This is a genomic window from Thioalkalivibrio sp. HK1, from assembly GCA_000583135.1.
Classification (GTDB): domain Bacteria; phylum Pseudomonadota; class Gammaproteobacteria; order HK1; family HK1; genus HK1.
Map to the genome: position 1 here is coordinate 1 of JFBG01000075.1, position 45,736 is coordinate 45,736.

A 45,736-nucleotide genomic window follows, 5' to 3' on the forward strand; every position below is an offset into this window, starting at 1 on the left:
CGCCAGATGGAAGCAGGAGTAGGCATCGGTGTCGCAAATCGAGTCGTCGCCGAGTTTGATGTCATATTCCGGCTCCGGCTCCGGCTTCAAGGACGCTGCGCCGTGACTGCCGACGCTCGATGTGCCTTGAATCATCGAAGTCATATCCATATCGACCGAAGACTGGATTCCGACTTGCCCGGTCGCTTCTTGCGGGGCGGCGTGCACCGCACCGACGAAGCCGAAGAGCATCGCAATCATCGCTATTTTTTTCATGGCTACTTCCTCCGTGGTTATCACTTGTGTACCCGTTCCTAATATATTTACTTTATTTTGATCGAAATGTCAAGATATATTTCTCGGCACTATCCGATATAATTTCCTTTCGAAAGGGATGAGAAAAAGATGACATCGCAAAACGCCGAAAAAACCCCCACACCTGCGCCCGCCCCCCTCGATGCGCGTCTCGACCCTTTGCAAGTGGCCGAACGATGGTTGCAAGAAGGGCGTATCGTCGCCTTGGCGACGGTCATCGCTACGTGGGGATCATCGCCTCGTCCGGTCGGAAGCAGGCTGGTGATCGATCAAGATGGATGTTTCGAGGGTTCGGTTTCCGGGGGGTGCATCGAAGGGGCGGTGGTGGCCGAGAGTATCGAGACCATCCGCGACGGCCGCCCGCGCACCCTCGATTACGGGGTCAGCAACGAGCGGGCGTGGGAGGTCGGGCTGACCTGCGGCGGTCGGGTGCAGATCCATATCGAGCGGATCGAGGGATGAAGCCGCCTTTTATGTCATAGGCCCTTGGCCGCACCGTCGAAGGGAGTGCTGGATGAAGCGCTCTTGTTTGCGTGAACTCATCGAAGCCCGCGCCGGAAGACGTTCGCTGACCCTGATCACCGCTTTGGCGGGCGATCGACAGTGGATCGAATACGAAGAGGCACTCCCCGGCTTCGAGCCCTCGGATCCGAAAGCGTCGACTTCGGACCTTGCCGAAGACCCCTCGGATGTCTTGGGCTCTTTATCGGCCCCGATGCCCCTTCGCCGAGCGGCGCGCGAAGCCCTGCTTAGGGGCAAAAGCGAACGCTTCGAATACGAGGGTGAGGCTTTTTTCTTGGAGGTGATGCATCCGCCTTTGCGTTTGTTCGTGATCGGAGCGGTGCATATCGCGCAGAGTCTGGTACCGATGGCCGCTCTTTTGGGCTACGAAGTGGTGTTGATCGATCCGCGTCGAGCGTTCGCCACCGCAGAACGTTTTTCCGGGGTCGATTTGCGCATCGATTGGCCGGACGAGGCTCTATCGGTGGCCGAGATCGATTCACGCAGCGCGGTGATCACCTTGAGCCACGATCCGAAGATCGACGATCCCGCCTTGCGGATCGCCTTGGCCTCGCGCGCTTTCTATATCGGCAGCTTGGGAAGCGCTCGCACCCACGCCAAGCGGATCGAGCGCCTATCCGCGCAAGGCTTCACCCCCGACGACCTTGCGAGGATTCACGCCCCGATCGGTCTTGCCATCGGCGCCCGAGGGGCGGGGGAAATCGCCGCCGCCATCGTTTCCGAGTTGGTCGCCACCCATCGATCCGCCAAAGATCCGATATCGCGCAAGCATCGATCGTAAGTTCGCATCCTTGGATACCGAGAGCGCTCGAACGAGCCTCGGTGCGCTCATCGCCCGGGATGGATAAAAGCCCGCCTTGCCTGCAGGCGACGGTCCCGGGCCCCAAGCCTTAGGCCGGATGTCGCTTGACGAGCTGCTTGGCGATGATCATTCGTTGCATTTCGTTGGTACCCTCGGCGATGGCGAGCAAGGGTGCATCTCGATAGTAGCGCTCGATATTGAACTCCTTCGAATAGCCGTAAGCTCCATGGATGCGCATCGCTTCGGTGGCGTTGAAAAGCGCGGTTTCCGTGGCGAAGAGTTTGGCCATTCCCGCTTCCATATCGCAGCGTTCTTTCGCATCGTAGGCCAAAGCTGCGGATTCGGTCAGCAGCCGAGAGGCTTCCAAGCGCGTCGACATTTCCGCCAACTTGATTTGGATCGACTGGTGCTCGCAGATCGGTCTCCCGAAGGTTTTGCGAGTGCGGGCGTAGGCCAAGCTTTCCTCGAGGCAGGCGCGGGCGATGCCGCAGCCCCGGGCGGCAACGTTGATCCTTCCCAATTCCAAACCGCTCAATATCTGCTGCATTCCCCGACCCTCGATTCCCCCGATCAGGTTTTCCCGAGGAACCTCGCAATCGTCGAAGACGATCTCGCCGGTATCGATTCCCTTGTAGCCGAGTTTTTCCAATTTGCGAGCGACCTCCAAGCCCGGCGCATTCTTTTCGATGATCAAAAGGCTCATCCCGCGATGCGGTGGATCCATATCCGGATCGGTTTTGACAAGAGCCACGAGGATATTGCCGTGGACCCCGTTGCTGACCCATAGTTTGGATCCGTTGACGATATAGCGATCTCGATAGATATGAGTGCGAGTGCGGATGCCTTGTAAATCGGTGCCGCAATCGGGTTCGGTGAGGGCGATGGCCCCGCGCAGTTCACCGCTCGCACAGCGTGGAAGAAAGGTCAGTTTTTGCTCTTTGGTGCCGAAGCGTTCGATGGCGGCGGCCATGATCAGATGGGCGTTGAAAATGCCGGCGATCGACATCCACACCGCCGAAACCCGCTCGACGATGCGAGCGTAAGTGGAGGCCGAAAGACCCAATCCGCCGTAGTCGGGGGAGATGGTGGCCCCGAACAGACCGAGCCCCTTCATTCGATCGACGATATCTTTGGGCCAAGTATCGCTGTCCTCCAAAGCGCGAATGTATGGACGCACATCCCGCTCCAAGAAGCGATCGATGGAGTCGATGATCAAGGATTCATGGGATGCATCGGGCAACGATATTTGTCGGGCATCGCTCATCGAGGGCGTTCCTTGAAGACGGTTCGGGGACAAGAATGCTCGGTAATCAACGGTCGATCGAGCCCTCGGCGAGGGCAAAATGAGCGTAAAGGGCAAAGGTGATGCGATTTTTGAAATAAGGCCGGTGCCGATACTTTACGATATAGGCTCCGAGATCGTCAAAGAAAGGCGCTTCTTGCCGTCGCCTTGCAAGGCCGAAAAGGCCGAGTCGGCATCGTTGCCCCCTCGATTATCGGTTCCGAAGAGGGTCGATCGACGAGCGGGATTCGCCCCCGAAGATCTGCATCTCGAAGGTGCCTTTTTTCGCCCTTTCCAAAGCGGGCAGGTCGCGGTTTTTTGTCGATGCGGAGAATATCGATGGGGCGATCCAAGCGCATATTTCCCGATGATTGCAACCCCCTCGAAGGTCGAGAGCGCATCGCCATCGAGCCTTGCGCTTGTTCGAAGATCGCAGGGCTGTTGCCGGCGGCGGGGCGTTCGACCCGGATGGGGGCGAGCAACAAGCTCGTCGATTCCTTGACGAGCGGGGTTGCCTTTTCCGACGGGGCGATGGTGCGAAAAGTGGCCAAGGAAATGGTTTCTGCCAGATTGCACCCTATCAAAGTGGTCACCGGCTACGAGGCGCAGCGGGTCGAAAGGGCGCTAAAAGGGTTGGATCTGCACTTGGTGCATAACGAGGACTACCATGAAGGGATGGGGGCGTCGCTGCGTTGCGGCTTTGCCGCCTTGCCTGCCGATATCGATGCGGCGATCGTCTGCCTCGGGGATATGCCCTTGATAAGGGCGCGGCATATCGAGCGCTTGGCAAAGGCGTTCGATCCGAGTGCGGGATGCGAGATATGCGTTCCGGTATTCGATGGTCGGCGTGGCAATCCCGTCCTTTTCTCCAAGCGCTTTTTCCCCGAGATGGCGACCTTGCGCGGGGATGTCGGCGGGCGAGGGATGGTTGAGCGATACGAGCGCTTCGTCTTCGAACTACCGATGGACGATGCCGCGGTGCTGGTGGATATCGATTCCCCCGAGGATATCGCTCATGCCGCCGAAATCGTGGCCACCGAGGAGCGGGATCGATGGAACAATGGCCGATAGGGGATGAGGGACCTTGATATCGGGCGATCTCTATCAAGCGGCGATGATCGAGACCGCGCGTCGGGCCGGCGGCCACGGTCGGCTTTCAAGGGCCCAAGCGAGCGCGAGCGTCGACAACCCCCTGTGCGGAGATCGGGTGATCGTGGATATTCGTACCGAGACGGTCTCCTCTTGCGACCCTTCGAGCCCCGTCCGGCTTCGGCGCATCGTGGAGGTCGGTCATGATGTGCGCGGATGCCTGTTATGCGAGGCGGCGGCGGTGGTGCTCGCCGAGCAGGCGCCGGGATGCGAGATCGAATCCTTGCTCGGACTCCATCGCATCATCGAATCCGCCTTGCGCTCGGGAACGGCCTTTCCGTGGTCCGCCCTCGATCTCTTTTCCCCGGTCGCCGCCGCAAGGAGCCGATATCGCTGCGTCACCTTGCCCTTCGAGGCCCTGCACGAGGCATTGATGACGATGGATCCGGCTTGCCTCCCCCACGATTCAAGTCGACCCATCGATTCGAGTCGATGAAATCGGCATTGCACGAAGATGCGCTTTTCGCTAAAAGTGCATCTTGAAGGCGAGTATCCCGTCGGGATATTCAAGGTTCGAATCGTTGACCGAAGCCCTCGATTCCTTCGATCAGCAGCGAAATCATCGGGCTGCCCCTTTCCCGGTGTTCGATCTTGACCGGCAAGAAGCCGAGATCCGGGGCGCACCAGATGGTGGTTTCGCGTTTTTTCTCACCCTCGTTCTCGCGGATGCGTTTGACCACGACGGTCTCCAAAGGCCCGATCGCGCTCTCGATGCGTTCGGTGCCTTGGATGTCGAAAAGATAGGATCTGACCCGGCCGCCATCGGCGATCGGATAGCGCAGATCTTTTTTACCCTCGGAGAGGTCGTGCATCAATGCCAGCAGATAGCCGAGTTTGTCGTTGACCCCCTCGGGCACCTCCAACTTCCATGGTCCTTTGGGGGATTGGAGCCGGGCGATGCCCTTGTCGCGTTCGAATCGAATATGAATCTCCCGCTCCTTGAATCCCGTACGGTGGTAGTGGTATTCGATCGGATGCCAATCCCCTTCGTATTCGCTCCATTCGCTGCGCTCTGCGATTTCTCCGCCGTAAATCAAGGACATGATGCCCACGGATTCGGTATGCGATTGGAAAATATATCGCCCCCCTTCTTCGCCGGAGGACCAATGCGTCTTGCCGATTCGATTCCCCCCCGATTCCAGCGAGAATGTCGCATCGAAAGGCTCGGGCAACCGGAAATCCCCGAAATCGTAGCCCGCCGCCGATGCCGTGGCGATCAGGCAGATCAAGACCGCCTCGATAAGGCATCGGGCGCTGCGGTGAAAGAAGGAAGAGGGATCGAGGAATCGGATGGTCGGCATCGTTCGGATATCGTTTGCAAAGGAGGGGATACGAGACCTTCGAGTCACCGATGGCCGGATTTTGCGCTTCGGCAACGACGAGCGCATTCGAAGGAAGGTCGATGACAAGGGTCGTCTACAGCATATCGCTTTATCTGACGCTGCCTTTTTTCATGGCGCGCCTGCTGTGGCGCGGCATTCGAAATCGCGGATATTGGCGGCGGATCGGCGAGCGTTTCGGTTTCGCTCCCGCCGCCCCCGCCGACCGAAAAAGGGGCTCGAGCGAAATCGACCCAAAGCCTATCTGGATCCATGCGGTTTCCTTGGGAGAGGTGCAAGCCGCAGTTCCGATCATCGAGGCTTTGCGAGAACGTCATCCGAGGATTTCGATGATCGTCACCACCACCACCCCCACCGGGATGGAGCATATTGTGCGCATTTTCGGCGCGGGCGTCGTGCATCGTTATCTGCCTTTCGATCTCCCGGGGGCGGTGGCGAGATTCCTGCGCGATATTCGCCCGCAGGCGGGGGTGATCATGGAAACCGAGATCTGGCCCAACCTGCTGGCGGCCTGTCGAGCGCAAAGGATACCGGTGATGTTGGCCAACGCTCGGCTATCGGGGCGCTCGGCGAAGGGTTATCGCCGCCTTCCCCGGCTTTTCATCCCCGCGATGCGAGGGTTCTCGTGCATCCTCGCCCAAAGTGAGGACGATGCCCGAAGGCTGATATCGATCGGCGCTTCGGCTTCCGACGTCGAGGTCGGCGGCAATACCAAATTCGATATTCGCCTCCCCGATGACTTGGGCGAAAGGGCATCGAGGCTGCGGGCCAAGTGGGGAGCGGGGCGCGGCGTCCTGGTCGCGGCCAGCACCCACGAGGGCGAGGAGGAGCGGGTGTTGGAGGCCTTCGAAGCGGTGCTCGCCCGCTATCCGAAAACCCTGCTCGTGCTCGTTCCGCGGCATCCGGAGCGTTTCGATAAGGTGGCCGCTGTGGTGAAAGGCCACGGTTTTTCTCTCTCCCGGAGATCGCATCCGCACGAAGAGGGCGGGGAATCGCAGGTCTTCCTCGCAGATAGCATGGGGGAGTTGCCGCTTTTCCTCGCCGCCGGCGATATCGCCTTCATCGGTGGCAGTTTGGTGGAAATCGGCGGGCATAATTCCCTCGAAGCCGCCGCCGTCGGGCGACCGGTGCTTTTCGGTCCCCATCTATTCAACTTCGCCGGGATCAGCCGGGATCTGATCGCCGCCGGTGCCGCGAAGAGGGTATGCGATGCTCCCGCCCTCGGACGGGAGGTCGTCTCATGGCTCGACGATCCGCAAGGGCGACGAGATGCGGGCGAGCGGGGAAGGGCCTTCGTGGCCGCCAATCGCGGGGCGCGCGATCGGATCGTGGCGGCCATCGAGCGTCTTGCGGATTTGGATCGCAAATGACAGCCCCGCATCGGCCGAGAACCGTTTGGCGCCGCTTGCCGTCGACGCCTCTTTCACGCAACGCTACCGGGATGACCACGAACAATGATCGAACTCGTATTGATCCGCCACGGGCAGAGCCGGTGGAATCGGGAAAATCGCTTCACCGGTTGGCATGATGTCGACCTTTCCCCGCAAGGCATCGAGGAAGCCCGCATGGCGGCCAAGCAACTTGCGGCATCGGGTCGCGTATTCGATGTCGCCTTCACCTCGTTGCTCAAACGCGCGATCCGCACCTTATGGCTGGTGCTCGACGAGATGGATCGGATGTGGATTCCGGTGCATCGGAGTTGGCGGTTGAACGAGCGGCATTACGGGGATTTGCAGGGCCTCGACAAAGCCGAAACCGCGGCGAAATTCGGGGAGCGACAGGTGCATGATTGGCGGCGTGGATATGCGATCCGCCCCCCCGCCCTCGACCTGGCCGATGAGCGCCATCCGCGCCATGATCCTCGCTATGCCGATCTGACCGAGGCGGAATTACCCGCCTGCGAATCCTTGGAAGATACCGAGGCGAGATTCCTACCCCTATGGCGAGAGCGAATCGCTCCCGATCTGCGCACGGGGAAGCGGGTGTTGATCGCCGCTCACGGGAATTCCTTGCGGGCATTGGTCAAGCACTTGGATAATCTTGCCAAGGAGGAGATCGTGGAGCTCAATATCCCCACCGGGGTGCCGCTGGTCTACTCGTTGGACGATTCTTTGCGCCCCGTGGAGCGACGGTATTTGGGCGATCCGGAGGCGATTCGTCGGGCAACGCAAGCGGTCTTGGCTCAAGGCCGGGCGGCTTCTCAAGAGAGGGATCGAGGATGAGCGAAGAAAAAACGAACGAGGAAACGAAAGGGGAAGGGCGGCAAAGCCCGAAGCCTACAATCGATTTCGACGATTTCCTCAAGGTGCAGATGGTGGTGGGAACCATCGTCGAGGTGCGCAAGAACGAGAAGGCGAGGGTTCCGGCCTTCGTGATCGAAATCGATTTCGGACCCTACGGCAGGCGTACGAGCTCCGCCCAGCTGACCAAAAACTATACCCCCGACACGCTGCGGGGAAAGCGGATCGTCGCCGTGCTGAATTTTCCGCCGAAGCGAGTTGCGGGGGTGAAATCCGAGGTGCTGGTGCTCGGTGCGGTTTCCGAAGATCGAGGAGTGGTGCTTCTATCGCCGGATTTCGATGTCGAGAACGGCGATCCGATCGCTTGAACGGCACCGCAGGGGAATCGGGCGGGTGCGATGCTCATCGCAGCGCCTCATCAATAGGCATCATCGACAGGCATCACCGATCGATCGTCGGCGGAGCATCGTTTCGAGCCCTCGCTCCCAAGTCCCTTGCGGACCTTGAGGGCGAAGGCGCCACGAAGGCTCGCCACACCAAAGCAATGTTGCTGATTAGCCGCTGACGACTAGCCAAGTCCCAATCTCGAAGGCCATCACGTCTCACTGCAGCCATTCGGAGACGGTGATCAGGTCCGCTTGGCTCAAGATCCCGGCGGCTTGGCGCAGTCGGATCATATCGTTGATGAAGTCGTAGCGCGCATTGGCCAAGTCCCGCCGGGCCTCGAAGAGATCGCGCTGGGCGTTGAGAACGTCCACCGAGGTTCTGGTGCCGACCTGAAAGCCGGTATCGACGGCCTCGCCCGCCACTTCGCTCGAGCGCACCGCCTGCATCAAGGCTTCGATCCGGGAAATGCCGGATCCGAGCCCGAGCCAAGCGGTACGGGTCTCGCGCTGGATGCGGCGACGCTCGCTCTCCAAGTCTTCAAGCGCTTTTCGGTGGAGATGGGTTTTTTCGCGCACGAGGGAGCGGGAAATCCCGCCGTCGTAAAGAGCGAACTCCAGTTGCACGCTCAGCCTCGTATTCGAATCGGAGCTGCTATCCAAATTGGATGATGATCCCCCGCCGTCGTAGCTCTCCCGATGCGTACCACTGGCGCTGATCACCGGTCGGCTGCTGCCGACCTGAACGCGCCTGATCTCGTCATGAGAGGTGCGCACGGCATGATCGGCGGCGATGAGGCGCAGGTTCTGCCTCAAGGCGACCTCGGTCCAGTGATCGATATCCGCAGGCACCGGGAGGGTCAACGAGATATCCCCCAAGCGCATGGGATTTTCCACCGACTCCCCGCTCACCTCGCGCAGGGATTCGATGGCGGTGGCAAGATCGTTGTTGGCGCTCAAAAGGCGGGCATTGGCGAGATCGAAGCCCGCCTTGGCTTCCTCGACATCGGTGATCGCGATGAGGCCGACCTCGAAACGCTGCCGGCTTTGTTCGAGCTGCTGGGCGAAGGAGTCGAGCGTGGCTTGGGCGAAATCCACCCCGTCCTTCGCCCGCAGAACATCGAAGTAAAGACCGGTCACCCGCACGATCAAATCCTGGAAAGCCGCTTGGTAAAGGGCATCGGCGCGGGCGATGCGGCTATCGGCCTGTTCCAAGGCGATTTGCAACGATGGGCTGTAAATCGGCGCGGTGAGGCTGAAGAGCAGCCCGTAGGAGTCGGAGTTCGAGCTACTGGTGGTGGTGCGGTCGGGGTAGACATCCCGCGAGCGTTGCCTGCTGAAGTCGGCATTGGAACTGACCGTGAGTTTGGGCAGCAAGGCGGATTTCGCTTGGGGCCTTAGTTCTTGTGCCGCCCGATTCTCGGCGCCGGCGGCGAGGTAGACGGGATCGTTTTCCAGCGCCAGTTCGAAGGCGCGCATCAGACTATCGGCGGCGACCGGAAGGGTGGTGACCGCCGTCAGCGACAGGGCCTTGATCAAGGTCGCCAAGGCCTTGGCGATGCGCCCGCCTCCGACGAGAGCGCCGAAGGTCGTTGCATCACCTTTCGAAGGCGAGAGCGCAGCCCGAGTCATATCGCGAAAGGCCGGGGTTCGGCGATCCCCGATAGCGGGGGCACGACCGTTTCGAACAGGCTTTCCCTTAACCATTGTTGCTCTCCGCTTCGTTGAACGAGCAAGGCTTCCATGACCGGAGCGTTGCCGACGATGATGAAAAGTCGCCCCCCGATGGCCAGCTGCCGCTCGAATTCGACGACGGCTCCGGCGAAGGGAACCGAACCCCCGACCACGATGGCATCGAATCGCTCGCTCGAAGGCCATCCCCGGCTGCCGTCCCCGATTTCGACGGATGCATTGTCGACCTCGAATTCCGCAAGGGTTCGGCGCGCGTTCTCCGCCAGATTGGGACGAATTTCGATGCTGGTGACGTGGGATACGCTCGCCGCGAGCAGCCAAGTCAGAAATCCGCTACCGGTTCCGATCTCCAGCGCGCGCTCGTTGCCGGCGAGATGAAGCGCCTGCAGCAACTTGCCCTCGATCTTCGGCGGCAGCATGGTCTGATCTTCCCCGATGGGGATGGCGATATCGGCATAAGCCAGACCCCGCCAAGCCGGGGCCACGAAAGCGTCTCGGGGGGCGCGTTCCAGCAGATCGAGCACATTGCGATCCAGCACATCCCATGGGCGGATCTGCTGCTCGATCATATTCAAGCGGGCTTGTTCGAGATTCATCGTATCTTGTGAAGCGCTTGATGGGATTTTTCGAAGATCCATGGTTTGGCATGGCGGATGGCATCGAAAAACCCGAAAGCGACTTTGCACAAGCCGCCCGGCTTTTCGAACGCCACAGGTGCACGCGGAAGAGCGATTCGAACGCGAGCGACAAGCGTGCAGCGAGAATTATACGAGCGATTATCGAGCGCAGACAGGATCGGGCGTCGATCGATCTTCGAAAAAGCGAGCGGGGCGGCCTTTATCGAATGCTCGCCTTCGATGATCGATGACGTCGAAGCCCGGCACCTTCGCCCTCGAGATATCCCATCGGGGCATCGGGGCGTTCGATTCCCGCCCGATATCAGACCCTTTCGACCGCCGAACCCGCAAGGGGCTTGCCCTCCAAGGCTCGCTCTTCGGATATCGCCTCTTCGGACTTGGCAGTCGGTTCGGCCGCCGATATCGTCTCAAGATCCTCAAACCCCGCTTTGCGATCATCGGGCTCGTGTTCGTCGCTTCGGTTTTGGCTCGTCCGGTTCGCAGGGTTTGCCGGTGCCGGACTTGCCGAGGTGCCGGAGGGGTCGGCGAAGCGATCGTTGATCTTCTGCACGAAGCGATCCGCCTGCGCGATGATGTCCGCGATCCGCTCGCGCGCCTTTTTATTCCATCCCGCCGGCGATTGTCCGAAGATCGAGCGCCACGCCCGGGTATTGTGTTCGAAGCCGCGCGCGATCCACCCTTTCAATCGCTCATGACGGTCCTTGTTGCGCGCCAACCTTCGAAGGACGAAACGGGCCGCGAGCCGGCGTATGAAGAAATGCGAATAAATCCCCGCCCCGGCGATCAGGATCGAGAGGATTCCGGCGATCCATCCATTGGCGATCAAGGGATCGAACCAAGGCGCCGAGAACAGCGCATCGCCTCCCCAATAGCCTGCGGGGATCGTCCACAGCAAGAAGGCCAAGACGAGTAGCCCGAGCCCGATGCCTTCCGACCACAGCACCAGCCGTTTCCACAACGCTTTGGCGGCGGCGATGGCCGGAATGGCTTGTCCCTCGATCTCCTTGGCGTTTTTTTCGAGTGCGCCGATGATGCGATAGAGGCGTTCGATCTCCACTTGGTGGATCCGCCGCCGGATATCGAGGGTATCCTCTTTGCATTTCGATTCGAAACGTCTTCGCACCTCCTCGTCTTCGATCGGCTGCGCCACCTCGGGGTTGTAGGTGCAATAGAAGCGTCCGGCGGTGAGCCCGGCTTGGGCGAGGGCGCGCTGCCAAGCGGCGAAGACATCCTCGGCGTTGTCCTCGCGGGCCGCGGTATCGATCTGATTGAGGATATAAAGGAATTTATTGGAATCGGGCCGTTTGATGGTATCGCTGACGAGGTGGTTCAAGGTATCGGTCATCGCCCCGGGTTCGGGATGGCGGGCATCGAAGAACACCAGCACCAGATCGGAAAGATTGATGATGTGATCCGTGATCTGCAAGGTCGCGGTGCGCTGCGCATCGGCATCGAAACCCGGAGAATCGATCAGGATCTTTCCCCTCAAAGCCTCGCTCTTGCAGGTCTTGAGCTGGAGATAGGCGTCGATCCGGCGGCCCTCGCCTTGGGAGACGCTCTCGATATCGTGACTGACCTTATAAAAGGGAAAGCGCGGATCGGAATCCAGTGCAACGCCGGGCAGGGTGCGAGAGGTATCGTCGGCGCCGAAGCAGATCACCGTGAATTTATCGTCCACCGCTTGGTTGCCGGTGGTCTGCAAGGGACTTTGCAGGATATGGTTGATGAACGAGGATTTGCCCGAGGAAAAGGTCCCGAGCACCGTTACCAGCGGCCACCATGGAACTTGCGTTGCGAAGGAGTCGTCGCGGGGCAGGACTCCCAAGTCGTAGGCGACCTTGTCCAGCGTGCGAAAACACCTCACGACATCGAGCAGCAGGGGGTTTTCCCGTTCGAGGTGCGCTTCCAAGGTCGTGATGCGTTGATTGATCGATGACATGGCAGCCTCCGGCAGCGGTCGATTCAAAGTCTACCACCTGCGGGCGATCGGCTTTGAATGTTCACGGGGATCCATCGCCGGATCCTCGTGGAAATTCCGTCATCCGCGCTCTCGGGTGGGCGGGTTGACGAGCGGGCTTTCAACTATCTTCCTTCCTCGGGCTCATATCCGGGACCGACCCAATGCCCCGATCGCCCCCCGCGTTTTTCGACCAGGCGCACCGACTCGATGACCATGCCTCGATCGACCGCCTTGCACATGTCGTAGACCGTCAGCAACGCCGCTTGGACGGCATTGAGGGCCTCCATCTCCACCCCGGTCGCCCCGACGGTTTCCGCCCGCGCCCGACAGCGCACCCGTTTTTGCCCCGCATCCGGTTCGAGATCGACCTCGACCCTCGTCAAGGCGATCGAATGGCAAAGCGGAATCGTTTCCGAGGTGCGTTTCGCGGCCATGATCCCGGCCAATCGGGCGATGCCGATCACATCGCCTTTGCGGTGCTCCCCGGAGACGATCATCCCCAAGGTCGCCGCTTGCATGCGAATATCGCCTTGCGCCACCGCCACTCGGCGGGTGGCGGGTTTTTCCCCGATATCCACCATTCGCGCCCGTCCTTGGGCATCGAAATGGGTCAACTCGCCGGAGTCGTCGCTTGCCGATCGACTGTTCGGTGTATCGGCGATGCAGGTATCGGGTTCGTTCATGATCGATCTCTTTTCGAAGGAACGCCAAGATCTGTCCCCGCAAGCGCCTTGCCCGCTCGGGATTCCATCGCAAAGACGATCAAAGCGATCGAACGGTAAAAACCATGCACGAATTTCCCCCAGGGCATCAGCAGGAAAAGCGTCATGACAAACCCCAAATGGAGGCAAAGAACGATCCCCATCGAAGGCGTATCGCGCACCGCCATCAGGGCCAAGCCGCTGGCGCTCACGAGGATCAGCAAGATCGAAAAGGCGCTCCCCGTGCCGCGGGAGCCCTCTTTCGGCTTCGTATTCGGATCGACCCTCGCTTTGAGGATCAGCAGCCCCGCCGGGCCGATCAGCAATCCGATCCCGCCGAGGGTGCCCAGGATCTTCGGAGCGCTGATGAAACCGTAAGGCGCCGGCAGGTCGAGGCCGTAGTGCATCAAGGTACCGGCGCAGGTGGCGGCAAAGCAGAGCATGAATCCCCAAAAACCGAAGTGGTGGAGGGTTCGGCGGAGCGTCGACGGGCGTTGGCTCGGCCAAGTGCAGCCCTGACCCGCCCCGCCGCCGAGGTATCTAAGGCTCAGCCCATCTCGAATGCCCTGCAGGATATGGGAAAGATCGATCCTCGCCGATGCGGGCAACGAAAGGCCTTTGTGGAAACTGCGAATCGACAAGATGAGGGCTGTCATCAAAAAGACGGCGGCGGCGCCGAAAACGCTGACCATCGTGCCATGCGATATCACGCCATAAAAGGAATCGAGATGGTGTTCGAAGAGCGCACCGCCACCACCTGAGATGGCGGTGGGAACGATGAAGGCGACGATCGAGATCAGCGACAAGACGATTGTCGCCAAGCCGCTCTTTTGGAGCGCAAAACGCATGAATCCGGGCCGGATATGACGCATCCGACCATTGCGACGCAGCTCGGTCATCACCGCCGGGATATTGACATCGAAGGCATGCGGGGCGGCGTATTGGCAGTGGTGGTAGCAGGCGCCGCAGTCATGGCAAAGATTGGATAGATAGTCCAAGGTCTCGGCGTTGAATTCCAAGCGCGAAGTCATGGCCTTGAACAGCGCGCAATGCCCCTCGCAATAGCGACAGGCATTGCAGATGCTCATGACCCTCGCTCCCTCGTCGATCAGTGCTTGCGCTTGCATCGGCGGTTGTCGAAAACCTCCTCGTTCTCGAAATTCGTCTATGGATCGGTTCGATCCCTCGGGTCGAATCGCCTAAGGGGTGTTCGAACCGACGGGAAAGCGAGCGGGGGCGAGATGCTCGCCCCCGCTCCCCTTTTCAGCGGATTCGATATTGGAGGGCGAGACGATGCGCCGCCCGCTGTCGTGATCGAAAAAATGCATCCGGCGATGATCCGCCGCAAAGCCCAAGGTCTGGCCGGGGGCCGCGCTCGGCTTGCTATCGAGTTTGGCGACGAAGTCGTTCCCGCTCTCGCCGATCAGATGGACGAGAACATATTCCCCGAGTTCCTCGACCAGCTCCAAGCGACCCTCGATCAAAGCCCTCTCGCCATCGGCGGGCTGCAAGTGCTCGGGTCGAATTCCCAAAGTCGCCGCCGAGTCCGATACCAAGGGGGGAGGGTTCGTTAGGCTATCGGGGCCGAAGAAATTCATCTTGGGGCTGCCGATGAAGCGAGCGACGAAGGCATTGGCGGGGAAGTCGTAGAGTTCGATCGGCGTTCCGACCTGCTCGATGCGGCCATCTCGCAGAACCACGATGCGATCCGCCAAGGTCATCGCCTCGACCTGATCGTGGGTGACGTAAATCATCGTGGATTCGAGCCGCCGGTGCAATCGCGCGATTTCAAGGCGGGTTTGAACCCTCAACGCCGCATCGAGATTCGACAGCGGTTCGTCGAAGAGGAATATTTCGGGATCCCGAACGATGGCGCGTCCGATCGCCACCCGCTGACGCTGCCCGCCCGAGAGATGCCGGGGGCGGCGATCGAGCAGATCCTGGATCTGCAAGGCGTCGGCCGCCTCCCTCACCCGGCGATCGATCTCCTCTTTCGGCGTTTTCGCCTGTTTGAGGCCGAAAGCCATATTCGAGTAGACCGATAGATGCGGATAGAGTGCGTAGGTTTGAAAGACCATCGAGACCCCGCGCTTCGACGGAGCGATATCGTTGACATTGCGTCCGGCGATCTCCACGCTCCCGGCGCTCACATCCTCGAGCCCGGCGATCATCCGCAGTAAGGTGGATTTTCCGCAGCCCGAGGGACCGACGAAGACCACGAATTCCCCGTCGTCGATATCGAGATCGATGCCATGCACGATCTCGACATCGCCGTAACTCTTGCGCAGATCGCGTAGTTTCAGATCGGCCATCTTTTTTCCGTTTTTTCGATAGCGGATTGCAAGCAGGTCGCAAATTCCGGGTGGCGTTGTCCGATATCGCCCCAAAGCCCGGGTGCGGCGGCGAAATCCCGCGCATCGTCGAGGAGGGGGGCGAGCGAGGCGAGATTCGGTTCGTGATAGGCGATATGCGATTTTCCGGCCAACGATCGACGAGCGAAATGATACCAAGCGGCGATCGAGGCGATGGCATGTTCGGGCAGATGCCCCCGATCGAATGCGTCGACGACGGTGGGCATCACGAAAATCGGGAACTTGGCATAGCCGTCGGCGCAGATCCGTTCGAGGCGATCCCCGATCGCCCGATTGCCGAAGCGCTCCTCGATTCGATCCCGATACGCCTTTCGGTCGAAAGGGAGATCGTCGGGAAGACCGGGCAACACTTCCCGATCGATGAAGTTGCGAAAATGAGCGGCATGAATCGGATCTCGCATGACCTCGTCGAATCGATCATAGCCATCCAACGCCCCGAAATAGCAAAGCGCGGTATGGGCTCCGTTGAGCACCCGAATCTTGGTTTCCTCGAAAGCGGCGACGCTCGGAACGATCTCGACTTCGACCCGATTCAAATCGGGAAAAGGGCCGGCGAAGCGATCCTCCAAGACCCATTGCTTGAACGATTCGGCATGGATCGGATGATATCCTGCCTCATCGAAGGCTTCGGTGCATTCCAAGACGAGTTCGGGGGTCGTTTTGGGGGTGATGCGATCCACCATCGCATTGGGGAATCGGGCATTGGCACGGATCCATTGCGCCGATTCGCGCTCACCCGCCATCTCGAGATAGCGCATCAGATTTTCCCGCAGCATATCCCCGTTACCGCGGATATTGTCGCAGCAAAGGACGGTGATCGGCCCGCCCTTCGCCCTCATTCTCCGCCCCAGCGCCGCTGCCAAAAAAGCGTAGATGGTGCGTTTTTCACCGCCGCTCGTTTCCGAGCGGATCGCCGGATGCTCCTCATCGAGCCCCCCGTCCTTATCGAGGCAATAACCGCTTTCGCTCACCGTGCTCGAAATGATGTGCACGTCTTTCGATGAGACGGATTCCTCGGCATATTCCGGATCGACGCTCCAATCCCGAAAATCCAGATGGGATCGCACCTTGCGAAATCCCGTGCCCCCATCGGGATCCATGGTCTTCAACACATAACCCTTCGAGGCATGGCCCTTCGAACTTCGGCGGAAGACTTCGAAACCCTCGCTATCGGCGGCCCGCAGATTGACCGCGCAGATCCCCCATCTCAGATCCCCCGACGCCTGCATGTACTCGTCGATATATTCGGCCAGATGGGCGCGATGAAAAGCCCCGAACCCCAAATGGACGATCCCGATCCGACAGCGCGATCTTGGGTAGTCAGTCTCTTCGAGCCGAGGTCCCATGATTTGACGATCCTTATCGAAAAAATGGCAAGCAAGGAAGGAAGCGGGACTCGATGATTCGCCGTCGAAGCGCCGAGCACCGAAATAACGATAAACACCGGATTCATCCCGGGATCACTCTTGACCATGCATACCGTGGCGTATTCGAAGTATATCAAGACATCCCATATCGAGATCGGCCCCAAGGAGCGTCGCCCGAGGACCATCGAACGCTCTCTACCACCTCATCTCCAAGGCTATCGGTACGGTTCCGGGTTAAGGTTGCGGTGGTTTTCGGACCGGCGATGGCGGAAAAACCGAAGGGAAGAGGGGGCAAGGGCGCTCCTTGGAGGATCAATCGAGCCGGAGCCCTTCGATGACGTGGATCGTTGCCGGGAAGGCCCAAGGCAGGTTCAATCCCGCTTGCATCAGCCAAGCGCCGCCGGCTTCCAGTGCGGTCGATTTCAGCAGCGGATTCCCTCGCGAGAGGGCGGGGCATCGATCCCGGGTGATCAGGTCGATACGATAGCGGGCGGTGGGATCGAGTCCGGTCAGGACCAGTGGCCTCGGGGCGATTTGGCGCGAGGTGTGCGATTTGGCGGCGAAAACGACGAAACGGTCTTGCGTCTTCGCAAGTTGCATCTCCGCGATGATCGCCTCGTCGGCGCTGTCGAGGCGAAGGATATCGGCGTGAAATAGCCAATCGCGATTGGCTTTCCACCATCGACAGACCCTTTTCAGCACCGCCGCTTCGTCTTCGTCGAGCTCGCGCAGATCCATCTCGAAGCCGAAATGACGTTGCGCGGCGACCCAAGCGCGCAGGTGGATATCGAGCGTTCTTCCCGAGGTATGGCATCGGCGGGGACCGACGTGGCTTCCGGTGACCGCCGCCGGCAAGAACAAGGCGGCTTCGTGTTGGATGCGAAGCCGCTCCAAGGCGTCGTTGCTGTCGCTGAGCCACACCCGCGGGCAGCGTTCCAAGATGCCGTAGTCGATGCGACCGCCCCCGCTGGCACAGGATTCGATTTCGACCTTGGGGTGCGCCGAGCGCAAGCGATCGAGCAGCGCCAGCAGCGCCCGGGTTTGACCGGCGTCGGCCAACGGCAGAACCCGGTTGTGATCCCATTTGATGTACTCGATATCATGGCTCGTCAGCAGGCGATGCAGGCATTCGAAAAGATATTCGAAGACCTCGCCTCGCTTCAAATCGAGGACGCGCTGTCGGCGTCCTTCGATCTGATCCGGCGGCCCTGAAATCCACTGCGGATGCGCCCGCGCCAGATCCGAATCGCAACTGACCATCTCCGGCTCGAGCCAGAGCCCGAAGCCCATGCCCAGCGATCGCACCCTCTCGATCAGCGGCGTCAGCCCTTGCGGATACTTGCGCTCATCGACCTGCCAATCCCCCAATGACGATGTATCGTCATCGCGGCGGCCGAACCAGCCATCGTCGAGGACGAAGCGCTCGGCCCCGAAATCGGCGGCACGCTGCGCGATATCGTTCAAGGTCTCGATATCGTGATCGAAGTAGATCGCCTCCCAGCAGTTGTAATGCACCGGTCGTTTGAGCGAGGCATCGGGCCAGCGCACCACACGGTCGCGTAAGTGCCGTTGCAGCGCCGTGGCCGCTCCGTTGAGCCCGGCATTCGACCAGACAAGGTACAAGGTCGCGGTGGTGAATTCGGTGGCGGCATCGGGTTCGCTGCCGCGGGCATGGCCGAATTGCACTTGGCGCCGGCCGTCGGGCAGTTCTTCGGCGATCATCGAATGCCCCCCGGACCAAGCATAGTGGCAGGCATGGACCTCCCCGGCGGTATCGGTCGCGCCTTTCGCCGGGAGATAAAGGCCGGGGAAGTGTTCATGCCCCGTGCGACCGGTGGGATTGTTGCGCGCTCGAATCCCGGCGGACCAACGATGGGTCGAGGTCTGGAATTCGCCGCACCAGCGTCCCGAGAACTCGATCAATTCCCGCCCTTGTTGGGGGGCGGGAAAAACCGGCGCCGCCAGCCAATCGAGGTGGACCGGCTGCGTGCTTCGAAGACCGGCATGGCAGGTGATGATTCCGGTTTCCGGGTGGATGCGAAATTCCGCATGCCATGTCAGTCCCGCCGAATCGTCGCAGGCTTGGAATCGGATGCGATTCGTCGATTCGCTTATAGACTCGAGGCGAAGTTCAAGGTGCAGTGCGCTCCCGTCGCCTCGGCGCAGGGCAAGACCCGCTTGGCCGGGGAAAGTGTCGATGGCCAGCGGGCATAAAGTCAGCGGCGGATTGGCGTCGAGCATGCCGCCGGTGACATCGATCTCGGAGGCCGCCGCCAAGTCCTCGAGGATCTCGTCGGCGGGCAAGGAGCGCCCCCAGTAGATGATCGCGGGTAGATGATGACCTTCGCTTGCGAATACCAGCGTTTGATGCCCGTCGTCCAAGCGCAGGCATCGCCTCATTTGACGGCTCCGAGCGTAAGCCCCGCAATGAAATGGCGCTGCATCAGGAAGAACATCGATACCGGGGGCAAGGCGGCGACGATGGATCCCGCCGAGACCAAATGCCATGCGGCCAGCCATTGACCGTTCAGCGAATACAAACCGGCGGTGATCGGCTGCGAATCGGCGCCTTGGGTGAGCACCGTGGCCCAGAAGTAGTCGTTCCAGATGAAAGTGAAGATCAACACCGACAGGGCGGCGATGGCCGGTTTCATCAGCGGCACCACGATGTAGCGAAAAATGCGAAATTCGCTGACCCCCTCGACCCGGGCGGCCTCGATCAATTCCCGCGGCAAGGCGCGGATGAAATTTCGCATGAACAGGGTGCAAAACCCGGTCTGGAAAGCGATGTGAAACATCACCAATCCGCTGACGCTGTTGTACATGCCCAGTTGCAAGGTCAAATCGCGTACCGGCACCATCAAGATCTGGAAGGGGATGAAATTGCCCGCCACGAACATGAAAAAGACCAACAGATTGGCCTTGAAGCGGTAGACGGCCAGCGCGAAACCGGTCATGCAAGACAGGGCCACCGAGCCGATGACGGTCGGGATCGTCACCTTGAAGCTATTCAGCAGATATTGCCCGATCGGTGTGTTTTCGAAGATCGCGGTGTAGTTTTCGAGCATGTTGAACTCGCTCGGCCACCCCCAGTAGTTGCCGGAGATGATGTCCCCGGCGGAGCGGACCGAGGTCAATGCCACCGCCAGCAGCGGCAGCAGCCAGACGATCAGTGCGATCGGCAGCAGGATCTTGTAGGCCCACCGGGCCGGCGGGCTTGCTTGTTCGATAGGACGTGGATACATAGTCGGGATTGTTTTTTTATCCGCACCCTTCGAGCCCCAAGCCATCCAAGGCAAAAGAGGCGATGGCGAGGACCGTCATGGTGTGAGTTCGATACTTTGCGATCGATTGCGGCAGGTCTTGACCGCTTTCAAGCGCTTCGAATCCAATCCGACCGCTTGATGTCTCTTGCGCAGATCTCTTGATGGTATTTCCTTCGATGCGTTTTTGCACGAAATAAAGCGGGGTCGAAATTTCCGTCTTGCGCTTGATTTTGCGCTCGGCTCCCACCGCGCTTGATCCGACGCTTGGCTGCGCATCGTCGATTCGGTTCGATTAGATTAGATTCGATTCGATGGAGCGGAAGGCTATTCCCAGAACTTCTCTTGCCAACCCATGTCGGGGATCTCCTCGACGACCTCGAAAGCGATCGCATCATGGAATTCCCGCCCATGGCGATCTCTTACGGTGACACTCAAGCGGTGGATGCCCGCCGACAGATCCGCCGGCAGATCGGCGGTCCAAAGGTGGGACGATGAATCGGTCCACAACCACCGATCCATGGGGCCGACCTTGCCCGCCCATATCGAGCCTCGGAATACCTCGTAGCCATCGTTACCGGTTGCCGATGCCATCGCCCGACGGGTGTCGTTGAGCTGGCGGAAAAGGGCATGAGGATCCGAGACGTCGATCGATCGGATCTTGGCCTCGCCATTGCCTTGCTGGGTACGCTTGGCTTCGATCGCCTCTTGGCCATCGATGGACAAGGTGACCTTGGAGCCGCGGTTGCCGTTCCATACGTTGATCACCGCCCAAGTATCGCCCTCCAAGTCCTTGCGGGTGAGCATATTGACATCGCCCATCTCGTTCAGGCTCACCGGGGGCAGGATATCCGCCCGCTCGTTGCCGTAGGCGTCGACGAAATTCGAAAGCCTCGTCGCCCACTTGCGGTAGCGGGGGGAGTTGAATGAGATATGGAACTGCTCGAGGTGGGAGTGAGTGAAGGATCGATAGGTATCCATATAGTCCTTACCGGAAAAGGTCAGGGAATAAAACCCGCGGGGCGCCCCCAAACGCTGGGGCGCACCGGGAACGCCGTCGTCGTTCAAACTACCGGACCACCATGAGCCCGACAGCGCCCCGGCGACGATCTGGTGGAAAGGCGCCGGACCGACGCCGGTATTTTCTTTCCAGCCCTCGAAGTGTTCGCCGATCAGAATGTTCTCGGTGGTATGGGTATGGCCGGAAAGACCGAGCACCGGGCGTTTTCCCAAGATCTCGACCAAGGCGTCCAAATTGTCGGTTTGGTGTTTGGCGGCGGTGTTGTCGGTGAAGGTCTGGAAGGGAATATGAGCGCTGATGACGATCAATCGATCCGCCGGAACATGGGATAGATCGTTCGAAAGCCACTTCAACTGCCGGTCATGGATAACGCCGTTGTAGGTCGGTTTCGCCGCCGGATCGCAAAATGGATGATCGTCGATGCCGTTGCATGGATAGCGGACATTGTCCAAGGTCACGAAATGAACTTGCCCTATATCGAATGAATAGTATTCAGGCCCCCATTCGCGTCGGAAAGTGTCGAGGGAGTGCGCATCGTTTTTTGCATCGAAGTCGAGATCGTGGTTGCCGCCGACATAATATTGCGGAGTGTCACCGATGGCGATGATCTTTTTGAAGCGTGGATAGAGCGATAGATCGTCGCCCATGATATCACCGGTGAACAACAAGCATTCGGTATCGTCGTTGTCTCGGGCGGCCAGCATCTTGCCCGCGGTTTCGCGCACATAGGATACTTGCATGTTGAAATGGGGCTGGGCATCGCCGAAGACGAGGCATTCGAAATCGTCGCGATCGGAATTATCCTCGATGAGCGGGAAATTCACGGACTTTGGCATCGGGCCGGTCGGCTCGATCCCCCCGAAGCGTAGGTCGGGGGAACCTGCGATCTTATGAATGTAGTTGAACTGCGGGACCATCATCTCATCCACCGGCGTTGCATAGCCTGCGGGTTTGGTGATGAAAAGATTCATGTCATCGTAGATCGGCAAGCGATAGATGCCCTTGGCATCGGTGAGGGTGACTTCGCGGCCGTTGGAGACCGAAACGCCCTCGATTCCGGCTTCGCCCTCGTCCATTTTGCTGTTGCGGTTGGCATCGAGGAATACGGTTCCGGTCGCTCGGCTCGGGGCGGTATCGCCGGCGATCACCTCGATGGTGCCGATATAGCGCGTATCCTTGGCGAAGACCGGAGTGGTCGCAGTGACGGCTATGATAAGGGCGATGGCCGCAATGGCCACCGAATGGAGCATCGAAGTTTCGGGCAGTTTCATGAGTTTTTCCGGTCAATGAATTTCGTTGCGAAAAAAACGAACGAGATTTCGATGTTTCGGTTTCGGCCCCGTATGCTCGCTACAAGCCTTTCGAGCGAAGCCTCCGGCATCGTTTTCAGTCCCCGAGCATCGTGCCTTGCATCGAGACCCAACGCCGGCACTTGGTCGATGTCGATGATCATGGGTGATCATAGTGGAAATTTCCAGAATCGGAAAGGGTCGCAAAGCGTAACACACAATAAAAACAAGCGAATCCTTCCCTCACGATGGCAAGCGATTTACATACGGCAACCTTCGAATAAATATTGCTGCCGCGCTATATCGATCCCCTCGATCGCGGACAATAAAAAATCGGCGGGAAGTCTGGCGAGTTCTTTGGGTTCCAATTGATACAATCCGCCACCATAAACCCGGCTTTCGTCCAAAAAGCTTTCGGTACGGATGGATTGTAGCAAAGAAAATACTTTGCCCATGCACTCGTCGTTATTCTGCAAGGCCTGTTGAAGCGGGCTTTTCGGGTACAGCAGCAAATAAACATTGGCCGTGATGGCCTGTGATTGGTTCCACAAAAAGCGAAAGGGTGGGCTTGATTTTCCCGTTCGTCCCATATAGGTGCATAAAAACGGCGCCGGCAGACGTTGCTCTTGCGAATACCAAGGCGAGCGACGGCTAGGTAGGTAAAGTTCGTGAACCCTTTGCCGCTTTCCCGTCTCCAAGTATTCCCAAAAACGAGGAAAGGCTTGCTGAACCTCTTCCTCGGGCAACGGGCAATCGATCAGCGAAAGCGGGCAATCGATAACGGGATAGCCGTCTTGGTCGGAGGCAACCACGGTTTTCGATAAATATCTGGGGCTAGGCAAAATCGGTTTTTGAAACCGATGGGGAATGCCAAGCAAGCGAGCTTTGGCCCGAGGGAGAATAAAAAAACGATTGGCTCCGGTCACGATACCTCGCTTGATGGAAAACAAGTCCCCTAGTTTCCACTTCTCCTCTCGAGTGCGATCCGCACCGGGGAATTGTGTCCACCGTCGTGTTACCACGAGCTTGTCATAAGGGACCTGCTGTACGGTATCGGGGCGGGTGATCGATCCGCCGAAAGAAAAACGAACCGTCGCCGGACGAGAAGCGTTCTTTTGAAAAACGACGATCGCCGACGATACCAACGCATCGGAGAATTGTACGTCCGAAGGACAAAAACGGTGAATATGCAACAGGTGCACATGCTCCAATAAATAGCGTTTGACCGCTTCGCCGTAATTGACGGTCATGAATTCTGAGGGAATCAGCCAGATCCCTATCCCGTCGTCGGCCAGCCACCGGTCGGCGAGCAGCAAAAAATAGCAATACAGCCCTGCCAATCCACTGATTTTCAATCCCAACTCCCGTTCCACTGCCGCTTTGCATCGTTCTTTTTGCTCGGACTTCAAGTGGTGGTGGCGAACATAGGGAGGGTTCGTGAGAATCAAGTTAAATCGTCGGTGCTTCTCGGGAGATGGCTGATCGATAAAATCCCCCGGTGTGATTTGCAACCCTTCGCGTTGCCACAACCGCTGCCCGGTCTCGGCAAAGACCTTGTCGATTTCGAAGCCGGCGGAGCGGCGGATCAAACTTCTTGGAATATCGTGCTTCAAAGCCGAAAAAAATGCACCGGTGCCGATGGCGGGATCAAGGAAATCGATGACATCCGAACGGCTTTTCCAAAGATCTTTCACATACCCGATCATGTTGCGAGCGAGTTCCGGCGGTGTGGCAAATTGCCCCAAGCGGTTGCGCTCGGTGGCATTTTTTAGCCTATCCAACCGCCGTTGCTCGATCATTCGTCGGTTTTCGATTTCTTCGATGCTGCCCATCGTTCTCATGACTAAATCTCCAGTTCTTCCAAATCATCTATTCGATGTTCCCACACCCAATCGATTCCCTCGGCCGCTTCATAGCCCAAATACCCGCTGTCGAAATACCCACACAACAAAAGCAGAAACTGCGTATCTTCACCGTACTCATCCCGGAGTTGTCGTATTTTTATGGCCTCCTCCTTAAGGCGTTTGTTGACGTTGGTAAAGTCGCCTGCGGATTTGGCCTCGATGAAAACCGGTAGACCATTGCCTCGAGGCTTTTGCGGCTGAATCACTCGATCCGCCGGAATATCGATTCGATGTCGCTCGCCCGCAACGACATCGATATGGAAGCTAAATATGCCCTGAGGCGCAAACTAGGATGCGATGGTGCCACCGGATACCGGGTTTTTTATCCGCGCCGTTCGTCTCGATACATCTTGCGCAAGAAGGCGATGATATAGACCATCATGATCAAGAACAGGACGACCGCGATCGCCGCTCCGTAGCCCATGCGGAAACCGTATTCGGAAAAGGCTTGCTCGTACATATAAAAGGCGAGGACGCGACTCGAACCCCAAGGGCCGCCGTCGGTCATGATCGAGATCAGGTCGAAGGATCGAAGGGCTCCGATGACGGTGACCACGAGGGCGATGAAGGTTGCCGGTCGCAGTTGGGGCAAGATGACATACCACAGCATCTTGAATCCACGCGCGTTATCAAGGCGAGCGGCCTCGATTTGTTCCTTGTCGACGGCATTCAAACCGGTCAGGTAGAGGATCATGCAATAGGCGGTTTGCGGCCAAAGACCGGCGGCGATGATGCCGTAGGTGACATACGTTTCATCGGCGAGCACCGGGATGGCATCGAATCCCATCGCCATCAAGGCGATATTCATCAAGCCGTCGCTGGGATCGTAAAACCAAGCGAACATCAAGCCGACCACGACCTGCGAGATGACGAAGGGGAAGAAAAACAGCGATTTATAGATACGAATCCCCCGCACCGTCTGGTTCAAAAAAAGCGCGACCGCAAGCCCGGCGGGAATCGCCAACAGATAGAGCACCAACCAGATGAGGTTGTTCTTCAAAGAGGTATAGAAGGCTTCGTCGTCGATGAGTTCGATATAGTTGCCCAAGCCTACATAGCGCTTCTCGCCGAGGCCGTCCCAGTCGTAAAGGCTGATACTGATGGACTGGAAGATCGGGGCGATGACATAGACCAAGAACATCAACACTCCGGGCGCAAGAAATAGCCACGGAGCGAGGCGTTGCTGGTTGGCCCTCCAAAATCCCTTCATGGCATCAAAGCCCGAAAGACCGCACCCCCGCCCGAGCGGGGGCGATGGTCAAAGCGGATGCCCGCAAAACCTAAGCATCGAAGATGACATGCCAAACCCTTCGAGACGGGGATCGCCCCCGCCCTCGAAGGGTTTTTTGCAAGGCATGTCGCCAAAGAGCATGGAGAATTTATTGGTAGACCCGGGCGCGCGTTTTTTCCAAACGCTCCAAGATCCTATCCAAGCGCTCGGGCTTGACCATGAATTCCTGGAAGCCCTCCATACCGGCTTTGGCCATCTCGGCCGGGGCGTCGCGATCGAAGAACTGGGCGATGCCCCCGCTGGTGGAGGAGAGCATGGCCAGACCGGCGTGCAAGAACTTGTCATCGTTGACTTCGGAGTTCTTGTTGATCGGCAGCTGGCCCAAGGTCTTGTTGATCTTGGTCTGTACGTCGGCGCGACCCAAATAGGCCAGGAATTTCTTGGCATCTTCCTTGTTCTTGGCATTCGCCGGGATATGGATCGTATCCGTCGGCGCCTCTTCGGCCAAACGAACCGTGCCGTCGATGATCGGGAACTGGAAGAAATCGAGTTGATCGTCGGTCAAACCCGCCTCTCGTAGCGGAGCGACCGCGAAATTACCCATGACATACATCGCCGCTTCGCCTTGGACCATCGGCGCCAGCGCCTCTTGCCAAGAATAGGCGGCATGGTTGTCGATGAAGAATCCCTTGTCCAGCAGTTCTTTCCAGTTGGCCATGGTTTTGCGGACGCGATCGTCGGTCCAAGGTACCTGACCTTGCGTCAATGCCATGTGGAAGTCGTAGCCGTTGGTTCGAAGGTTCAAGTAATCGAACACTCCGCCGGCGGTCCACAGGAATTTGGTTCCGATGGTGATCGGCTTGATATCGTTGGCCAGCAGGGTCTCGCCGGCGGCGATGAAATCGGCCCATGTTTTCGGTACGCCGACTCCCAGCCTTTCGAAGATATCCTTGCGGTAGTAGACCCCCCACTGATAATAGGTATAGGGCACTCCCCACTTCTTGCCGTCGATGGTCATCGATCCGGCGGCCGATGCCAAGGAATCGTTGAGCCCTGCGCTTTCCCAGACATCGTCGACCGGTTCGAACAGGCCGGCTTCGACATAAGGCAGCATCCGGTTGCCGGCGTACCAGTTGGCCAGATCGGGGGCATCGGCGGTGAGGAAGTTGCGGATCGAGGTCTTGTAGCCTTCGTGGTCGAATAGATTCCACTTGACTTTGATATCGGGGTGCTCGGCTTCGAAATCCTTGATCAGATCTTCGAAGGCGGCCTTTGGGGCCGGATCCGAGGTATCGGTGTTGATGACAATCTCACCGGCGAAAGTACCGACGCTGACCAATGCACCGGCGATGAACATGCCAAACTTTTGCTTCAGGTTGAAAGACATCTTATCGGCTCCTCTTTGTTATCGGTTTCGATTGCATTTCGGTGTTGACCATCGATGCGCCCGAGCGATGATTCGAAGAAGATGCAATATCCCTTGGGCCTTCGGCTCCTCGTTTCCGGCCTCCAAGGATATCCCCTTCGCTTTTCGTCGCCCCGATCGTCGATCCGAAGGCTCGTTCGAAGGTAAAGCCCGGATGCGCATCGACATGATCGTTCGAACGGACCTTCGAATGGATCCGAATATCCTCGGGGCGATGACGATCCCGAGCGATAAGACGATGCCGCCGATCGAGAAGGCGACAAAAATATCGAGTCGAAAGTCCGGTCGAAGCGCCGAGATCGCCGAGTCGATGTATTCACCCGATCGACCCGATCGAGCCCTCGGTACGATTTGACGCGATGCTACTTGAGGAAAGGCGTGGGCTCGACGAAGGGATAACGGGCCTTGGCCTTGGTTCCGACGGCGCTGTCGTTGCGGATGAAGCGTTCACCGTCGTCGGGACGAAAACGAAAAGCCCAATCGGGTTTTCCCTGCGTCGTTTTTTGTATGAACAATCGCTCTTGCTGGCTTCGAATGCACTTTGCTTGGATTTCCTCGGGATCCCAATCGGCCAGCAAGCGCGCTCGCAACCGGCTCTCGATCTCGAAATGCTCGGGGCGACCCGCAAGATCGTCGATCTCGAGCGGATCGACGCTCAGATCGTACATCAGTTCTCGATGCCCATGGGTGTAGATGAGTTTGTGATCGTCGATGCGCACCATGCGGCAAGGGGCGATGACCCCCTCGCCGGTATATTCCGATATCACCTCGTCATTCCAATCGCTCGGATTTTTGGCCATCAAGGGCACCAAAGAGTGGCCATCGAGCGCAGATACCGGTTCGAAGTCCTCCTTGCCCGCCACTTCCATCAGCGTCGGCAGCAAATCGATGAGCGAGACCAGCCGATCGCAGCGAGAGCGGGAATCAAGACCCGGAATGCGCACAATCAACGGCACGGTCACCGACCACTCGTAGAAGGATTGTTTGAACCACATGCCGCGCTCGCCGAGCATTTCCCCGTGGTCGGAGGTAAAGACCACCACCGTATCGCCTTCCATCTCCAAGGCTTCGAGGGTATCGAGCAGCCGCCCGACCTTGTCGTCGATATAACGGCACATGCCGTAATAGGCATGGCGGGCGCTGCGCACATGCGCATCGGTGACCTCGTGCAGATCGCCCCCGTGGGCGTAATGTAGCCAGCGGCTCATCGCATCCTTTTCATCCAAAGGAATCTCACTCACCTCGGGCTCGTCGATCTCGTTATGGTCGTAGATATCCCAGTATTTTCGCGTGGTGACATAAGGAGAGTGCGGATGGGTGAACGAGATCCACAGCATCCACGGACGCTCCCGATGGAAGCGGGCGAGGTCATGAAGTTTTTGCACCCCGCAGTGCTCGACCTCCTCGTCGTAGTCGATTTGCAGGCTGCGGGTGCATAACCCGGAATCGACCACGGCGCGCATGTTGATGCCGGTGGGTCGATAACGCTCGCCGACGATCCAATCCGGGGTCCAAGCGAAGTTCGAGGGATAGATATCGGTGACGATCCGCTCGTCGAATCCATGCAATTGATCCGGCCCGATGAAATGCATCTTGCCGCACAGGATCGTGTGATAGCCGGCCGAGCGCAGGTAGTGGGCGAGCGTCGGCGTCGAGGCGGGCATCTCGATCGCGTTATCCCACATCGAGATGGCATTGGCCAACCGTCCCGCCATCATCGAGGCTCTGGAGGGGACGCATAGCGGAAAGTTGCAATAGGCCCGTTCGAAGAGCGTGCCCCGTTCGGCGAGTCGTTCGATATGGGGGGTTCGGACCAAGGCGTGGCCGTAGAGCGACAATGCCTTGGCCGCCATCTGATCGGCTTGGATCACCAGGATATTGGGGGCTTTGGATGTCATCTTGATTGAGCGAAAAGGAAAGGCCGAGGAGTCGGTGAGTCGGCCGAAATCGGGGGGTCGAAAAAAGAGACCGAAAAAGGGGGCCAAAAAGAAGATCGAACAGGGGACGACCGCCAAGCAAGCGGCCATCCCCTGTCTTCGATGGCTTACTTGATGGTCATCCCCAAACGTTCGGTCAGTTCCTTGAAGGCCTCGTACTGGGCCTTGACGAAGTCCTTGGTTTCGGCGGGTTTGCGAATGGCCGGTACGGAGCCGAGCCCCTTGGTCAGTTTGAGCCAAGCGCGATCTTCGCTCAACTGAGCCAGCACCTCGACCCACTTATCGACGACCTCCTGGGGCAAATCGGGCGGTCCCCAAAGCCCGCTCCAGCCGATCACGCTTTCAAGCCCGGGGTAGCCGGCTTCCGCAACGGTGGGCACATCCTTGATCGCCAACACCCGTTCTTTCGTCGAGACCGCCAGCGCCCGCATTTTTCCGGCTTGGATATTGCCGATGACCCCGGAGAGGTTCTGGAACATCATATCCGCATGCCCCCCGACGACCGCCGCGGCCGCCTTGCCGCCCCCTCTATAAGGGACATGTCTCATCGCATCGCCCGCCAGACCCATCTGATCCAGCGTCATCACCATCGCGATATGCAGCAAGGTGCCGACGCCTGCGGATGAATAGATAAGGGTCTCACCGGCATTGACCGCGGCCTTGATATCGTCGAGGGATCGATAAGGCGAATCGGCGTTGACCACGAGCACGAAGGGATTGAGCTCCAATAGCCCGAGAAAAGTGTATTCATCCCAAGCATAGGGGATCTTGCGATTGATCGCAGGCACCGCCGCTTGCGATCCCACGCGGGCCAGCAGCAGCGTATAGCCGTCTTTCTTGCCCTTGACAACCGAGACCGAGCCGGTGACTCCGGCGGCGCCGGTGCGGTTGACGACCAAGATGCCGTTGCCCAAGTAGCCGGTGGCGGTGGCCGAGAGGGTTCTGGCTGCGAGATCCGCCGCCCCGCCGGGGCCGTAGGGCGAAACCAAGGTGACCGGTTTGGTGGGGTAGGCCGCCAAGGCATTGCCGGTGATCAGCGCCGATACCACGGTCGCCAGGATTGCCAAACGGGACAATATGAGAGGTCTTTTCATCGTTTTCCTCCGGGTTCGTTGGCTGCACTTCGAGTCTTGCGGATTGACAGGCGATCCCTTTTTATCATAATTACTTGCAGCAATCAATCAATCTGTGATCAGCCAGTCGATGATCGGTCGATGAAAACAAGGATCGCTTCATGCCGTACCGCACTCAAGCGGATTCAAGATTGTCGAACCGCCGCCGAGTGTTGGCGGAAATTCATCTCGACGGTCCGATCCCCCGCTCCAAGATCGCGACCAATACCGGCTTGACCCCGGCCTCGATATCGCGCATCACCCGCGATCTGATCGGCATCGGGCTGATCGAGGAGGGCGATGCCATCGCCGACGAGCCCCGCGTCGGGCGCAAATTCGTCGATTTGCGCATTCGCCCGGATAGCTGTCATGTATCGGCCATCGCCATCAACGCCTTTCGCCAAGATGTGGTCGTGGCCGATTTCACCAACCGCATCATCGCCCATCGCCGCATGCATTTCTCCGACCTCGGCGATGCCGAAGCGGTCATCGACACTTGCGCTTCGACCTTGGCGCAGATGATCGACGAGTTATCCGTCCGGAGGTGCGTGCCCGCTCTTTGCGGGATCGCCCTGACCGGGGCCGTCGATACCGGCGCCAATCGCCTGCGTTCGGCCCCGGCGCTCGGCTGGAGCGATGTCGACCTCGAGGCGATCGTCTCTCGCCATCTGGATTGCCCGATCTATTCCGATAACATCCCCAATGCCAAGAACCTTGCGGCCCGTTGTTTCGGGCAAACGCGCAAAGCGGATCACGTTTTGCTGTTCAATGCCTCGCTGGCCATCGGTTGCAGCCTGATGATCGAAGGTCGGCTCTTTCGCGGCAACGAAGATCGAGCGGGCATGATCGAATCGATGCGCATTCCACAAGGGGCGGGGGGCGATCCGCTTCGAGTGGATCAGGTCGCAGGCGGCATCGGCGTCCTCGGCGAATCCAAAGAACGCCCCGATGCGGGCGATGCCGAGCGTCTCGTCGATCTGATCGACAAGGCCGGAGCCGGCGATGACGCCCTTTGCGAGCGTTTGGAGCGCGCAGGTCAATCGCTGGGGATGGTGGTCGTCAATGCCGACAGTTTGCTGCACCCCGACAGGTTGCTGCTTTCGGGTCCTTTGCTCGATGCCCCGGCCTATCGCAAGGGGGTGCTCGAAGAGATCGCTCGTTGGATGCCGCAGCGTTGGATCGACGAGCGATTGTCGATCGTTTCCATGACGAGCTGCGAAGCCGCGCAATCGCTTGCGATTCACGAGCTGCTTTTTCGCGACGAGCGATTCGCCTGGAAAATGCGGCCCTCGTCCTCGAACCCGATTCCATCGACATGAAAGCACGTTTGACCGGGGTCGGGATCGCAGCGATCGGTCTGACGCTCTTTTTCCTCCTGATCCCGCTGGGGATCGACACCCCGGGGAGGGTGGACCATATCACCCTCGCTCCCGATTTCTGGCCGCGCATCGTCTCGTTGATCCTCGCCGCGATGGGCCTTTGGCTGATCCTCTTCCCCGGGCCGGACGATCGTGGTACGGACAATCGCGGGCCGGACAATCCCAAAACGAACGATCCGGTCTCGGCCCCGAGCATCGGGTTCGAACGCAGGGCTCGATTGGCAGCGGTGCTCGCACTGCTCTTCGGCTATTACCTCGCCATCGATTGGCTGGGCATGGTCTTGCCGGGCACGATCCTGATCGCCTCCCTTTCTTTCCTTGCAGGCGAGCGCCGCCCTTTGCCCCTGATCCTCCCGGCCCTTTGCCTGCCCGCGCTTCTTTATGCCTTCTTCGTTCACATCGCCGGCGTTCCGATCCCGCTCGGCATCTTCGAGTTCTTGCGGGGTTGACAGGTGATCGAGCAACTCGCAGCGGCGTTCTCGTTATTTCTCACGATCGAAAATGTCTCGGTCGTCTTCATCGGGGTCGTCGTCGGCACCCTGATCGGCGCCATTCCCGGCATGACGACCCCGATGGGGGTGGCGCTGGCGCTGCCCTTCACCTTCACCATGCCCCCGGTCACCGGCATCTTGCTGTTGCTCGGTATCTACAAAGGTGGCCTCTACGGGGGCTCGATCACCGCCATCTTGATCAAAACCCCGGGGACCCCCGCCGCCTCGTGTACGGTGCTCGACGGTTATCCGCTGACGCAAAAGGGCCAAGCGCGCAAGGCCCTCGACATGGCGCTCTACGCCTCCTGTTTCGCCGATTTCATCTCCAATCTCTCGTTGATCCTCCTCGCCGGATTGCTGGCTTCCTTCGCCCTCAAGTTCGGCCCCCCGGAGTTTTTCACGCTGATCGTCTTCTCGCTGACGATCATCGCCGGCGTCTCCGGCGACAGCCTGCCTCGCGGCATCGCCGCTGCGGCCTTGGGCCTCGTCTTCGCCACCATCGGACTCGATATGGTCTACGGCACCGGCCGTTTCATCTTCGACGAGTGGGAGTTGATGGGCGGGCTCAATTTCATCCCGGTACTCATCGGACTATTCGCCCTGCCCGAGATCTTTCGCTATTTCGCCGGCGGGCTCGACGAGTCGATCCGAGCGGCGGCGATGCGCGGCGGCGGGGCGACCTTCGCCGAATTCCGCCGTTGTTTCAAATCGATCCTGCGCGGCAGCCTGATCGGGGTCGTTTTGGGCTCGATCCCCGGCATCGGCGGCGCCCCCTCGGCTTTTCTATCCTATAGCGAGGCCCGGCGAAACTCCCCGAGGCGGGATCGTTTCGGCAAGGGAGAACTCGAGGGCGTTGCCGCCGCCGAGGCCGGCAATAACGGCGTGGCCGGGGCGACGATGATTCCGCTGCTGGCTTTGGGGGTGCCGGGCGACGTCATCACCGCCGTCATCCTCGGCGCCTTCATGATCCATGGCTTGCGCCCGGGGCCGGTCATGTTCGAGCAAAATCTGACCATGATCTACGCCCTGTTCATCGGCATCATGCTGAGCTCGGCCTATCTTTTCATGGTGGGGAAGTTTTCGATTCGCGCGATCAGCCGCATCGCCGAAGTTCCGAATCGGCTTTTATATCCGGCGGTCCTCGTGTGTTGTCTTTTCGGTGCCTATGCCATCAACAACAGCGCTTTCGATGTGCTCGTCATGCTGCTGATGGGGATCGTCGGCTATTCGATGATGGTCTTCGGATTGCCGGCGCCGCCTTTTTTGATCGCATTCATTTTGGGTCCCTTGCTCGAAGATAATTTTCGCCAATCGATGATCCTCTCCGAAGGCGGTCTTGGCATCTTGTTTCGCACGCCGATCTGCTGGATCTTTTGGGCCATGACGCTGGCTTCGATCGTCTTTTTGGTCAAAAGCCGGCGAAGGCGAATCCCCTTGGCGGGTTGACCATGACCGATTCCCCTTTCGATCCCGCTTTCGCATCGATTCGCCATCGATTCACCTTTGCGGTTCTCACCGACACCCATTTGAATCAAAGCGACGATGAATGCAACTCCCCCTTCGATGTCAACCGGCGGGCCAATCGGCGCCTGCGCTGGATCATCGACGATCTCAACCGGCGCGATCTCGCCTTTGTTTTGCACTTGGGCGATGTGGTGCATCCCGTGCCGTCGATGGAGGATCTATATGCGGCATCGGCGCGGCGATTTTTCGATCAATTCGCCGACCTAAGGCATCCTTGGAGGATCATCCCCGGCAATCACGATGTCGGCGACAAGCCCATCGATTGGGGGCCGGCGGGGACCGTGCGACCGGCTTTTTTGAGAGCATGGGAGCGTCATTTCGGTGCGCAGTATTTTCATCATGCGATCGAAGATATTCATTTCATCGGGATCAATGCCCAGATCTTGGGCTCCGGACTCGCCGCCGAGGGCGAGCAACGGGATTGGCTTAGGTCCACCCTCGACGGATTGCGCAGCGAGCGCATCTTCATGGGCTCCCACTATCCGCCCTTTCTCCTCGATAGAAAAGAAGCCGAGCACTACGACAATCTGGCGCCATTGGTGCGGGACTGGCTGCTCGATATCATCGATGAATATCGGGTCGAGGCCTTATTTTGCGGCCATGTCCATCAGTTCTGGTACCACCGCATCCTCGATACGGATTGCTATCTATTGCCGTCGACGGCCTTTACCCGTCAGGACTACAGCGAGATGTTTCGTATCGTCGGCGATGATGAATACGGCCGCAACGATATTCACAAGCTCGGCTATGCCTTGATTCATGTCTTGGACGAAGGGCATCGATTCGAGATGGTCCATAGCCGGGGAGCCGAGTCGGGCGGCGAGGGCGAATCCGCCCGCGTTGCGATGTCGCGGTCCCTTGATTTCGAATCCGACTTCGAGCCGGATATCGATCCCGCCCCCGGCGTTTTCGAAGGCTCAGGTCTCATATCCTTCGATCTGCGTCAGGATTGGTGCGAGATCGTCGAGATCCCCCCGAGCGGTGGACTCGACGAATTCGATCGCAAACGGGCGCGCAACGATTATGCGCTGCTCGCTCTGATCGAGATCGGTGCCAAATCGCTTCGCCTGCCCCTATCCGATCTTGTCGACGACCGACGCAGATCTCGCTTGACCGAGATGCGCCGCTTCGGCTTTCGCTATCGCTTCTACCGCTTCGGTCCCCTCACCGATACACTATGCGATCTCATCGAAACCCACGCCGATCTGATCGATATTTGGGAGACCTGCCTGCCCCTCGATACCGCCGTCGATCCCAGCCTCATCGAACGAATCAAAGGGCGATCCATCGAATGGCATCTATCGCCATTGCGCTCTCGACACGATATCATCGCATCGAAAAGACGCTATTTTCATGTCATCAACCACGGATTTTCCGCCGCCGACGATCGAATGCTCGTCGATTGGCTCGAAAGCGGAATCGGGCAAGCCGCCGACGCCTACATCCTTCGCCTGGGTTTCGATGAGCCACCGTCCCCGGCGTTGGCACTGGCCCAAGAGACATTCGAGCGTTTCGGCAAACCGGCCGTCATCCATCTTCGCCTGACCGCCGATAATCCCGCCCTTTGCATCGACGATGAACCCAAGCAGGCGGCCCGCCTTTGCGAAGTGATCCTATCGGCCCATGCCAACCCCGCCATCGATCCGATCTGTGACACGCTGAGCGATGTCGACCGCGGCTATTTTCCCCGCCGAGGGCTATTCGATCGCCGATTCAATCCCCGCCCGACGGCCTACCTGGTGCAGCGACTGAACCGGCTTTTGCGGCGAGTGCCGAAGGATCGCTCGCTCGAACGACGAGCGTTTGCAGATTCCATCGGGTTCAAGTTGCGCCTCGACCAAGACGATGCTTGGATTGTCATCCCCGACCCCGAGCGACCTTCCGGCGCTTCGGTGGACCCGCAGCGTATCGCCCGCCAAGCGTTGCCCTCATCACCCGAAGTCGAGGCGATCGATTTGATCGAAGGGGTATCGATCGAGCCCGATGGCAGTACCGAAAATCCCTTCTTGCTTCGTCGCCCGTCATCGCCTTGCACCTGAATTGACTCGGCCAAATACCGTCTCGGATCCGAAGAGAAAAGGGAAGCGTGAGACATCCCCGATAGACCCTCGTTCAAGGCAAGTCTTCTACGAACATGAAAAATCATCTATGCGCGAAAATATAAAGAGCGCCGAGTTCGATGCGATATCTCGGTGTTCCGCTCTCGGTTGTAATGGGGTTGCGGTATTGGAACGATCGCTTTTTGTCGATCCCGTCTCTGTCGGTGTTTCTATAGATTATCGGGTATGACGCCAAAGGATATGTCCTTCATCGTCATGACGTTATCTACCGCGCGTGGATTGATCGATGAAATTCATCGATCATCGGAGCCCTCCTTCCAAGCCTCGGGTTTTTCGTTCGAACACATTCCAATATCGTTCGATGCGGCGTCGCGCGGTCGGCGCAAGACCGAAATCGGTGGAATGCGAAGGCCCTGCGCTTCGACCTCGTGATCGTTGTAGTTGATCCAAAAGACTTCTTTGCCGGTATCGCGGCGGCGTAGCCCAAGCGGGAGTTCGCAAGTTGCGATGCTCGCGGCGTTCGCTGCGCGTTGGAGGATTCGAAGCGCTGCCGTCTCATCGGGCCATCCGGTCAGGTATCGGCAGCGCTCGTTGCCGACCAAGGCGGGCTGCCCGTCGGCGCTGCGCTCGAAGATGGTGGTTCGACCGACGGCCGGGCATTCGGCGAACTCTCGATAGTGATGGAACTTGCCTCCTTCGGGCAGTTCGATATCCATTTGCGGACCTAGGCTCTCGGCTCCGACGATGCGCAGATCGAGCCCGGGAAAATCGGGGGGTAGGGGAGTCGGGATTGTCATATCGCCATCTCGGGCGGCGCTGCGTGGTCCCAAAAGCAGGTGGCGGGCGGTATTGCCGAGGGCTTTTTTCAGTGCGGGCGGGATATGGATCAATCCCGGGGCTATAACCAAGGACCAATCGCTGAAATCCTCGGTGGTCGGCGGCAGGATATCGATCGACAAGCCCAAGCGGCGCAAGGCGCGATAAAACCCGAAGATCAGATCGAAGTAGCTGCATCCGGCTTTGTGCGGCTGGATATCCCAAGCATGGTCGGCGTCATAGTCGAACAGCAGCGCAACCGGAGCGCCGCTATGGTCGATATCGGGGGCGGCGGCGATGTCGGCGGCAACCGATTCGATCTCCGCCATGACCTGAGCATCGCTCCCGTCGGGATATTGCAGCCCGGCATGCATTTGCTCTTGGGCGAAGGGGGCTTGGCGCCATCGGAAATAGCAAACCGTCTCGGCTCCGTGGGCGAAGGCCTCCAAAGTCCATAGACGCACCATCCCCGGCAAGGGTGCGGGGTTATAAGGAGCCCAGTTCACAGGTCCCGGCTGTTGTTCCATGATCCACAGGCGTCCTTTGCCCACCGCCCGATAAAGATCGTGATGGAAAGCCTGAAAATCGGGTTCGCCCTGGCGGGCGAAGCGTCGACGGGTTTCGGCATCGGCGCCGGCGCGCTCGGCCAGGAAGCCCAAGGGATAGGAATCCCAAGCGGCGATATCGAGATCCTCTCCCACCGCGAAATGATCGAAGGCGGTGATGCGCCCCATATAGTTGTGGGCGATCGGGGCATCGCTATGGGCGCGGATGATATCGACTTGGAGGCGATTGAAGCGGATGACCTGATCGGAGGAAAAGCGGGCGAAGGCGAGTCGATGGGCGGGGTTGGCCTCGGTGACCGTCAGGTTGGGCGGATCGATCTGCTCGAAGTCTTGGTATTCCATGGACCAAAATACATTGCCCCAAGCCCGGTTCAACCGATCGATATCACCATAACGATCCCGCAGCCACCGCCGGAAAGCATCGCGGGCGGCATCGCTGTAGGACAAGGTCGTATCATGACAACCGTATTCGTTATCGGTCTGCCAAGCCTGCACCGCGGCATGGCGACCGTAGCGTTTTGCCAAGGCGGTAACGATACGAGCGCATTCCTTGCGGTAGCCGAGATGGCTGAAGCAATAATGCCGGCGGGAGCCGAATTTGCGCTCATCGCCCCTTCGATCCACGGCGAGCATGTCCGGATAGCGTTCGATCAGCCGGCGCGGCGGTGTCGCCGTCGGGGTGCCGAGCACGATGCGAAGACCGGCGGCGCTCAAGGTTTCGATGGCGTTATCGAGCCAGTCCCAGTCGAAGCGATCGGGATGCGGCTCCAAGCGACTCCAAGCGAACTCGCCGATCCGCACCCAGCGCAAGCCCACCTCGACCATGCGCTTGGCATCCCTCGCCCACCGAGATTGCGGCCAGTGCTCCGGGTAGTAGCAGCAACCCAGCGCGCGTTCCCGCTTCGGCGCCTCGCTCATCGTCAGCGTAGCCGCAAGCCGGTTTCGGGGTCGAAGAGATAGGCGCGAGCGGCATCGAAGCGCGCGGTGAAGTCCTTGCCCTCCACAACGTTGCGATCCCCTTTGATATCGATGATCAAGGGATTGCCGTCCTCGGTGCGGGCATAAGCGTAGGCGATTCCCCCCAAGTTTTCGATCACCTCGATCGGCACCGTGAGCGCGATCTCGGCCGAGGCATCGAAGTGTTCGGGGCGGATACCCAATCGAGCCGCGCTGCCGACCGCCAAGGGTCGTTCGAGTTCGAGCCGAACGTGGATGTCATCGAAATCGACCAGGCTCACCGTGGTGTGATCGCCTTCGACAGCCACGACCTTCGCATCGAGAAAGTTCATTCGGGGCGAGCCGATGAAACCGGCGACGAAGGCATTGTCGGGGTCGTCGTAGAGCTCGATCGGCGATCCCACCTGCTCGATCAGCCCGTCTTTGAGCACGACGATGCGATCCGCCAAGGTCATGGCCTCGATCTGATCGTGCGTCACATAGATCATCGTGGCCCCGAGCCGCTTGTGCAGATTGGCGATTTCCAAGCGCATGCGCACCCGCAGTTCGGCGTCGAGGTTGGAAAGGGGCTCGTCGAACAAGAAGACTTCGGGCTCTCGAACGATGGCCCGTCCGATGGCCACGCGCTGACGCTGGCCGCCGGATAACTCGCTCGGTTTGCGCTCGAGCAATCGATCCAGATGGAGGATGTCGGCGGCGCGATCCACCCTTTTGCGGATATCGTCTTTGTCCACCCCGTTCATGCGCAGGCCGAAACCCATATTTTCCCGCACGCTCATGTGCGGATAGAGGGCGTAGGTCTGGAAGACCATGGCGACGCCGCGATCGCCGGGGTCGGCGGTGGTGACATCGCGCTCCCCGATGCGGATATTGCCCTCGAGCGTGGTTTCAAGGCCGGCGATCAATCGCAGCAAGGTCGATTTGCCGCATCCCGAGGGGCCGACGAAGACGATGAATTCCCCGGAGCGGATCGACAGATCGATACCGTGGATGATGGCGACCCCGCCGAAGGATTTTTTTACCGAGGTCAGTTCGAGTCCGGCCAAGACTCATCTCCCAAGCGATGGTTTCGAGATCCCGAAGGCGCCTCGCTCACCCTCTTCGAATCAGGCGGTGGATCATTGCGCAGCGCGGCGACCTCCAAACGCAAGCATCGCACTTCATCGAGGATTTCTTGTTGGTTGTCGCTGGTCGCTTTGTGTTGATCGGCATGGACCCCGTCCTGCATGGCCTGCACGACCACCCCGATGAACAGATTCAGCGCGGTGAAAGTGGTGCATAGGATAAAGGGCAGGAAAAAGGCCCAAGCCATCGGATGCTCGTTCATGACCGGCCTTACGATGCCCATCGACCAACCCTCGAGGGTCATGATCTGAAATAGCGAATAGGCCGAGGCGAAGATATTGCCGAACCATTCGGGAAAGGTCTCGCCGTAGAACTCGGTGGCCATCACCGCGCTGACATAAAAGATCAGTCCCAGCAGCACCGTGGATCCGCCGATATTGGGCAGGGCGCTGAACAAGGCCCCGACCACGCGTTTGAGCGAGGGCACGACCGTGATCAGGCGCAGCACTCGCAGGACGCGCAAGGTCCGAAGCACCGCAAGAGGGCCGCTTGCAGGCACCAAGGCGATGGCGATGACCGCAAAATCGAAAAGATTCCAAACGTTTTTGAAAAAACCGAGCCGATGGACCAGTATCTTGGCCGCAAGTTCCACCGCGAAGATGCCGAGGATGGCGTTTCCCAGCGGCGCTGCCAGCGGCCCGATGCGCGGCATCTCCTCGGCGTGGGTTTCAAGACCCAAAACCACGGCGTTGATGAGGATCAGGATCATCAGCCAACGATCGGTGCGCGGATGATCGAGAAGGGATCGAAGCGAGGTCATGAAAACCCCCTATCGCAGCACATTCCCGCCGTCGATGCCGATGGTTTGCGCCGTCATGTACGAGGATTGATCGCCGGCGAGAAAGACCGCGACCCTGGCGACATCGACGGGCGATCCCATGAAACCCAAGGGAACGGCGGCCCCGACCTCGCGTTTTTTCTGCCCCAAGGGCTTGTTCTCGAATTGCGCGAAGAGCCCGTCGACCGTTTCCCACATCGGAGTGTCGATCACCCCCGGCGAGATGGCGTTGACCCGAATCCCGTAGGGCGCCAAAGCCAACGCCGCCGACTGCGTATAGCTGATCACCGCAGCCTTGGTCGCGCAATAATGCGCCACCAATGCCTCCCCTCGATGACCTGCCTGGCTTGCAAGATTGATGATCGATCCTTTCTTGCCGTCGGCGACCATTTGCCTGGCGCAAGATTGCATCACCGCATACATCGCTCGCACGTTGACGGCGAAGAGTCGATCGTACTGATCCAAACTCGCCTCCAAAATCGATCCCATATCGAAAATCGCGGCGTTGTTGAACACGATATCGGGGGATTTCTCGGCGATCCACTCGTGCAGTCGGCCCAAGTCGTCTTCCGATCCCAAATCGATGGACCGATATTCGATGGCGCTCTTTGCGCGAGAATCAAGACCGGATGCGAGGCTCGAATCGAGATTCGAATCGAGATCCCGATCCGTCGCCAAAACCTCGGCTCCCGCCGCCAAGAAATGCCGCGCCGTTTGCGCTCCGATCCCGCCTTTGGCTCCGGTGACCAAGCAGATCTTGCCTTCGAGATCGACGGGGGCGGGGTCGATGGGAGCCGCCGCAAAAGCCGCAGGCCTTGCCGGATTCACGGGATTCACGGAATCGCCCCGGCTCATTTGACGGCTCCGAAGGTCATTCCTTGAACCAGCTGCTTTTGCACGAACCACCCGAAGATCATGATCGGGGCGCAAGCCAGAGTCGAAACCGCCGAGAGCTTGGCCCAAAAAAGACCCTCGGGACTCGAAAAAGACGCCACCAGAGCCACCAACGTTCCGGCATCGGAGGAGGTCAGGACGATCGACCAAAAAGCCTCGTTCCAGCAAAGGACGATCGACAAAAACGCGGTCGCCGCGATCCCGCCCCGGGCCAGCGGCATGACCACTTGGGTGATTTCGGCGAAGGTCGAAGCCCCGTCCATGCGAGAGGCTTCGAGGATCTCTTTGGGGATATCGCGAAAATAGTTGAACAGGATCATCATGATGATCGGCAAGTTGATCATCGCATAGATGAAAACCAAGGCGAATCTCGAATCGAGCAGACCGAATTTCTGGCAGATGAGGTAGATCGGCATCAACACCCCCACCGCCGGCAGCATCTTGGTCGATAGCATCCACAGCAGCACGTCTCTTGTCAGATGCGAGGGCTTGAAAGCCATCGCGCAGGCCGCCGGGATGGCGATGATCATCGCCAATGCCGTGCCCCCGAAGCTGGTGATGATCGAATTCAAGGCGTGTTTCGTGTAGTCGGTGCGCTCCTGAATCAGCAGGAAATTATCGAAAGAGGGCTCGAAGAAGAGCAGCGGCGGGGTCGATATCGCTTGCTGCTCGGTCTTGAACGCGGTCAGGATCATCCAAAAAATGGGGAAAAACATCAAAAGCCCGATGATCCACGCCAAGGTCACGATCGAGCGATGAAGCAAGCGCTGTTTTTGTCGATCGGTCATCGCCTCATACCGCCAAATTGCGTCCGATCATCCGGATCAGAAAAAACGCCACGATATTGGCGAGGATGATGGCCAGCACGCCCCCGGCGCTGGCGACCCCCACGTCGAAGCCCTGCAGCGCCTGAGCGAAGATCAAGAAGGCGAGGTTGGTGGATTGAACCCCGGGACCGCCGCTGGTGGTCACGAAAATCTCGGCGAAGATGGAAAGATGGAAGATCGTTTGAATCATGATCACGACCGCGATGGGTCGCGCCAGATGCGGCAGGATCAGATAGATAAAACGAGCCCGGAATCCGGCGCCGTCGAGCAAGGCGGCTTCCTTTTGCTCGCTATCGAAGTTTTGCAAGGAGGTGATGAAGATCAAGATGGCAAAGGGTGTCCACTGCCAACTGACGATCATGATCACGCTGAGCAGCGGAGCGTCCTTGAGCCACTCGATGGGCTCCAATCCGAAAAATCCGGCAAAAACCGCGAACAGACCGTAGATCGGATGCAGCATCATGTTCTTCCACAGCAGGGCATTCACCGTGGGCATGATGAAAAAGGGCGAGATCAACAGCACCCGGAGCACGCCTCGCCCCGGGAAGGAGCGGTCGATCAACAAGGCGATGGCAAGCCCCAGCCCGACGGTGATGATCAACACCGATCCGACGAGGGTCAGGGTATTGAGGATCGCGGGCCAAAAGGCGGGGTCGGTGAAAAAGAACTCGTAATTCGACCATCCGACGAAGCCCGATCGTTCGGGGTAGAGCAGTTGGTAGCGGATGGTCGAGAAGTAGATCGTCATGCCCAGCGGCACGACCATCCATAAAAGGAGCAGAATCACGCTCGGGGCCTGCAAGAGCCTTGCAAGGGTCCGGGTCATGGCGCGATACGCATCGAAGGTGATCTAGCGAGCAAAACAGCAAGAATCACGGGGCGGTGGCAGCACCGCCCCGTGAGGATATGAACCGCTTTGTCGATCGAGTCGAGCGGCCCATCGGGCTCGATCCTCGATCAGTAATAACCCGCCTTGCGCATTTCGCGGTCCGCGGCGGCTTGCGCATTTTCCAGCGCTTCCGTGACCGAGATATCTCCGGCCAAGGCGGCGGTGAACTGCTGACCGACGGCGATGCCGATCGCTTGGAACTCGGGGATCGCCGCGAACTGCACGCCGGTGTAGGGAGTGGGATCCTGGGTCGAGTTCGAGGGATCAGCGGACAAGATCGCCTTGAGTTCGGCCTCGGCGAAAATCGCCGCTCCGAGGAAGTTCGGGTTCTCGTAGGTCGAGGTCCGGGTGCCGGTGGGAACTGCGCCCCAGCCATTCACCGAAGCCACCAGCTCGATGTACTCCTTCGAGGTCGCCCACTCGATGAATTTGCGCGCATCATCCGCCTGCTTGGTGCCCGAGGGGATCGCCAGTGCCCATGCCCATAGCCAGTTGGCGCCGCGATGGGTGACCGCAACCGGGGCTTGGGCGAAGGCCATCTTGTCGGCCACCTTCGACTGTTCGGGATTGGTCACGAAAGAAGCGGCGATGGTGGCATCGATCCACATCGCGCATTTGCCTTCGTTGACCAAAGCCAAAATCTCGTTGAAGGAGTTGCCGGTGGATCCCGGAGGGCCGTAGTTGTTGAGGAGATCGACATAGAAACTGATCGCATGGTTCCAAGCCGGGCTATCAAGAGCCGGTTTCCAGTCTTGGTGGAACCATTTGGCGCCGAAACTGTTGGCCATCGTGGTCAGGAAGGCGGCGTTGTCGCCCCATCCCGGCTTGCCGCGCAAGCAGATGCCGTAGACCCCGTTATCCTTGTCGGTCATGGCCGCTGCGGCATCCGCCACGTGCCCCCAAGTGGGGTTGTCCGGCATCATCATCCCCGCGGCATCGAGAAGATCCTTGCGGTACATGATCATCGAGCTCTCGCCGTAGAAGGGGGCGGCGTAGAGGGTTCCGTCATGGCTCAACCCGCCGCGCATCGCGGGCAGGATGTCATCGACATCGTAGTCGGCGCCGAATTCAAGGGCTTCCAACCAGCCGCGAGAGCCCCAGATGGGAGCCTCGTACATCCCGATGGTCATGATGTCGAACTGCCCGCCCTTGGTCGAGATATCGGTGGTCACGCGTTGGCGCAAGACCCCTTCTTCCAAGGTGACCCAGTTGACGGTGATCCCGGGGTTCGCCTTCTCGAAATGCGACGTGAGTTTTTGCATTTCGATCATGTGGCCGTTGTTGACCGTGGCGACGGTCAGCTCTCCGGCCATCGCCGCGCTGCAAAGGCAGGTGGCGCCGACGGCAAGTCCTGTCATCGTGTTGCGAATGGATCGCATAATCCCTTTCCTCTGAGGTTGTTATGAGACGAACGAGGAATCCGTGTCGATCATCGTTTTCGAAACCGAAAATCAACGGATTCGCGATAAGGGCAATATCCTACGGGTAAGGATTCTATACTCTATTTTGATGCTTTGCTTGTAAAGGGATCCTTCGAAGGGGTCTTCCAATCACCGAATCGACAAGAATCTCGACCCTTTCGGCACTTGTCGGGGCTTCGTCGTACCGTTGATCGCCCGTATGCGACCAAGAGGCGATCGATCATGGGCGATGCCCAGGGCGCATCGGATCGTTCGGCCCTCATGAGTTTTTTCGAAGAACGCTCGAAGCCCGATATCGGACCCGATAGCGAACGATCCGACCCCGTGTCGGCTCGGCCGCTCATTGGCGCATCGCTCATAATCCGCTCGATAAAAGTGCCGGTGAGCGAAGTCATCGCCACTGGTTTCATTGCCGATTGCCATCTCCAATCGTCATTGTCAAGGAGAAATCCATCATGCCCGAATCACCCGATTCCGCCGTCATGCGCTATCCCTCGGGCGCTCCTTCCTGGGCCGAGTTCTCCGCCCGGGATCTGACGGCCTTCAAAGCGTTTTACCTTCCCCTGTTCGGTTGGCAGGTCGATGCCGTCGGACCCGAAGATCCGGATGATTATCTTTGCTGCATGCACAAAGGACAGATGATCTGCGGGGGGGCGCTTTGTCAGGGGGAGGATGTGCCACCGCATTGGAAGGTCTATGTCACCGTCGACGATCTCGATGCAACCGCCGAAAAGGTGCGAAAAGAAGGGGGAACGGTGCTCGCCGATCCCTTCCCGGTGATGGATATCGGGCGGATGTCCGTCATTCGGGATCGACAAGGGGCGATGCTTTGTCTGTGGTCGCCCTTGACCCACCACGGTGCCCATGCCATGCAGCGGCCGGGAGCCCTTGCTTGGTTCGAACTGTCCACCAGCGATCCGAGCGATGCCTGCGACTTCTACCGCGCGGTCTTGGGGGTGAGCGTGGTGCACGATTCGAACGCCCGCATCCCCTACACCCGCTTCGAAGTCGGTGGGATGCCGGTGGCCGGGGTCATCAAGGTCGGCGACGGCGGGGACGGCACCTACGATTGGAGCGATACTCCCTCCCATTGGGGGGTGTATTTCGGGGTGGACGATATCGACAAGGCGCTTGCCAAGGTCAAGGAGCTCGGCGGGCGGGTCTGTATGGGCTCGACCGATATCTCCGTCGGCCACATTGCGGTGATCGCCGATACCGAGAATGTCGTTTCCATGCTGATGCACATGAATCACTGGTAGGGTGGGGGGTTGGCAGGGTAGGGGGCATCGCACGTCTGCATGCATCCCATCCGCGGCCTCGACTCGCCGACAAACGCGCGCTTTGCGGATCTGCGGATTCTCAGCGCTTGTCGGCGATCGATGCCTCCAATGCCAAGCGTCCGAGGCTTCCGGCCAGGATGGCGAATCCGATGCCGGAAGCCGGAACCAGCGTTCCCGCCGGTCGCATCATCACGAAGATCATGCCCAGTGCCACGAGAGCCACCACCGACGAGGCGATAGCCCACTTAGGTTCTCTCGATTCCCACCAAGTCAGGGCTCCGATGATCACGAGGCAAAGCGAGATGCTCCCCGGCAGGGGGCGCATCCCTTCCGCCGGTGGCAGATCGATTGCGGGCCACCACCGATTCATCAAGGATCGATGAAGATCGAGCAGCAGGTCGTTGGTCAGATCGCCCAAGGGCGACCATTGAAAAGCGATGCCGATCCCGACGACCAAAAAGAACCCGATTCGTCGAAGGTATCGATACCGGATTCGCGGGCCGGTCGGATTCAAAGCCATCCCTCCTTTCGAAATTCTTCTCAAAAAAGTCTTCGTTATGACCCCAGACCGCGGATATTCCCCCCCCGCAGCCCTTTGCGAAACGACTTTGCGAAACAACCCCCGAAATCCCGCATAACCCGCCGATGCGCGATGCGCATATCATGCACTCATCAGGTTTTTTGCGTATCGAAGGATTCGAAATCGGGAAGGATTTTAGAAAACGGTTGGAATGCCGCCCGCCCCGATAAAAACCAGTGACATCTTCGCCGGAACAGGATATCTTACAATGAAACATATTACCC

The 45,736-nt window shown here is 59.1% G+C and carries 40 protein-coding genes; 12 read left to right on the forward strand and 28 right to left on the reverse strand.

Translation table 11 applies throughout. The features are described 5' to 3' along the window. Nucleotides 1-255: hypothetical protein (locus BF99_RS21345; RefSeq protein WP_156013421.1), on the reverse strand; the 255-nt coding region annotated here is incomplete at its 3' end. Nucleotides 256-384: 129 nt separating this feature from the next. Between BF99_RS21345 and BF99_RS0116810 the strand changes: the two genes are divergently transcribed. Then, nucleotides 385-756, forward strand: coding sequence for an XdhC family protein (locus BF99_RS0116810; protein ID WP_025771981.1), 372 nt, complete (start codon nucleotides 385-387; stop codon nucleotides 754-756). Between the two features lie 52 nt (nucleotides 757-808). After that, nucleotides 809-1,597 (forward strand): XdhC family protein, encoded by a 789-nt coding sequence (locus tag BF99_RS0116815; protein ID WP_025771983.1) that lies wholly within the window; start codon nucleotides 809-811, stop codon nucleotides 1,595-1,597. 109 nt (nucleotides 1,598-1,706) lie between these two features. On the opposite strand, the gene BF99_RS0116820 is transcribed toward BF99_RS0116815, so the two are convergent. Next, the gene (locus BF99_RS0116820) at nucleotides 1,707-2,882 is read right to left on the reverse strand and encodes an acyl-CoA dehydrogenase family protein (protein ID WP_025771984.1); all 1,176 of its coding nucleotides are present in this window, start codon (nucleotides 2,880-2,882) and stop codon (nucleotides 1,707-1,709) included. A 357-nt stretch (nucleotides 2,883-3,239) separates the two neighbouring features. On the opposite strand from BF99_RS0116820, the gene BF99_RS21350 reads away from it, so the two are divergent. Beyond that, complete coding sequence (locus BF99_RS21350; protein ID WP_025771986.1) at nucleotides 3,240-3,971, forward strand: nucleotidyltransferase family protein; 732 nt, start codon at nucleotides 3,240-3,242, stop codon at nucleotides 3,969-3,971. Nucleotides 3,972-3,984: 13 nt separating this feature from the next. Continuing rightward, nucleotides 3,985-4,485: an iron-sulfur cluster assembly scaffold protein gene (locus tag BF99_RS22195; RefSeq protein ID WP_025771987.1), complete on the forward strand. Its 501-nt coding sequence runs from the start codon at nucleotides 3,985-3,987 to the stop codon at nucleotides 4,483-4,485. Nucleotides 4,486-4,555: 70 nt separating this feature from the next. Here the strand turns inward: BF99_RS22195 and BF99_RS22200 are convergent, their stop codons facing one another. Next, the gene (locus BF99_RS22200; protein WP_197019200.1) at nucleotides 4,556-5,350 is read right to left on the reverse strand and encodes a DUF3108 domain-containing protein; all 795 of its coding nucleotides are present in this window, start codon (nucleotides 5,348-5,350) and stop codon (nucleotides 4,556-4,558) included. A 101-nt stretch (nucleotides 5,351-5,451) separates the two neighbouring features. On the opposite strand from BF99_RS22200, the gene waaA reads away from it, so the two are divergent. The 3 genes from waaA (at nucleotide 5,452) to BF99_RS0116855 (ending at nucleotide 7,997) form a co-directional block, all read left to right on the forward strand. After that, the gene (waaA, locus tag BF99_RS0116845) at nucleotides 5,452-6,759 is read left to right on the forward strand and encodes a lipid IV(A) 3-deoxy-D-manno-octulosonic acid transferase (protein ID WP_025771989.1); all 1,308 of its coding nucleotides are present in this window, start codon (nucleotides 5,452-5,454) and stop codon (nucleotides 6,757-6,759) included. 84 nt (nucleotides 6,760-6,843) lie between these two features. Beyond that, on the forward strand, nucleotides 6,844-7,611 hold the full coding sequence (gene gpmA, locus BF99_RS0116850; protein WP_025771991.1) for a 2,3-diphosphoglycerate-dependent phosphoglycerate mutase: 768 nt from the start codon (nucleotides 6,844-6,846) through the stop codon (nucleotides 7,609-7,611). Continuing rightward, nucleotides 7,608-7,997 carry a tRNA-binding protein gene (locus BF99_RS0116855; RefSeq protein WP_081759327.1) on the forward strand — a complete coding sequence of 130 codons (390 nt, stop codon included), beginning with the start codon at nucleotides 7,608-7,610 and terminating at the stop codon, nucleotides 7,995-7,997. The genes gpmA and BF99_RS0116855 overlap by 4 nt, the downstream gene beginning before the upstream one ends. Nucleotides 7,998-8,231: 234 nt before the next feature. On the opposite strand, the gene BF99_RS0116865 is transcribed toward BF99_RS0116855, so the two are convergent. The 17 genes from BF99_RS0116865 to BF99_RS0116965 form a co-directional block, all read right to left on the reverse strand. After that, a complete protein-coding gene (locus BF99_RS0116865) occupies nucleotides 8,232-9,719 on the reverse strand; it encodes a TolC family outer membrane protein (RefSeq protein WP_081759328.1) in 1,488 nt (495 codons plus the stop codon). Beyond that, entirely contained in the window at nucleotides 9,641-10,300 is a 660-nt protein-coding gene (locus BF99_RS0116870; RefSeq protein WP_025771996.1) for a protein-L-isoaspartate O-methyltransferase family protein, read from the reverse strand. Before BF99_RS0116870 ends, BF99_RS0116865 begins: the two co-directional genes overlap by 79 nt. A gap of 343 nt (nucleotides 10,301-10,643) precedes the next feature. After that, nucleotides 10,644-12,281, reverse strand: coding sequence for a dynamin family protein (locus BF99_RS0116885; RefSeq protein WP_081759329.1), 1,638 nt, complete (start codon nucleotides 12,279-12,281; stop codon nucleotides 10,644-10,646). 143 nt (nucleotides 12,282-12,424) lie between these two features. Beyond that, nucleotides 12,425-12,985, reverse strand: coding sequence for a cyclic pyranopterin monophosphate synthase MoaC (moaC, locus tag BF99_RS0116890; RefSeq protein ID WP_025771999.1), 561 nt, complete (start codon nucleotides 12,983-12,985; stop codon nucleotides 12,425-12,427). After that, nucleotides 12,982-14,130, reverse strand: a complete 1,149-nt coding sequence (tcuB, locus tag BF99_RS0116895) for a tricarballylate utilization 4Fe-4S protein TcuB (RefSeq protein ID WP_025772000.1) — start codon at nucleotides 14,128-14,130, stop codon at nucleotides 12,982-12,984. The genes moaC and tcuB overlap by 4 nt, the downstream gene beginning before the upstream one ends. Nucleotides 14,131-14,202: 72 nt before the next feature. After that, complete coding sequence (locus BF99_RS0116900) at nucleotides 14,203-15,315, reverse strand: ABC transporter ATP-binding protein (protein WP_025772002.1); 1,113 nt, start codon at nucleotides 15,313-15,315, stop codon at nucleotides 14,203-14,205. Next, entirely contained in the window at nucleotides 15,303-16,721 is a 1,419-nt protein-coding gene (locus tag BF99_RS0116905) for a mannitol dehydrogenase family protein (RefSeq protein WP_025772003.1), read from the reverse strand. The genes BF99_RS0116900 and BF99_RS0116905 overlap by 13 nt, the downstream gene beginning before the upstream one ends. 333 nt (nucleotides 16,722-17,054) lie before the next feature. Continuing rightward, nucleotides 17,055-19,142 carry an alpha-galactosidase gene (locus BF99_RS0116910; protein ID WP_025772006.1) on the reverse strand — a complete coding sequence of 696 codons (2,088 nt, stop codon included), beginning with the start codon at nucleotides 19,140-19,142 and terminating at the stop codon, nucleotides 17,055-17,057. Next, entirely contained in the window at nucleotides 19,139-19,987 is an 849-nt protein-coding gene (locus BF99_RS0116915) for a carbohydrate ABC transporter permease (RefSeq protein WP_025772008.1), read from the reverse strand. The genes BF99_RS0116910 and BF99_RS0116915 overlap by 4 nt, the downstream gene beginning before the upstream one ends. A 16-nt stretch (nucleotides 19,988-20,003) precedes the next feature. Further along, on the reverse strand, nucleotides 20,004-20,255 hold the full coding sequence (locus BF99_RS0116920) for a hypothetical protein (protein ID WP_025772009.1): 252 nt from the start codon (nucleotides 20,253-20,255) through the stop codon (nucleotides 20,004-20,006). Nucleotides 20,256-20,332: 77 nt separating this feature from the next. After that, entirely contained in the window at nucleotides 20,333-22,297 is a 1,965-nt protein-coding gene (locus BF99_RS0116925) for a calcineurin-like phosphoesterase C-terminal domain-containing protein (RefSeq protein WP_025772010.1), read from the reverse strand. A gap of 278 nt (nucleotides 22,298-22,575) precedes the next feature. Further along, on the reverse strand, nucleotides 22,576-24,096 hold the full coding sequence (locus BF99_RS0116935) for an Eco57I restriction-modification methylase domain-containing protein (protein ID WP_197019201.1): 1,521 nt from the start codon (nucleotides 24,094-24,096) through the stop codon (nucleotides 22,576-22,578). A gap of 62 nt (nucleotides 24,097-24,158) precedes the next feature. Continuing rightward, nucleotides 24,159-24,491 (reverse strand): XamI family restriction endonuclease, encoded by a 333-nt coding sequence (locus tag BF99_RS21365; RefSeq protein WP_081759330.1) that lies wholly within the window; start codon nucleotides 24,489-24,491, stop codon nucleotides 24,159-24,161. 50 nt (nucleotides 24,492-24,541) lie between these two features. After that, nucleotides 24,542-25,429 carry a carbohydrate ABC transporter permease gene (locus BF99_RS0116945; RefSeq protein WP_025772016.1) on the reverse strand — a complete coding sequence of 296 codons (888 nt, stop codon included), beginning with the start codon at nucleotides 25,427-25,429 and terminating at the stop codon, nucleotides 24,542-24,544. A 169-nt stretch (nucleotides 25,430-25,598) separates the two neighbouring features. Further along, nucleotides 25,599-26,837: an ABC transporter substrate-binding protein gene (locus BF99_RS0116950; protein WP_025772018.1), complete on the reverse strand. Its 1,239-nt coding sequence runs from the start codon at nucleotides 26,835-26,837 to the stop codon at nucleotides 25,599-25,601. A 401-nt stretch (nucleotides 26,838-27,238) separates the two neighbouring features. Next, nucleotides 27,239-28,774 carry a choline-sulfatase gene (gene betC / locus BF99_RS0116960; RefSeq protein ID WP_025772021.1) on the reverse strand — a complete coding sequence of 512 codons (1,536 nt, stop codon included), beginning with the start codon at nucleotides 28,772-28,774 and terminating at the stop codon, nucleotides 27,239-27,241. Nucleotides 28,775-28,920: 146 nt separating this feature from the next. Then, nucleotides 28,921-29,907: a Bug family tripartite tricarboxylate transporter substrate binding protein gene (locus tag BF99_RS0116965; RefSeq protein WP_025772022.1), complete on the reverse strand. Its 987-nt coding sequence runs from the start codon at nucleotides 29,905-29,907 to the stop codon at nucleotides 28,921-28,923. 140 nt (nucleotides 29,908-30,047) lie between these two features. Here BF99_RS0116965 and BF99_RS0116970 point away from each other — a divergent pair, with 140 nt between their 5' ends. From BF99_RS0116970 to BF99_RS0116985, 4 genes are read left to right on the forward strand one after another with little or no spacing between them, the layout of a single operon-like run. Further along, entirely contained in the window at nucleotides 30,048-31,244 is a 1,197-nt protein-coding gene (locus BF99_RS0116970) for an ROK family transcriptional regulator (RefSeq protein ID WP_081759331.1), read from the forward strand. Then, the gene (locus BF99_RS22210; RefSeq protein ID WP_025772024.1) at nucleotides 31,241-31,753 is read left to right on the forward strand and encodes a tripartite tricarboxylate transporter TctB family protein; all 513 of its coding nucleotides are present in this window, start codon (nucleotides 31,241-31,243) and stop codon (nucleotides 31,751-31,753) included. The genes BF99_RS0116970 and BF99_RS22210 overlap by 4 nt, the downstream gene beginning before the upstream one ends. Nucleotides 31,754-31,756: 3 nt before the next feature. Further along, entirely contained in the window at nucleotides 31,757-33,241 is a 1,485-nt protein-coding gene (locus tag BF99_RS0116980) for a tripartite tricarboxylate transporter permease (protein WP_025772025.1), read from the forward strand. Between the two features lie 2 nt (nucleotides 33,242-33,243). Then, nucleotides 33,244-35,358 (forward strand): metallophosphoesterase family protein, encoded by a 2,115-nt coding sequence (locus BF99_RS0116985; RefSeq protein WP_051482967.1) that lies wholly within the window; start codon nucleotides 33,244-33,246, stop codon nucleotides 35,356-35,358. Nucleotides 35,359-35,672: 314 nt separating this feature from the next. On the opposite strand, the gene BF99_RS0116990 is transcribed toward BF99_RS0116985, so the two are convergent. The 7 genes from BF99_RS0116990 to BF99_RS0117020 form a co-directional block, all read right to left on the reverse strand. Then, complete coding sequence (locus tag BF99_RS0116990; protein ID WP_025772029.1) at nucleotides 35,673-37,679, reverse strand: beta-galactosidase; 2,007 nt, start codon at nucleotides 37,677-37,679, stop codon at nucleotides 35,673-35,675. 2 nt (nucleotides 37,680-37,681) lie between these two features. Next, complete coding sequence (locus BF99_RS0116995; protein WP_025772031.1) at nucleotides 37,682-38,764, reverse strand: ABC transporter ATP-binding protein; 1,083 nt, start codon at nucleotides 38,762-38,764, stop codon at nucleotides 37,682-37,684. Continuing rightward, a complete protein-coding gene (locus BF99_RS0117000) occupies nucleotides 38,746-39,603 on the reverse strand; it encodes an ion transporter (RefSeq protein ID WP_025772032.1) in 858 nt (285 codons plus the stop codon). Before BF99_RS0117000 ends, BF99_RS0116995 begins: the two co-directional genes overlap by 19 nt. 9 nt (nucleotides 39,604-39,612) lie before the next feature. Further along, nucleotides 39,613-40,476: an SDR family oxidoreductase gene (locus BF99_RS0117005; RefSeq protein ID WP_081759332.1), complete on the reverse strand. Its 864-nt coding sequence runs from the start codon at nucleotides 40,474-40,476 to the stop codon at nucleotides 39,613-39,615. Continuing rightward, complete coding sequence (locus BF99_RS0117010; protein ID WP_025772035.1) at nucleotides 40,473-41,303, reverse strand: carbohydrate ABC transporter permease; 831 nt, start codon at nucleotides 41,301-41,303, stop codon at nucleotides 40,473-40,475. The genes BF99_RS0117005 and BF99_RS0117010 overlap by 4 nt, the downstream gene beginning before the upstream one ends. A 4-nt stretch (nucleotides 41,304-41,307) precedes the next feature. Then, nucleotides 41,308-42,168 carry a carbohydrate ABC transporter permease gene (locus tag BF99_RS0117015; protein WP_025772036.1) on the reverse strand — a complete coding sequence of 287 codons (861 nt, stop codon included), beginning with the start codon at nucleotides 42,166-42,168 and terminating at the stop codon, nucleotides 41,308-41,310. Between the two features lie 131 nt (nucleotides 42,169-42,299). Next, a complete protein-coding gene (locus tag BF99_RS0117020; protein WP_197019202.1) occupies nucleotides 42,300-43,589 on the reverse strand; it encodes an ABC transporter substrate-binding protein in 1,290 nt (429 codons plus the stop codon). 518 nt (nucleotides 43,590-44,107) lie between these two features. Here BF99_RS0117020 and BF99_RS22215 point away from each other — a divergent pair. Further along, nucleotides 44,108-44,911, forward strand: coding sequence for a VOC family protein (locus BF99_RS22215; protein WP_025772040.1), 804 nt, complete (start codon nucleotides 44,108-44,110; stop codon nucleotides 44,909-44,911). Between the two features lie 100 nt (nucleotides 44,912-45,011). Here BF99_RS22215 and BF99_RS0117035 read toward each other — a convergent pair whose 3' ends face one another. After that, a complete protein-coding gene (locus BF99_RS0117035) occupies nucleotides 45,012-45,389 on the reverse strand; it encodes a hypothetical protein (protein WP_156013425.1) in 378 nt (125 codons plus the stop codon). Between the last annotated feature and the right edge of the window lie 347 nt (nucleotides 45,390-45,736).

Excerpts from the sequence above, each read along its gene's own strand:
- BF99_RS0116915 (WP_025772008.1), bottom strand. The coding sequence starts at position 19,987 with ATGTATCCACGTCCTATCGAACAAGCAAGCCCGCCGGCCCGGTGGGCC.
- BF99_RS0116965 (WP_025772022.1), bottom strand. The coding sequence starts at position 29,907 with ATGAAAAGACCTCTCATATTGTCCCGTTTGGCAATCCTGGCGACCGTG.
- BF99_RS0117015 (WP_025772036.1), bottom strand. The coding sequence starts at position 42,168 with ATGACCCGGACCCTTGCAAGGCTCTTGCAGGCCCCGAGCGTGATTCTG.
- BF99_RS0117010 (WP_025772035.1), bottom strand. The coding sequence starts at position 41,303 with ATGACCGATCGACAAAAACAGCGCTTGCTTCATCGCTCGATCGTGACC.
- BF99_RS0116990 (WP_025772029.1), bottom strand. The coding sequence starts at position 37,679 with ATGAGCGAGGCGCCGAAGCGGGAACGCGCGCTGGGTTGCTGCTACTAC.
- BF99_RS0116945 (WP_025772016.1), bottom strand. The coding sequence starts at position 25,429 with ATGAAGGGATTTTGGAGGGCCAACCAGCAACGCCTCGCTCCGTGGCTA.
- BF99_RS22200 (WP_197019200.1), bottom strand. The coding sequence starts at position 5,350 with ATGCCGACCATCCGATTCCTCGATCCCTCTTCCTTCTTTCACCGCAGC.
- betC (WP_025772021.1), bottom strand. The coding sequence starts at position 28,774 with ATGACATCCAAAGCCCCCAATATCCTGGTGATCCAAGCCGATCAGATG.
- tcuB (WP_025772000.1), bottom strand. The coding sequence starts at position 14,130 with ATGCAAGCGCAAGCACTGATCGACGAGGGAGCGAGGGTCATGAGCATC.
- BF99_RS0116855 (WP_081759327.1), top strand. The coding sequence starts at position 7,608 with ATGAGCGAAGAAAAAACGAACGAGGAAACGAAAGGGGAAGGGCGGCAA.
- BF99_RS0116810 (WP_025771981.1), top strand. The coding sequence starts at position 385 with ATGACATCGCAAAACGCCGAAAAAACCCCCACACCTGCGCCCGCCCCC.
- BF99_RS0116950 (WP_025772018.1), bottom strand. The coding sequence starts at position 26,837 with ATGTCTTTCAACCTGAAGCAAAAGTTTGGCATGTTCATCGCCGGTGCA.
- BF99_RS0116885 (WP_081759329.1), bottom strand. The coding sequence starts at position 12,281 with ATGTCATCGATCAATCAACGCATCACGACCTTGGAAGCGCACCTCGAA.
- BF99_RS0116905 (WP_025772003.1), bottom strand. The coding sequence starts at position 16,721 with ATGGGACCTCGGCTCGAAGAGACTGACTACCCAAGATCGCGCTGTCGG.
- BF99_RS0117005 (WP_081759332.1), bottom strand. The coding sequence starts at position 40,476 with ATGAGCCGGGGCGATTCCGTGAATCCCGTGAATCCGGCAAGGCCTGCG.
- BF99_RS0116910 (WP_025772006.1), bottom strand. The coding sequence starts at position 19,142 with ATGAGGCGATGCCTGCGCTTGGACGACGGGCATCAAACGCTGGTATTC.
- BF99_RS22215 (WP_025772040.1), top strand. The coding sequence starts at position 44,108 with ATGCCCGAATCACCCGATTCCGCCGTCATGCGCTATCCCTCGGGCGCT.
- BF99_RS21350 (WP_025771986.1), top strand. The coding sequence starts at position 3,240 with ATGGGGCGATCCAAGCGCATATTTCCCGATGATTGCAACCCCCTCGAA.
- waaA (WP_025771989.1), top strand. The coding sequence starts at position 5,452 with ATGACAAGGGTCGTCTACAGCATATCGCTTTATCTGACGCTGCCTTTT.
- BF99_RS0116925 (WP_025772010.1), bottom strand. The coding sequence starts at position 22,297 with ATGAAACTGCCCGAAACTTCGATGCTCCATTCGGTGGCCATTGCGGCC.
- BF99_RS0116985 (WP_051482967.1), top strand. The coding sequence starts at position 33,244 with ATGACCGATTCCCCTTTCGATCCCGCTTTCGCATCGATTCGCCATCGA.
- BF99_RS0116815 (WP_025771983.1), top strand. The coding sequence starts at position 809 with ATGAAGCGCTCTTGTTTGCGTGAACTCATCGAAGCCCGCGCCGGAAGA.
- BF99_RS0116970 (WP_081759331.1), top strand. The coding sequence starts at position 30,048 with ATGCCGTACCGCACTCAAGCGGATTCAAGATTGTCGAACCGCCGCCGA.
- BF99_RS0116870 (WP_025771996.1), bottom strand. The coding sequence starts at position 10,300 with ATGAATCTCGAACAAGCCCGCTTGAATATGATCGAGCAGCAGATCCGC.
- moaC (WP_025771999.1), bottom strand. The coding sequence starts at position 12,985 with ATGAACGAACCCGATACCTGCATCGCCGATACACCGAACAGTCGATCG.
- BF99_RS0116820 (WP_025771984.1), bottom strand. The coding sequence starts at position 2,882 with ATGAGCGATGCCCGACAAATATCGTTGCCCGATGCATCCCATGAATCC.
- gpmA (WP_025771991.1), top strand. The coding sequence starts at position 6,844 with ATGATCGAACTCGTATTGATCCGCCACGGGCAGAGCCGGTGGAATCGG.
- BF99_RS0116900 (WP_025772002.1), bottom strand. The coding sequence starts at position 15,315 with ATGGCCGATCTGAAACTACGCGATCTGCGCAAGAGTTACGGCGATGTC.
- BF99_RS0117000 (WP_025772032.1), bottom strand. The coding sequence starts at position 39,603 with ATGACCTCGCTTCGATCCCTTCTCGATCATCCGCGCACCGATCGTTGG.
- BF99_RS22210 (WP_025772024.1), top strand. The coding sequence starts at position 31,241 with ATGAAAGCACGTTTGACCGGGGTCGGGATCGCAGCGATCGGTCTGACG.
- BF99_RS0117020 (WP_197019202.1), bottom strand. The coding sequence starts at position 43,589 with ATGACAGGACTTGCCGTCGGCGCCACCTGCCTTTGCAGCGCGGCGATG.
- BF99_RS0116865 (WP_081759328.1), bottom strand. The coding sequence starts at position 9,719 with ATGGTTAAGGGAAAGCCTGTTCGAAACGGTCGTGCCCCCGCTATCGGG.